General features: G+C 39.4%; 12 protein-coding genes and 2 pseudogenes (1 of these 14 running past the window's edge). 13 read left to right on the forward strand and 1 reads right to left on the reverse strand.

The genetic code is table 11. From position 1 onward, the window contains the following. From ABVT42_RS18520 to ABVT42_RS18530, 3 genes and pseudogenes are all read left to right on the forward strand, one after another. Positions 1 to 226, forward strand: a pseudogene (locus tag ABVT42_RS18520) (IS66 family transposase); the annotation flags it as partial. 203 nt (positions 227 to 429) lie between these two features. Then, positions 430 to 1,296, forward strand: a complete 867-nt coding sequence (locus tag ABVT42_RS18525; protein WP_353897375.1) for a tyrosine-type recombinase/integrase — start codon at positions 430 to 432, stop codon at positions 1,294 to 1,296. A gap of 154 nt (positions 1,297 to 1,450) precedes the next feature. After that, a complete protein-coding gene (locus ABVT42_RS18530; protein WP_353897374.1) occupies positions 1,451 to 4,474 on the forward strand; it encodes a TrlF family AAA-like ATPase in 3,024 nt (1,007 codons plus the stop codon). 183 nt (positions 4,475 to 4,657) lie between these two features. Here ABVT42_RS18530 and ABVT42_RS18535 read toward each other — a convergent pair. After that, a pseudogene (locus ABVT42_RS18535) lies at positions 4,658 to 5,059 on the reverse strand (integrase core domain-containing protein); the annotation flags it as partial. A 2,073-nt stretch (positions 5,060 to 7,132) separates the two neighbouring features. Between ABVT42_RS18535 and ABVT42_RS18540 the strand changes: the two are divergent. From ABVT42_RS18540 to ABVT42_RS18585, 10 genes are all read left to right on the forward strand, one after another. After that, entirely contained in the window at positions 7,133 to 24,427 is a 17,295-nt protein-coding gene (locus ABVT42_RS18540) for an SDR family NAD(P)-dependent oxidoreductase (protein ID WP_353897373.1), read from the forward strand. Continuing rightward, a complete protein-coding gene (locus ABVT42_RS18545) occupies positions 24,428 to 30,067 on the forward strand; it encodes an amino acid adenylation domain-containing protein (RefSeq protein ID WP_353897372.1) in 5,640 nt (1,879 codons plus the stop codon). After that, positions 30,064 to 34,566: an amino acid adenylation domain-containing protein gene (locus tag ABVT42_RS18550; RefSeq protein WP_353897371.1), complete on the forward strand. Its 4,503-nt coding sequence runs from the start codon at positions 30,064 to 30,066 to the stop codon at positions 34,564 to 34,566. Before ABVT42_RS18545 ends, ABVT42_RS18550 begins: the two co-directional genes overlap by 4 nt. Positions 34,567 to 34,665: 99 nt before the next feature. Then, a complete protein-coding gene (locus tag ABVT42_RS18555) occupies positions 34,666 to 38,232 on the forward strand; it encodes a non-ribosomal peptide synthetase (RefSeq protein ID WP_353897370.1) in 3,567 nt (1,188 codons plus the stop codon). After that, positions 38,229 to 46,307 (forward strand): amino acid adenylation domain-containing protein, encoded by an 8,079-nt coding sequence (locus tag ABVT42_RS18560; RefSeq protein ID WP_353897369.1) that lies wholly within the window; start codon positions 38,229 to 38,231, stop codon positions 46,305 to 46,307. Before ABVT42_RS18555 ends, ABVT42_RS18560 begins: the two co-directional genes overlap by 4 nt. A 116-nt stretch (positions 46,308 to 46,423) precedes the next feature. After that, positions 46,424 to 47,755 carry an MATE family efflux transporter gene (locus ABVT42_RS18565; protein WP_353897368.1) on the forward strand — a complete coding sequence of 444 codons (1,332 nt, stop codon included), beginning with the start codon at positions 46,424 to 46,426 and terminating at the stop codon, positions 47,753 to 47,755. A gap of 86 nt (positions 47,756 to 47,841) precedes the next feature. Then, complete coding sequence (locus ABVT42_RS18570) at positions 47,842 to 48,591, forward strand: SRPBCC family protein (RefSeq protein WP_353897367.1); 750 nt, start codon at positions 47,842 to 47,844, stop codon at positions 48,589 to 48,591. A gap of 201 nt (positions 48,592 to 48,792) precedes the next feature. Beyond that, on the forward strand, positions 48,793 to 53,034 hold the full coding sequence (locus ABVT42_RS18575) for a beta-ketoacyl synthase N-terminal-like domain-containing protein (RefSeq protein WP_353897366.1): 4,242 nt from the start codon (positions 48,793 to 48,795) through the stop codon (positions 53,032 to 53,034). A gap of 141 nt (positions 53,035 to 53,175) precedes the next feature. Beyond that, complete coding sequence (locus ABVT42_RS18580; RefSeq protein WP_353897365.1) at positions 53,176 to 53,979, forward strand: alpha/beta hydrolase; 804 nt, start codon at positions 53,176 to 53,178, stop codon at positions 53,977 to 53,979. After that, positions 53,980 to 57,671, forward strand: part of the annotated coding region (locus ABVT42_RS18585) for an SDR family NAD(P)-dependent oxidoreductase (RefSeq protein WP_367024216.1) (this coding region is incomplete at its 3' end). 3,769 nt of the annotated region lie beyond the right edge of the window; 3,692 of its 7,461 annotated nt are in view.

Genomic DNA, 57,671 nt, shown 5'->3' on the forward strand with positions numbered 1-57,671 from the left:
ACTTCATAATAACTTGAGCGAGTCGGATATTCGTGAGTTTGTTAAGCGTCGAAAAATTAGTGGATGCACAAAAAGCGATAATGGTCGAGATTCTCTTGATACATTTTTATCACTTAAGAAAACCTGTCAGCGTCATGGCATTTCATTTTGGCATTACTTAGAAGATCGTATAAAAAAGTTAGGAAAAATACCTCAACTATGTGAATTCATAGTAAACTCACCGTAAAGTCTAAATGCCCCCGCTTTTTGAGCAATTACNAGCGTCATGGCATTTCATTTTGGCATTACTTAGAAGATCGTATAAAAAAGTTAGGAAAAATACCTCAACTATGTGAATTCATAGTAAACTCACCGTAAAGTCTAAATGCCCCCGCTTTTTGAGCAATTACAGCGATTAACTTTTACCTCGATGATTGTATTGCAAGGAATATGACACCGAGTACGATTAAATTAAAACGTCAGTCATTGGAGCGGTTCGATAGTTGGTGTTTGACCGAAAAAATACGGTCACCTCAAGAAATTGATTTGGATGTCATGGAAGACTACCGTCAATTTTTGCATCATTCGAAAAAGAAAAGTGATGGCAAACCTTTATCGATTAATACCCAATATAAATTTCTAACCGATTTAAAGCTGTTCTTACGCCGACTGTATTGTCGTCGTGTTATTACTAATGGTGAGTTTGAGAGCTTTGAGATGCCGCGCTGCAAAAAGGGCATACCGAGGGTTGTGCTATCTCCAAAGGAAATTGAAAGTATTTTTGTATTACCAACCTTGAGAAAAGACCTAATCGGTATTCGAGATAGAGCGATACTAGAGCTTCTCTACGCCTCTGCAATTCGGCGCTCTGAGGTAGCTCGTTTAAGATTATCTCATTTGGAGCTGGACAAGTTTCTGCTACAGATAGTTGAAGGGAAAGGCCTCAAAGATCGCCGTATTCCAATCAATAATCGAGCTGGGGAATGGATTAATCGGTATTTGTTTGAGATCCGGCCTAAATTAGCTACACTGCTTTCCGAGGATTATTTATTCATCACTGCCAGTGGAAACCCCATGAAGCCTGACCAAATTGGTCAGATGGTTGGCAAGTATGTTCGTAGAGCCGGTATTGATAAACCCGGTGCCTGCCACTTATTTCGTCATGCCGTCGCAACTTCCATGTTAAACGCTGGTGCTGATATTCGATATGTTCAAGAGCTTTTGGGGCACTCTGATCTATCGACGACGCAGATCTATACGCATGTTGCGATTGAACAGTTGCAGAAGGTTTATGAGAGAACGCATCCTGCTATTTAAAAGTGATATCTCATAGATTATTGCTAAGAGGTTTTTATTCGGACTTTTGGAATGAAGCAATACGCGGTTGGTCTGTTTTCGACACAAAGCGGGCATCTACCAAAAAGAATAGTGTCCATAGAAATACAAATTTTAATAGAGGGAACACAAAGCGATGACAATATTCCCAAGAGGTTCTGAATGGCGAAAATGGGATTTGCATGTCCACTCGCCGTATTCGTCCGGCTATACCGGAACGTGGGAACAGTTTATAGAGCAGATAAAATCTGCTGAGTGCGATGTTATTGGTGTAAATGATTATTTTTGTGTTGCTGGGTACAAGAAGTTGGTTCAAAGCGTTGAATCTGGAGATTTGGATTTACAAGGAAAAGTATTATTTCCAGTAGTTGAGATGCGAATGACGGACTCACTTCAAAATAAACATAACGAAACCAAAGGTGTCAGGCACTTTAACTTTCACATCATATTTAATAATGATCCGAGAAAGCTAAAAATTGATGATATCGAATCCTTTATAAAATCTTTGCAATCGAATGATGCGATTATTGGCGCAGATTACGGCGATAAATTAAAACTTGCAGAGAAGAAGGTTTCCTTTAAGGAAGTTCTTAAAGCGCTCTCTAAGGATGAAAAATTTAAAAGTAATTACCTTGTATGGCTCCCATATGATGAATATGGCGGAATTGATGAAATTGATCCAAAATCTGACGGATGGATAAAAGAAAACTTTATCAAAAATAGCGATATTCTTGGTTCTTCCCGCCAAGCACAGATAGATTTTTTTCATTGGAAGTCGCCTCTCGATAAGAAAGGGGAGCCAAGGTTTTCGCAAGAAGAGTTTGAAACCTGGTTTAAAGATAAAAAACCTTGTATTAAAGGTAGCGACTCTCATGATCATGGCTATCCTGTTGGAAAACTTCGCAACGAGAAATCGGCGGCTATAGATAAGTTTTGCTGGATAAAGACTGATCCAACCTTTCAGGGATTAAAGCAAATCGTTAATGAACCGGAAGGGCGAGTTCATATAGGCCAGATACCTGAAAGTCTGAAACGAGTTAACCAGCATCCGACGAAGGTTATCCACTCTGTTTCTGTAAAAAAGCGGGAGGATAGTAAAACCGAAGAAAAGTGGTTCAATTTCGACTTACCAATTAATAGTGGGATGGTTGCTATTATCGGAAATAAAGGCAGTGGTAAAAGTGCGCTCGCTGACATTATTGGCTTGCTTGGCAATACTAAAAGATACGATAAATTCAGCTTTCTAAACGACAAGAAATTTTCACATAAAAAGCGTGGCAAGGCGCAAGACTTTCAGGCCGAAATGACTTGGAATGACACAAAGAAAACTAAAGTAGATACGTTGGTTGAGAGCCATGATGCCTCAAGCTCCGAAAGAATAAAGTATATCCCTCAAAGTTACCTCGAAGATATTTGCTCTGAAGTCGGGTTGAGCGAAGAAAGTGCTTTTTATTCGGAGTTGAAGTCCGTAATTTTCTCACGTATAAAAAAATCAGATAGATTAGATTTTGATGATCTTGATAGCTTGCTTAAACACCGTGACAAAGAAGTGGAAAACCGAATTGACCAGCTTGTGAGTGAAATCAAAGCGATAAATCGAGATATTGCCGAGTTGGAAGGGAAACTTTCAGATGAGCATTTAAGAGAACTACAGGCTCACTTAAAGGTTAAAAACGAAGAGTTGGAAGCACATAATAGTGATAATGTGAAGCCTACACCAGCTCCTAAACCTGAAGAAGAAAATGAGCCGAAACCCAATGATGATCAAGTTACTTTAGATAGTAAGAAGCAAGAGTTAGTGAGTATAGATAATAAAATTAGTGAAGCTAACCAACAAGACGGGGCGTATGCCAGAGAAGAAGCAAGCTTAGAAAAAATTGATAAGCAATTGGATAATATAGAAAGCTATGTTGAATCGGCACTTGGTGAACTGGCAGAGGAGTTTAATCTGCTAAAAATTAATGTTGATGACGTCGCAAAACTTAAGATCGATAAGGAAGAGTTAGATCGTAGATTAATTTCTGTTCGTAAATCCAGGAAAGACATTTCAGAAAGCATCGACGCTCGAAAAGAAGACAGCCTAGCTGCAAAGCGCGACATTCTACTTACGGATATAGCTTCTTTGAACGAAAAGTTGAGTGAGCCTCAGAAGAAGTACCAAAAATACTTAGAAGATCTTCAGCTATGGCAGTCAAGGAAAGATGAAATCATTGGCGATGCTGTCACTATTGGTTCACAAAAATATTACGAAGATCAAATCGAGAAGATTAGAAATATCTACCCTGCACAAAAAAGCGAGCTTTGCCAGAAAAGGCATGAAAAATCCTTGGGAATATATCGAGAAAAAGTACAATTGCGCGAGCATTACGCTAGATATTACGGCTCGGTACAGGACTATCTTGATGGTTACCCCATAGATAATGTTAAAAATTTCAGAATTAAGTTTGATGTTGCAATATCAGAAAGCAGATTTACAGAAGAGTTTTTGAAAAAAATCAATCAGAATAGATCGGGTAGTTTTAGTGGGATGAGAGAAGGGACTGAAAAAGTAACGGAGTTTCTGGATAAGACGAATTTTGATTCTGTTGGTGACGTAGGTCTATTTTTAGAATTGATCATTAAAGCTCTTGAAAGTCATAATGACAAGCCCAACAGCGTCAAAAACCAGCTTGTCAAAGGCGGTACTGTTGAAGACCTGTACAATTATATTTTCTCTCTGGAGTACTTAAACCCATTTTACAGTTTGAAATGGGACGATAAAGAGTTAGGTCAGCTTTCTCCTGGTGAGCGTGGAAACCTTCTTCTTATCTTTTACCTGATTTTGGATCAGAACGACATCCCCCTTGTAATAGATCAACCAGAAGAAAATCTTGATAATCAGACGGTCTTTAATACGCTTGTTCCGTGCGTAAAAGATGCGAAAAAAAGGCGACAGATTATTCTTGTCACGCATAATCCAAACCTTGCTGTTGTTTGTGATGCAGATCAAATCATACATGCAAAAATTCATAAAGATCAGGGCAACGAAGTTGTCTATTCCACTGGATCAATTGAAAATCCGGAAATGAACACAAAAATTCTTGATGTTTTGGAGGGGACTCGACCAGCCTTCAATAAACGTGATTCAAAATATTGGCAAATCGAAAACACGGTTGTTTAGGACTAATATTAGGGAACATTAATTGAATTCAAAAGCTCAACTTTATAAATATAAAGGTAACAAGTGCTCCGTTTGTGGTATGAGTGTCAAAGAGATGCTAAACCGTTTTGGTACATTTAGTAGAATGTTTGAGCTGCATCACGTCGATCCTGAAAAAAAAAGGAAAGGATTACAATGTGGTGGTCAAGTAACTTTGGCCACAGATTTAGAGTTTTTCCAATAAATATCTTCCGCTATGTTTGGTGTTAAGCCGTTATTAAAAGTATGTGGTCTAACAGAGTTATAATAACGTAAAATGTAATTAACAATCGAATGCTCGGCTTCAACAATCGATTGATAACCAATAGTTGACATCCATTCGGTTTTATAGCTTCGAAAAAATCTTTCCATTGGACTATTATCCCAACAATTTCCTCGTCGACTCATGCTTTGCTTCATTTGATAACGCCAAATTAATTGACGAAACTGAAGACTGGTATAGTGACTTCCTTGATCGGAGTGAAACATCAAATCTTTAGGACGACCTCTCATCTCAAAAGCCATTGTTAAAGCCTTACTGGTTAGCTGACTATTGGGGGAAATGGTTGATTTACCAATACCCATGGCGTTAGCTGCTTCACGAATTGAATAACCTTTTTCTGTGACTAATTGCGCAGCTTCTAAACGAAATTCGGCTGTAAAAGTTGGTCTGTTTCTTTTGTTCATAAAGATATGCTCAGGTTGTATGTTGAAAGTGAATAGCTTACTAGCTTTAGAACCTTTCAAATGTAATTAGTTTTCTCTCGTTATATCTTTCTTTATCCTCATTAAATAATCGGCTGACGCACGTAAAAGCGATTAAAATATGTAGGATATAACCATAAATTTAAAATGGTTTAATATCCGTCTGTTAGTATTTTTGCTAAGAGATATCAATCAAGAGTCACGCACATTTAAATTAAAATCTCAATTCAAGTTTTTAATAATTACTTTTAGAGATAAATTAAGTATAGCGGGGATTCTTGGCTGTTATGGCTGGGTGGTGGCTGTGCTAGATAGTTAATTTATTAGAAAAAAATATTATCTATTAAGATGAATTTTTATATCTTTAGAAGTAGTTGAGAGTATTTGAGTGAGACTGTTTGTGCCTGTCAGTAAGTTAATTATCTGACTATATATCCATAAAATAAATAATGTTAATGGTTGTTTGTGGCTTTTTCCGAAGTTTGTGGTTTACAACTAAATAAATCTCAATTAGAAATTTTTAAATATTTATTTTGGCTATAGCAAAATAAATATAACAGAGGTGGTGGTGATTGATGAACAGTTGTTGTTAAAAATTTTTCATAAAAATAACCATAAAAATATAAGTGTTTTAACTGTTGTCTTATTATTAGAAAATAACTTTTACGTCATATAAAATTTTAACAAAAGACAATTGATGTTGACTTAAAATTACAATATTTTCAATTGTAGATAAAAACTCATTTAGTTAATAATGATGTTTTTATCGCCACATATAGTGTGGTAATTTATTGATAGAAGAACAAGTGAGATAAAAATAAAAAATTAAAAGAGATAGATAAAAGCTTTAGTAAAAATATAACAAGTGACTGACAAAAAGCTGTTTGATAATTTAAGGGAAATCTTTGGAAGAATAATGAAACTAAAATCTAATTAATCATTTCTATTGCTTGTTAGGGTTTGGCTTAAGTCTAATTAAAAAATAATTGATCTCAAAAAATATTGATCTCAAATTGAGCTCTCCTGATGTGGAGTTCTTTTTGGGTTGCTTTTCTGTTGAAAAGTCGTTGCTTGTATCTGGCTTGAGATTGATTTTAACGTGTTAAAAAATAGAGTTTATGTGAAATGTTGGTGACGTTGAAATGCTGTCAATTGACTTGTCACGGGTGTTTGATAGTTTTCTTAGTTGATATTTCTTAAAATTAAAATAACAGTTTGTTTTGCTCATTTTTATTTGAGTAAAAAAGTTAGATAAGAAAAAACAAATATTAATAAAGAAAGAATGATAATAAAGAAAGAATATTAATAAAGAAAAAAGTAACGACTAACAACTTGTTTCTGTAAAAAATTACCTGGTTTGTCTTAGTTGACAAAAGAGGCTGTTGAACACAGCTTCTGTAGTGCCGTGCACCTTGAGTTTAGGATTAAGCATTTCAAATGATGGATGTTTTTAAATTTTAAATGTTATTGGTTGCATAATGTTTGTTGTAAAGCGCTACTTAGAATGAATGCTAGGTCGAATGACTGTTGTCTGGTTGATCTTGCTATTTACTCTGTTGACTCTAGGCAGTTGATTACTTCTGTTAGTGCGCATAGTAGCCAAAACAAAAAACAGTCAATAAAAGAATGCTTAAACATAGATGTTTATTGAGCTTTAGCCGGAAAAGAGACTAATACCGATCTGGCTATTAAGTACTGTGTGGTGTGTCTGTTTGTTATGAATAAATAGAAAGCCCTTTAAATTGAGATTGCTAAAAACTCAATTGCATTAAAATAAGTTTATTAATCATTTGTATCTACTTAATGCGATGCAATTGGCGGTAGCGTGCTTAAATTTTAAGATTAGCATTTACTGATAATACAAAAAATCCATTTCAAAATATTTTCCAGTCATCCTTCAAATTTTCAAACGACTAATGTCAGAGGAATTAAAACATGATCGAGCATGATGTTTTAGTCGAAAAAGCTGAGCTTTATTTAAAGTCTCAGATAGCAAGCGTATCCGATTCACTTGAAGCTGATTTCGATTCGGCGATGCCATTTGCCGAACTTGGAATTGACTCATTCTATGTATTAAAAGTCGTTAAAAAATTAGAAGATGACTTTGGCCGCTTACCTAAGACGTTGCTTTTTGAAAATTTTAACATTAGTGATTTGGCCAATTACTTTGCTAATAAGCATCGGGATAGATTACGTGACGTGGTTAACCACGAAAGCCTAATATTGGTCAATCACGATGAAAATAACCGAGTAGATAGCCAACTTGAAACAAGTGAATGTGAACAAACCGAGCAAACTGTCGAGAAATCATTGCTAGCCAAAACAGAAAAGGTGCGAGATAAATCTACGCCTGTGTCTTCTTCATATCCCGTTTCTTCTCCAATTATCACCTCGTATCAAATAGCCTTGAACGATGACAAGTTATCGCCGCTTATTTATTCTTTATACCAACAATATAAGAATGAATCGTCTGTATCGAGGGGGACTCGAAATATTGCACCTAACTTATTTATTGGCAGTCAAAAGCTTGGGTACTTAAATTATTCGCGTTCAAATAATATTATTTTGGTGTATTCCTATACAGGTAAACCCGAATATTTTTCAGAAGTCGCTCAGGAAATTATTACTCATTGTAAACAAAACCAGTTTCAATTGAATTTTCTGATTGATCAGCGCTTACAAAAGGTTGGTGAACTTGAATTTAGTGCAACTCCATTTGGCGCGATTCAACGAGTGGTCAACTTACAAAGTTTTTCACTGAAAGGGAGCAAGATGCGGCGCTTGCGGTATCTGGTATCTAAGTTTGAAAAAGCCGGACGATGTGAAACCAATGAATATCAAGTTGGCAGCAACGTACAAACCGACCAGCAAATAGTTGATGTTATTGATTGCTGGTGTGAAGAAAGATCGATGGTTAATCCGCTGGTTTATAAGGCAAGAGAGGACATTTTGGCGGGGCAACTTGATAAAGAACATCGTGTGTTTATAACTAAAGTTAATCAGACGTTACAAAATGTCATATTAATTACCGCTGCCTCTCAAAATAATGATAATTACTTGATGGATCTTGAGTTCTATCCCAAGCAAATGCCATTGGGGGGACTAGAATATGCGATTGTAAAAATAATTGAGACGCTAGTTAGTGAAGGCTGTCAGACCTTAAGCCTCGGTGCAACATTTGGTCCTAAACTTGCTGAGTCAGCTAATGCTGATAGTCAAGTAGATCAACTATTGGATAACTTAAGGGAAAAAGAAATATTTAGTGATGAAGGGAATCTTCAGTTTAAAAATAAATTTAGGCCAGTAAACGATATTATTTATTTATGTCATGAGAAGGGGAGTGATACCGCTGATAGTTTAATTGATATTGTTATGATGATTGCCGATCCGGCTAAAATGCAAACATCAGATGAAACAAGTTATACCATCAAGCAAAAATCAGGGATTAAACCGCAAATTAATAAAGCTGAGAATAATGCCGAACAGAAAAGCTTTTCCGATAATTCATCACTAGACAGACAGTTAACTGATAATCGAATACCTGACGAGCTATTAACAGAAGAGCTATTAACAGAAGAGCTATTAACAGACAACCAATCACAAAGCTTAAATATTAATCGCCAGTCACCCGCAGTAATTCGTGGTGTGGAATCGAGTTATTGGAAAAATTTACAATCACATTACTTTAATCCGCTTTTAATCCCATCAGAAAGTATTCGTATAGACGTAAAAACAGATTCATGGGCGCAGTTAAATTTACCTGCGATAGAACAGCATCTGACATTTTTAAATACAGGCTTACAACAACACGCAGACTTTAATGCTGTAATTAATCAGTGTTTTGGTTTTCCTCATGCCATCCTGACCGAATCAGGTCGTTCAGCTGAAGCATTGCTATATGCTTCACTCGATAGAAAAGGTTGTATCTTACAAAATATATTATTTCCAACCCAGCTTTACTACCAAATTGAAAGTGGTTATACACCGCTGGAAATGCCTGATGAGCAAGTGTTTAATCTTTCGGGAGAAAAACAAGAACAAACACTGTTTCGAGGCGGCATAGATCTTGAAAAACTTCAGCAAGCGCTGGCCGATAACCAATCAATTGCATTGGTATGTATTGAAGTTTCAAATAATGCTGCTGGTGGTTATCCTGTTGAAATTTCCCATCTCGAAAAAATTAAACTGCTTTTGACACAGTCTAGTATTCCCTTGGCGCTTGATATCACCCGTATTGTCGAAAATGCACTATTTATTAATACTCAACAACAAGCAGAAAATACACCCAATGATATTTGGCATACCATTCATCAGATTTGTCAATATGCCGATATTATTACCATCAGCCTGGCAAAAGATTTTTGTATTAATAAAGGTGGTGTCGTTGCTGTTAGAGATCAGCAGTTGTTTCATCGATTGCAAACTAACAGTCAACGATTAGGGGTAGGCTTAAATGTGATTGAAAAACGTCAAGTGACACTGGCGTTAACGCTACAACAGTCGATAGTCAAGCGTGTAAAGCTGCGCATGAAAAATGTTGCTACATTATGGCAGCAACTCAATGCTCATCAAATTCCTGTAGTGTCTCCTGCTGGTGGTCACTGTGTTTTAATTGATTGTAAAAAAATAAGCCATTTTCGATTGTTAAAGCAACCTGCGGCATCAATGATTGCTTGGCTATATGCGACAACCGGAATTCGTGCAACCGAGCATAATGTGGGTATGCAAAAGCGAACTTCATTAAATGAATTAGTGCGTCTAGCGGTGCCGGTGGGACTGTCTGCAGAGACCGTTATGCAAATGGCCAAGCTTATCGTTACTGCATTTAATGGAATTAATCAAATTCCTGATCTTATTTTACAAACCAAACAAACGGCTGCGAATGGTGATGTTGAAAACATTTATGCTTTATCCAGTCCACTAATTAGCGATGCGGCTTATCAATCGCCGATTTTAGATAATCCTGATGTTGAGCGCCAAACACCTTCTCCTGATGAGGGTCAATTGGTTTATAATATTAATGCTGAACCAATAAGTGACGTTCAACAATCAAACCCATCAGCTCAAAATGACATTCCGGTTAAAGGTGACGCATTATCTGTACAACATGATATAGCGACTCATTCTAATGCTCAGTCCGATAAACGATTAGATATTGCCATTGTTGGTATGGCGGGACGTTTTCCAAAAGCGAATAATGTTAATGCTCTATGGCAAAATCTGGTAGCAGGTAAAGATTGTATTGAAGAAATACCCGACACAAGATTTGCAATACGTCAGGCAAATCAGTTTTCAAAAAAATATCGCGGTGGTTTTATTGACGATATTGATAAATTTGATTCTCTGTTTTTTAATATTTCTCCACGCGAAGCTGAAATGCTCGACCCACAAGAGCGACTGTTTCTTGAGGTGGCTTGGGAAGCACTGGAGGATGCGGGTTATTATCCAGAAATACTAGCAGCTGAAAATAAACCTCGTAATATTGGTGTATTTGTTGGTGCAGTTTGGGCCATGTATCAAATTTTAGGAACAGAAGAAAAAACGCTGGGTAACGAGGTTAACCCTAACTCCTTCTTTTGGAGTATAGCGAATCGGGTTTCGTATTGGATGAATCTGTGTGGTCCCAGCATAACGCTTGATACAGCCTGTTCATCGAGTTTAACGGCACTATATTTTGCTTGTGAATCACTTGCGCAACAGGAATGCTCGGGCGCAATTGTTGGTGGTGTAAATCTGGATCTGCATCAAAGTAAAATTGATATCAATTCCGCCGGTGGAGCATTATCTAAAGATGGGTTATGTCGTAGTTTTGGTGACGGAGCCAATGGTTATGTTGCCAGTGAAGGGGTTGGTGCAATTTACATCAAACCGTTAAGTCAGGCTAAAAACGATCGTGACAATATCTATGGTATTATTCGTGGTGTAACCGTTAATCATGGCGGCAAAACCAGCGGCTATACGGTTCCGAGTCCAAAGTCTCAGGCCGCTCTGGTACAGCAGGCACTACAGCGCGCAGCATGTGATGCGCGGACTATAGGCTACATTGAAGCTCATGGTACAGGCACTGAGCTTGGCGACCCGATTGAAATTTCTGGATTATGTGAAGCATTTAATCCGTATCAGGTTAAGGCGCAAAGCTGCGCTATTGGTTCTATCAAAAGTAATATCGGTCATCTTGAAGCTGCTGCTGGTGTGGTTAGTGTGTGCAAAGTGTTACTGCAAATGAAACATCGCCAGTTAGTGCCTTCGCTGCATTCAGCAACGCTTAATGAACATATCGATTTTGCCAATTCTCCATTTTTTGTTGTTCAACATAATCAGCCATGGGAAGCTTCCTCAATTAATGGTCAACGTTATCCCTTAAGGGCTGGTATTAGTTCTTTTGGCGCGGGAGGGGCAAATGCGCATGTCATTATTGAAGCTCATTCATCAAATCGTTCACAAAGTGATCTAGTAGAAGGGCTGTTAATATTTCCTTTATCTGCACGAAAGTTGCCGCAGTTAAAACAAATGGCAAAAAATTTACTTAACTTTTTGCAGCAGTCCGAGTCAGCAGATAGCGCAGCAATACAAGATGTCGCATTTACTTTACAATTTGGTCGTAAATCTTTTGAGCAGCGTATTGCTATCATTGCACAAACGCAGTCAGAATTACTGTCGTTATTGCAATGTTATGTCAATGATGAAAAACACGCGCGAATTATTCTCGGGCAAAAAGATAGCGCCATCAGTTTTACCAAATTACTGAGTCGAACTGAGCGGCAGCAGTTTATTCAAATCCTGAAACAAAGACGTGACCCCGAACAATTAGCCAAAACCTGGACTGATGGATTAATTAATCAATGGGATGAACTGATTGAAGAACCGACAGGTTATCGCACTTCGTTGCCCACATATCCATTCGAAGACAAACGCCACTGGGTAAATAGTCTAAAAAATCTTAACGAAAAGCAAACGGCTAAAGTCGCCGGCCTGCATCCATTGATTGACCAAAATGAGTCAACTTTCCAACAACAAATTTTTAGTAAAACCTTTACCGAGCAAGAGTTTTTTATTTTCGACCATCTGGTATCTGAAATTCCGACTCTACCGGGTGTTGCCTATCTAGAGCTGGCTCGAAAAGCTGGAGAGATGGCTACTGGAAGATGTGTTAAAGCGATTCAAAATATTTTGTGGGTGAGTCCATTAACGGTTGTTAATCATCAACCGACAAAAGCCAGAGTCGAATTAAAGCCTTCTGGTCAGAGTGTTCAATTTGAAGTCTATAGCGAATCAGAGAATGGAAGAAAACAACTTTATTCGCAAGGAAAACTCAGTTTTCTCGGTTTAGAGGAAGCACCTGAAATACCAGAGAATATCGATTTAAATGCCATTATTCAGCGTAGCCAAAAAGTAACGGATGGAGCTCATTCTTATCCGTTATTTCAAACTCTTGGATTAGGACTTGGACCAAGCTTTCAAGTGGTACAGGAAGTCTATAAAAATGAGAACGAAATTCTTGGTCGCCTAGCTATTCCCGAACACCGAAAAAGAGATTTCGATGAGTTTATGTTACATCCGTCTTTAGTTGATGGTGCTTTTCAGGTAGGGATGGCCGCTAAATTGAGCGAAGCTCAAGGTGAAATGTTTGTACCTTATTCAATCAAATCGGTCGAAGTTATTCATCCTCTTACTGAAAATTGCTACAGCTATGTGTCACAGGCGAAAGAGGACAGTCACGCCAAATCAAAGCTCTCTAAAGCAAACGTATTGATCGTTGATGAAAATGGCCGAGTACTGGTTAAAATTACTGAGTCTATTGGTATTCCGCTTAATGAAGTTCATGCGGATAAAAACGATGTAAAAGCGAATCAAAAGATATCAATAAATAATGATGAAAGCTTTCAACGTCTCTATTATCAGCCACAATGGGAGACTACTTCTGAGAATAATAAGTTGCTCGAAATGGAACAACTTGTTGGAAAAATTATTCTATTTGATTTTTCTAAAGACAATTCAGATAAAGGTGGTTTGTCCAGCTCTGCATTATCAAGCGGTTTAATCGCCGAGGAAATGGAACAACAATTTCCAAATAATCAATTAATTCTGGTTTCTGCAGGAGAGCGGTTCCAACAACTTTCGGCTAATGAATATTGTATCGATAATCAAAATAGAGCTGATTTTGTTCAATTGCTTGCTGAGTTTGAGAGACAGCAAATTGTTATTGAAAATGTTGTCATCCTGGGTTGCTCACTTACTGTCAGTGTACAACAATCCTTGCCAATTACTGACTTGTTGCAAAGTGCTTATACGCACAGTGTTTTTCCATTGCTTGCATTAACACAAAGTCTGGCTGAACAAAAACTAAAAAACAAAGTGAAGTTGCTTTACTGCTTTCAACCTGAAAGTGAGTCGTCTGAAAATCCTTTGCAGGCAATCAATCTGTCGGTGAACTATGCGATTAATGGTTTTGCAAAAACCTTGCAACTAGAGCACAGCAAGCTGGTTTGTCATGTGTTGTCATTGCCAGCAACGCATTCAGTGGCGGAAAGTTGTGCCGTCCTTTATCAGGAATTGTTAACCGACTTTAATAAAGCACAATTAATTGACTATTGGAATCATACGCGTCAGCGTCAAATAATTGTTAATCTACCGCTAGAGGATATTGCCAAACAGCAGGCCTCTCCCGAATCACAACATATGGGGCTGCGCCATTGTGCGACATATTTAATCACTGGTGGGCTCGGTGGGTTAGGTTTGATTTATGCGCGTTACCTGGCTGAAAAATATCAGGCAAACTTGATACTTACCGGGCGTTCAGCGCTTGACAATAAAAAACAAAAACAACTTGATGAACTCAACAAGTTAGGCGGCAATGTTATTTATCAAGCGGTAGATGTTAGTTGCGTTAAACAGATTCAAAGTTTGCTTGATATTATCAAAGAAAAATTCGGGCAGCTAAATGGTATTATTCATAGTGCTGGAGTCATTCGAGATGCCTTTTTAAGAAATAAAACTCGCCAAGAAATGCAGGATGTCTTCGCCCCCAAGGTGTTAGGAACTGTTCTGTTAGATGAATTAACGCAACAAGAAAAGCTCGACTTTTTTGTAACCTTTTCTTCTTTGGCTGCAATTGGTGGTAATGCTGGACAAGCTGATTATTCCTATGCCAATGCTTTTATGGATGCCTTTATGCATCAGCGCAATATTCTGGTAGAACAAGGTAAACGTTCGGGTAAAAGTTTAACCTTTAACTGGTCTATCTGGCAAAACGGCGGGATGCAGCTAGATGAACAAACAGCATTATTCTTTAAGAAAAACCTCGGTATTTTACCATTGGCTGATAACACCGGGTTACAAGCACTCGAGTTAGCATTAGCTCAATCAACCGCAAATCAAATAGCCGTTGTTGAGGGAATTCAGCATAAAGTAGAAGCCGCCTGGGGAATTAACCAGTCATCGACTAAGCCATATACACAAGATAAGTCAGATGAAGGCATAGCGCAAATCCCTGGTGATCTAACCGCTAAATCACCCGCCGATGTTTCCAGTGCAGCTAATGTCGACCAGGTGGAGATTAAAAATACTGATAATCCAAATGCTGACAGTCCACATACTGTCAGTCAAAATGCCCGTGAAATAAATTCCGCAACTGCAAATGAAAGCGAACTGGCAAAAAGGGTCTATGACGAACTTAGTATGATTGTCATGGATTTTTTAAAGATTGAAGTGGCAGATATTTCACCAGATAAAATTTTACTCGACCTTGGATTTGACTCGATAGGCCTAACAACTTTTGCTAATCTGATTAATGACAAGTACGAATTAGATATTACGCCGGTACTGTTTTTTGAATATCCGTCTTTGATTGAAGTTGCACAGAATCTCGCAAGTGAACACAGTGAAGTGATCACGGCATACTACGGCGAAACATTGACGCCAGTTAATACCAATGAGAATTTAAGCGACAATCATCATGCAACCACTGCTCAAGAACAAGGGGCAACTGCTTCCTTACAAGCATCCGATAATGATGTAATGAATTCTGCTCCACTAGATAGTCAGCAGAACCTATTTACCCAATTAAAATCCTGGGACCCTGATGCCATTGCGATTGAGAAACAGACTGGCCAAAATACATCCGTGGTAAATGGTATTAATAATGAGCATAGTCTTGGAAATAACTCGCAACAAAAAAATGTAACCAGCCTTGATGAGTTTGCTAAACACCGATTTAATCATGAGCCAGTTGCAATCGTTGGTATGAGTGGGGCGATGCCTCAATCTGAAAATCTGGCCGAATTTTGGGATAACTTAAAAAATGCCATAAATATGGTAACCGTTATTCCACAAGAGCGCTGGAACTGGGAAGATTATTACGGCGACCCGATTACCGAAGAAAATAAATCTAACTCCAAATGGGGAGGATTTATGAAACAAGTGAATCAATTTGATCCTTTGTTTTTTGGTATATCGCCTCGTGAAGCTGAATTGATGGATCCACAACAACGCTTATTCATTCAGCATGTGTGGGCAGCGATTGAGGATTCGGGACACAAAATTTCTGATATTTCTGGTACTCGAACGGGATTATTTGTTGGCGTTGCGACTAACGATTATGTCGATTTAATGTCAATGCATAATATCGGTATTGAAGCTTATACTTCTACCGGAAACTCTCATTCGGTTTTAGTGAATAGGGTTTCTTATTTACTGAATATCAGCGGGCCAAGCGCGCCGTTAGATACCGCTTGTTCCAGCTCACTGGTTGCCATGCATCGAGCGTTAGAATCGATTCATTGCCGCAGTAGTGAAATGGCAATTGTTGGTGGTGTACAAGTAATGTCGTCACCATCTGGCTTTATTACTTTCGGCAAAGCTGGCATGTTAAGTAATGATGGAAAATGTAAAACCTTTGATAAAAGAGCCAATGGATACGTTCGAGGAGAAGGGGTTGGCGCAGTTTTCCTAAAACCCTTATCGCGTGCGCAGAAAGATGGCAATCACATATACGCACTGGTGCGAGCGACGGCTGAAAATCATGGCGGGCGAGCAAACGCTTTAACTGCGCCTAACCCTAATGCTCAATCGCAACTTTTAGTCGAAGCCTATCAAAAGGCAGGCATCGATCCTTCAACGATTGGTTATATTGAATGTCATGGTACCGGAACCAGTCTTGGTGATCCGATTGAAATTCAGGCACTCAAAAAAACCTTTAATGAATTATACAAACTTAATCAACTGCCGCTACCAGCAAAGGTCCATTGTGCGCTAGGTTCGGTGAAAACCAATATCGGACATTTAGAAACCGCCGCAGGAATTGCCGGAATTTTGAAGGTTCTGTTAGCAATTAAATATAAAACTTTACCTGCATCACTGCATTTTGAAGAAATCAATCCGTATATTGATTTAAAGGGTAGTCCTTTCTTTATTGTTGATAAAACCCAACCCTGGGTGGCAGCGAAAGATGCAAATGGTCAGGCGCTTCCACGAATTGCAGGTGTTAGCTCTTTTGGGTTTGGTGGTGCCAATGCACACGTCGTTTTACAAGAGTATCTACAACCCGTTGCCAAGACCAACGACCAAAATATAATTCATGAGCAGCAGCCAAAGTTGGTCGTTTTATCGGCAAGAGATGAAAATCGTTTACAAGATTATGTCAAGCTGATACGCAATTATTTAAGTGAATTACTTACCGCAAATGAAATTGATTCATCGCAGCCATCATTAAACCAGATAGCATTTAATTTGCAAGTTGGTCGCGATGCAATGGCTTGTCGTCTTGCTGTTGTTAGTGACAGCATTGAACAGTTACTAAAACAACTGAATGAATATATTATTCATGGTGAACAAGCCGATATCATCACTAAAGACTCTGTTAAATATGAGTTGGTTTATAGCGAGCTTGCTAAACAGCATGATTTAGAAAAGATTAATCCTACTGACTTAAATACATTTTGGGCGAGTAGAGAACTCGAAAAAATCGGCGCTTATTGGGTCGCAGGCAATCAGGTTTCCTGGGAGGCATTTTATGATAGTGAAAGGCCAATGCGACTATCTTTACCAACTTATCCGTTTGCTCAAGAATCCTACTGGTTACCAATAGGCAATACCGCAACAGCTCAAAAGAAAGTCGGTGTTAGCGAAACTCAATTACACCCACTGGTGCATCGTAATGTTTCAACCTTGCAAGAACAAAAATATGCTTCGCGTTTAAATGGTGAAGAATTCTTTTTAGACGACCATCAAGCCGGACAAGATAAAGTATTGCCCGGTGTTGCCTATCTGGAGTTGGCTCGAGCTGCCGTATCGATGGCAGCACAGCATCCGGTTAAACGATTGCGAAAAGTTGTTTGGATGCGTCCATTTATTATTGAAAATGAACCGAAAGAACTGCAAATAGCGCTATTACCAAATCAAAATGAAATTGAGTTTGTTGCCAAATCTATGCAACAAGGTGAAGAGGTTGTACATTGTTCTGGTATTGCTTGTTTGGTGAATGATGCGTTAACGCAAACGACACTGCCATTGCTAGAGATTCAGCAACGTTGTCAGCAAAAAATATTCGATGGTGAAGCGCTTTATCAATATTTACTGTCACTAGGATTAAAGCTGGGGCGTGGATTTCAGGTTGCTCAAAACCTGTTTGCTAATGAACACGAAGCATTGGCGGAATTGCGTTTACCACAACATCTGTTGGATGAGGCGCAACCGTATTTACTGCATCCGGCATTGATGGATGGCACATTCCATTCGACCATTATGGGCTTATTAGAAGCCAGTAAAAATGATATACCACTGGGCGTGCCGTTTACCGTTGGCGATGTGCAAATTTATCACCCGCTAACCAGTCATTGCTTTGCTTATGCAACCTGGGCAATCGATCAGAATAATAATGATAATAATCTGCTAAAACTGAATTTTCATATCCTCGATTCGCAAGGCCGCATTTTAGTAAAAATGCATAACTTTATGGCAAAGCCCTATCAAGTTAGTGATAAATCTCGTTCACTGAGTCAATCGGTTACAGCAAACTTGTCTGATTCGACCAATCTATCGACTGCAAATATTCCGTCGAATGGTGGCGCTATTCAACCAGGGCTGAATCAGTTGATCCCAGTTTGGCATGCTAAAAAGTTATGGCATTCTAAAACATCACGGGCACTAAGTTCTGATTCGAGTTTGGCGCAGTCTGAAGTTATTTTGTTGGGGGATGATCAGCATCAACTCGACTGGTTGATGGCAAGTCAAATTCAAGTGACATCGGTAGAGTTTTCTGCCAACACGATTAGCCAAACCGTAATGCAGCTTGCTCAGTATTCAGCAGTTAAATCAATGGTGTGGATTGCGCCAGATGTATTACCGGTAAATCAAAATTGTGATGAACCCAATAGCGAAATAATTCAACAGCAAGAATGTGGTGTTATTGCACTATTTCATTTAATTAAAGCTATGTTGACACAATGTTCAACATCATTTGATTTCACTTTGATATTAAGCAAAACCCAGCCGGTTTTTACCGATGAAAAAGTTCAGGCAGCACATGCCAGTATTATTGGCTTTATTGGTAGTATTGCAAAGGAGCTACCTCATTGGAACTTTAGATTATTAGATATCGAGTCGCTTGACGCCGTCTCAGCTGAGCACTGCTTATCCGTCCCATTTGATAAACAAGGTAATATTTTATTTTATCGGCAAGCACAATGGTTTGAACAAAAACTGGTGAAGACTTTCGCATTACCTCAGCAGCCTGTCAGTTATCGTCAAAATGGTGTTTATCTTGTCATTGGTGGTGCTGGAGGGCTTGGTGAAGTCTGGTCAAAACATATGATAGAAAACTATCAGGCACAGATAATCTGGTTAGGTCGACGTGAACTGTCTGCTGAGATCCAGCATAAAATTGACCGATTAAAAGCGTTTGGTCCTGCGCCGGTTTACTATCAGGTTGATGCGTTACAAAGTGAGTCATTGTCGGCAGTTAAACAAACAGTATTACAGCAGTTCTCGCAAATACATGGAGTCGTACATTCGGCACTTGTGTTACATGACAAGGCTCTTAATGAACTAGATGAAGCTGGTTTTAGATTAAGTCTGGCCGCTAAAGTTGATATCAGTGTCAATATGGTTGAAGCCTTTGCAACGCTCGATCTCGATTTCATGTTGTTCTTTTCTTCAATTATTGCTTTCTTTAAAACCCCAAGACAATCCAACTATGCGGCTGGCTGTACTTTTAAAGATCAACTGGCGGCCAAATTGCAGCAACAGGTTAATTATCCGGTTAAAGTGATTAACTGGGGATTTTGGGGAAATGTTGGTGTCGTTGCTGATGAATCTTACCAACAGGTGATGGCGCAAATGGGTATTGGTTCAATCGAGCCGAGTGAAGGAATGCAAGTACTTGACTACTTGATGAACTCTCCAAATCATCAGTTAGCTGTTATGAAAACTTTAACCACCGAAGCAACAACAGAAATTTGCGGTGATGAAACGCTACAATACTTACCTGAAAGCCCTAAGGCTATCCATCCAACCATTCGTATCAGTGAAGTTCCCGACAATACTAAAATTATTGAAGATACTGATCTCATTGAAGAGACTGGATTGACTGAAGAGCTTGCGCAGGCAAAGAAAAAACAACAAGACTTTATACAAACGACGCAATCGATAGCCGCGCAGTTCGATAATGGCCCATTGAATCAGTTGCTAGAAGAATTACTAGTGGCGTCGGTAATTCAAACCAGCGACTGGCACAAGTTACAAGCGGCACAATCATCAGCCGCCTGTCGGCAATGTGTGACACAAGCTGATTATGTTCCGTGGTGGTTAGCAACACTAGAATTCTTACAGCAACAAAACTGGATTGATAATTCACTACAATTGATTCGACAACCTCGTGCGCTTGAATCAATCTGGCAAGCATGGGAAGACTACCGGAAAACACAACAAGCTAACGCCAGTCGTCTTGCGCAATTAAATTTATTACAGGCATGTTTACAGGCATTACCTGATATTTTACAGGGTAAGCAAGTGGCCACCGATGTCATGTTTCCACAATCATCCATGCAACTGGTCGAAGGTATTTATCGAAATAATCCAGTGGCGGATTTATTTAATGAAGTGTTAGCCGAACAGTTGATTACCCGGATAAGACTGTTGGTTAAACAAAATCCTGATGCCAAAATTCGCATCCTCGAAATTGGTGCCGGAACTGGCGGCACTACGACTAAATTACTGCCCTTATTAAAAGAAATTACGCAAATCAGCGAGTATTGTTATACTGACTTATCCAAAGCTTTTTTAATGCTTGCTGAGTCACAATTTAAACCCGATTTTGCACCGTTAACGACTGCAATTTTTGATGTCAGTAAACCGCTTCAACCACAAGGGATTACAATAGGCGCCTTTGATTTTGTTATCGCAACAAACGTATTGCATGCAACGCAAGATATCAGACAAACCTTAAAAAATGCAAAAGCCGCCTTAAAAACTGATGGCATGATTTTAATTAATGAGGTGAGTGAGTGGTCCTTATTTGGGCACTTAACCTTTGGCTTGCTCGATGGCTGGTGGCTTTACGATGATGCTGAATTACGTTTGGCTGGTTCACCCGGTTTAGCCGCAGCGCAATGGCAAAAGGTCTTACACCAGCTAGGTTTTGAGCAGATTGCCTTTCCTGCTCAATTTGCACATCAGTTAGGACAGCAAATTATTATAGCCAATAGCAATGGTGAAGTTTTACAAAAAATAGATTGGCAAAATCAAGTATTACAGCCGGTGAGTAATCAGGTTTCTCCAGAAATATTGAAATCATATGTTACGCAAGTGGTTGTGGATGAAATGATTAATGCATTAAAAATTGATGTTAATCTCATTCAGCATGATAAGCCGTTTATGCAATATGGCGTAAATTCAATTATTGGCGTTAATATTATAAAAGGTATTAAAGATGCGCTGACTATCGAGTTAAAAACTGCCAGTCTGTTTGAGTACAATACTCTTGAAAAATTGATTAACTTTATTATTGATGAATGGCAAAGCTATCTGACTGACGCATTGGCAAACAAAAAATTAAAATCAGGTGAACAAGAAAGTGCTAAAGCAAGCGGTCAAATGTCGAATGCTCAAATGCAGTCAGCAAAATCAAATGAACGAACGGAAAAATCAACTTCCCAGCCGTCTGCGAGTAAGCCAACTCAACGGCAATCATCTGATTATATTCGCCAGACTATTATCGATAAATTATCTACCGCACTGAAATTGTCTCCTGACCTCATCAAAGATGAAATATCATTTGCTGATGTAGGTGTTGACTCTATCATCGGGGTTGATCTGGTACGTTCAATTAGTGAAGCCTTAGCGATCGAACTGGAGACAACCAGTCTATTTGAATATAGCAATGTGGCACAGCTAAGCCAATATATTCAAACAAACTGGGGGGATAGTATTAAAGCGCCAGGTGATGAAACGGGTCCACAAAACTCATCAGCGAATTTTTCGGTTGAGGTTTCAGCAAAAACCAGCAGTGAATTTCAATCTGACTTATTACAACTATCGTTAAACGAAACACATCAACAAGACAATTCTTCCGATATTTACATAGCAAATCGTCTGCAAAGTTCGGGCGCACAAATTCATCCACAGTCTATTGCTGTTGATCGTCCCAAAAACTATCAATCTGCGGCACAACAAGCGGCACAACAAGCGGTTGTGCAACAAGCTATTGCGGTGATAGGAATGAGTTGTCGTGTCGCTGAATCTGATGATGTTGACAGCTTTTGGCAAAATATCAGTCAGGGTAAAAATCTGGTTACATCGGTTACTCGTTGGGATGCGCAAGATTGTATTGCGGCATCAATCGAGAGAAAAAATATTGATTCCCTTAATGAAGGTGTGCAATCTAAAATTGACTACTGTGCACAAGGTAGCTTTATTCGCGGGATTGATTTATTCGATGCAGCTTTCTTCCGTATCGGTGAAGAAGAAGCAACTTATATGGATCCCCAACAACGCTTATTTATTCAAGAAGCTTGGCGAGCATTAGAAAATGCAGGATACGTTGGTGAACAAAACCCTTATAAAAATAGCTGTGGAGTGTATGTTGGGGCGACCGGTTCAAACTACAGTCAGCTATTTGACCAGCAGCCGCCTGCACATGCCTTCTGGGGAAATTCCAGTTCGGTAATACCTGCGCGGGTTGCTTATTATCTTGATTTACATGGTCCAGCGATAGCGGTCGATACTGCTTGCTCGAGTTCATTGGTTGCCATCCATTTAGCGTGTCAGGCTTTATGGACTCAGGAAATTAAAATGGCGATAGCCGGTGGTGTCAGTCTACATGCAACAACCGGATTTTATCATGTGGCCAATCGCGCAGGTATGCTATCGCTTAGCGGGGCGTGTCGTTCGTTTGATGAGCAGGCAGACGGATTCGTGCCGGGAGAAGGGGTTGGAGCCGTCATTTTAAAGCCGCTTGCTCAAGCTCAGCAAGATAACGATTTGATTCATGGCATAATCGCCGCCAGCGGAATTAATCAAGATGGCAATTCAAATGGGCTCGTTGCTCCCAATGCTCGTGCACAAGAGCTGTTAGAAAATGAAGTCTATCAGCGTTTTAATATAAACCCCGCTACTATTCAGTATATTGAAACACATGGCACCGGAACCTTGTTGGGTGATGCTATCGAATTTAGCGCGCTGCAACGAGTGTTTGCAAAAGCTTCAACACAAAAACAATATTGTGCGCTGGGAACCGTGAAAAGCAATCTGGGACACACCGGACCGGCTTCGGGCGTTGTTGGATTAATTAAAGTGCTATTATCAATTAAGCATCAGCAAATGCCGGCTAATTTACATTTCCGTCATGCCAATCCATCGATTAATTTTAGTAACAGTTCTTTCTATTTAAATACCCAGCTAACCAAATGGCCTGCAAATGAACAGAATTTACGGCGCGCAGCTATTAGTTCATTTGGATTTAGCGGGACAAACGCCCATCTGGTTGTTGAACAAGCGCCAGCTACTCAAGTGACTGCGGTACAACTGCCTGCATATTGGATAGTCTTATCGGCACAGTCGCTGCCATCATTACAACGACAAGTTAAACAGTTGGTTAACAAACTCGATGAACAAGTTAACTCGCTGTCGCCCGAGGCTTTACAGCAGCAGTGTGCACTGGCAGATTTAAGTTACACCTTGTTTAACGGACGTGCTCACTTTACTCATCGTATCGCTTGTGTGGTGACCGACCATCATCAGCTAATCGAGTTGCTTAGCGGTTGGCTCAATGCACAGAGTAATGAACGATTGTGTTATGGCTGCACGGAAAATGCGCCGCTTAACCTGCAAAAATCACTCGCTAAATTTGCCAGCTATTGTTTACATCAGTGTCAGGTTCAGCAATCACAATTTGTTCAAGGTGAAGCGATCGGTTTTGATGAATATTTTGAAAATTTAATCGCTTTGGCTGATATTTTTGTACGGGGTCATCCAGCTGACTATCAAGGTTTATTTAATTACAAGGCTAACAAACTTGCTTTGCCGGGTTATGCTTTCACCGAAAATTCATATTGGGTAGGTAAAACAACAACACAAACCGATAAGCAATCCATGCGGATTGAGCAAGCCGATTCACAACAGATTTCAAAAACGGATTTACAAGCTGTTTCACAGCAGCCATTTAAACAGCCGACAGACGCTGCGATTACTGAACCGTTTAATCAACAGTGGAATCAACAACAAATCATTGCCTATTGGCTAACACAACAAATTGCACGTTTAATTAATCGGTCTTATCATCAGATCGCAAACAATCTCAATTATTTAGAATTAGGCGTTTCCTCGTTAGGATTGGCTAATTTGATTCAAAAGTTAAATCAAACATTTTCTCTCGATTTACAACCGAGTATTTTATTTGAGCAAACAACGATTGAAGCCTTTGCACAATATCTGGCAAGTGAGCAGCCGCAGATAGCAACGCAGATTACTCAAATTGCTAAGCGCGAAGAAGTGAGTAATCAGTCTGCGTCGAATGTTTCAAGCAATGAGAAAGTCAGCAACAATCAAGAAAGTTCAGATAAACCGCATGTCGCTGAAAACGAAAGGGTTGAATATAAACAAACGGCTGAAGAAAAACAGAATGCTCAAGAAAAGCAAAGCGCATTGGAGAAAAATCTCGATACCAAGGAATTATTAGCGCAACTGATTTGCGATGATGAAACTCAACTTAAAGACTATCAAAAGCTGACTTTTTAAATGCAAACTCTCACCGAGCTGTTAGCTCAGCTAAGTCAAAAATCTATTAAACTGTCAGTCAACAATGACGAGCTGGTGTGTTACGCGCCAAAGGGCGCATTGAATCAATCAATCATCAGCGCTATTGAATATTTTAAGCCGACCTTAATGGCGCTTCTTGCTCAAGGAACACCCGTTCACAAATTCAACAAATACAACGAAGACGATAATTCCCAGCTTAAACTGACAACAAATCATTGCGATACAACGACTGAAACACTAGATCGTGTTTACCAGATTTTTGTACAACAGGTAAAAGCCAATCCACACAAGGCGGCACTAATTTATCAAGATCAAAAGCTGAGCTATTTACAGCTGCTGCAAAAAAGCCAGCAATTGGCCGAATACTTAATCGCTTGCGGTATTCAATCCGAAATGCTGGTTGCTATTTGTATGCCAAAATGTCCTGAAATGATTATTGCAATATTGGGTTGTTTGATGGCTGGCGCGGCTTATGTACCTGTGGATCCTGACTACCCTACAGAGCGAATCAACTTCTTAATCAATGATTCGCAAGCAACAATTGGCTTAACGCATCAAGCTGTTTACGCATCGATTACCGCGACTACCTCACAACCAGATAAGCCGCATGTCTTACAGTGGATTTGTGTGAATTGGGAGCAATTACCGAACCCCCATTATCCAGCACACTTGGTTAACTCATCGGTGATAGCAAATGAGGGTGATATAAATACTAGCGCTACTGGTCAATCTGAGTCTTGTTCACCGCTAGCTTATGTTATTTATACTTCGGGAACTACCGGACAGCCGAAAGGCGTGATGATTGAACATGCCAGTTTGTTGAATCATAATCAAGCGGCGCAAGCACTCTACCAAATTACTGCACAGGATAATCACTTATTATTTTCCAGTATCAGTTTTGATTTGTTTGTAGAAGAACTCTTTATCAGCTTGAATGCGGGCGCAACGATTGTTATAGAAGAGAAGAATCAACTGCTTACACTGAGCTATTTACGCAAAGTGATTACACAAAAAAGCATCAGTGTATTAAATTTGCCTACCGCATTATTTCATCAGTTAGTCAGTACTGAGTTCGATTTTAAAGGGATAAAAACTATCATCGTTGGTGGAGAAGCTTTGGCACATGATTGTGCACTTGCCTGTGTTACCACGTATCCCGAATTGAGACTTTTTAATACCTATGGACCTACTGAAACGACAATCATTTGTACCGCAGTTCAAGTGACCGAAAAGTTATTAACTGAATATGAAAGTGTACCAATCGGCAAGCCAATCGCGAATATTTCTTTGTACCTGCTGAATGAAAAACTACAGCCGGTATTACCGGGTGAGTCGGGTGAAATTTGTGTTTCTGGTATTGCACTAGCAAGAGGATACTGGAATCAACCACAATTGACACAAACGCGTTTTCCTTTTTGTTCCTGGCAGCCCCGGCAACGTCTCTATCAGACGGGGGATTTAGCAAAACAAATGAATGATGGTCAGTTAATTTATTTAGGGCGGATCGATCAGCAGTTAAAATTGAATGGCTTTCGTATTGAACCGAGTGAAATAGAAAGTCAATTGCATACTCACCCCGATATTCAGCAAGCGGTTGTCTTTGTACATCACTCCAGCGGGACTCATAAACAATTAATTGCCGCTTATACCAGCCGCACTAGTCAAGCGCTTGATGAAAAACACCTGCAACACTTGTTAAATACCCGCTTACCAAAATATATGTGCCCTGGTCAGTATTTCTATCTGTCCGAAATACCATTAACGGTTAACGGTAAAGTGGATTATCAGCAGCTACAACAACAATACCATCTCTGGTTCGAACACCAACAGACTATAGCTGATTCAAATGCAGAGGTTGGGCAAAACATATCACCTGAAAGTCCGGAATTAGCGCAACTGGTTAGTCAATTAGTTCAATTATGGTGCGATATCAGCCATATTACGATTTCTCAAATTAAGCCGTCGCAATCGCTAACACTGCAAGGTGGACATTCCTTAGCCATTATGCAACTGGCGGCTGAAATTACAGCACAACTTGAATGTAGTGTATCGGTAGGAAAACTTTTTCAACTAGATAATCTTGAAGCAATCGCACGCTGGTTAGTCAGTAATAAAGATAACAATAGCCAGCAAATGAATTTATTCATTCCTGCATCGGGAAAAGTACAAGGAAAACTGACCGCAGGACAACAAGGTATTTGGCTTATCGATCAAATGGGACTGCAAAAGCAGAGTTATAATGAGATAGAAGTGAAAGGTTTACGTGCTGCTATTTCAGTAGAACAATGTCAGCAAGCACTTAACTTTTTAGTTGAACGGCATAGTGCTCTACGAACTGTTTTTAATGAAGAAGAAGGCATTCCATATCAAAAAATTATTCCGTTCGATAAATTTCAATGGGCGCTTATTGCTGTCGACGAAAATGATGTAAAGGATGAGCTTGGCGCAGAAAAAAATACCGCAAAAGAAACGACATTGAGTAAGCCACAACAAGCAATCAATCACTGGGTTATGCAACAAGGAAAAGTGACTTTTAACTTAAGCCAAGGACCTTTATTTCATTTTGTGCTACTTAATTGTAATGGTGAGCAATATTTGTTAGCTAATATTCATCATATTATTTGTGATGGATGGTCATTTGCAATTTTTTGGCAAGAGCTCGATTCATTACTCGATAATTTCTCTCAATGTAGAAGTCAACTCAAATCGTCACCGATTAATTTTATTGATTATGCTGTCTCGCAAAGTGTCTCACCAGTTGCGTTAACGCAGCAGCTTGGTTATTGGCAGCAAAAATTACAGGCCGCAGAGCCAACGCGTTTGGCTTTGTCCGGTTCATTAAATAGTGAAAGTTTCGCTGCGCAAACCGAATATTTTTCGCTCGGAAAAGTACTAACTCAAAAATTCAATCAATTTGCAAACGATAATCAAACCACACAATATGTTTTGCTGTTGTCAATATTAAAGTTGTTAGTGTTTAAATACACAGGCACATCAGATATATGTATTGGTACGGCTAATGCTAACCGAAATCATGCGCAAGTGACTCAAATGATAGGGATGTTTGTTAATAGTTTGGCACTGAGAACCCAGTTTAACCCAACCATTGATTTCACCGCGTTACTTCATGCCGTAAAAACAACTTGCTATGAGGCTTATGCCAATCAACAAGTTGCCTTTGAGAAAATTGTCGAAGTGATTAATCCACAAAGGGATATCACGACAAATCCGTTTTTTCAAATCATGCTGGTGCTGCAAACGATGCCTAACAATCAGCCATTTAAGATATTGACGGATATGGCGGTACCCGTTGTGCAAAGTAAATTTGATTTTACATTGGAATTTGAAGAAGTTGATGAGCAATTGTATGGGCGAATTGTCTATCGACAGGCGTTATATTCTTCGGTACAAATACGCCGGCTTTTAAAACACTATTTATCCCTTTGCCAACAGATTGTCACGCATAAAAATATTAGCCTGGCTAAAATTGATATTCTGTCATTAGCAGAGCGCCAGCAGATTTTTCAACGATTTAACCGCCCCATAGTCAAGTGGAACAATCAACTCAGTCTATTTGATTTGTTCTATGAACAGGTTATCCGTACGCCTGATAAAATAGCCGTGTTTGCTGACTCATCTAGCATCAGCTATCGCCAACTTTATGCTCGCAGCTTATTATTAGCTGATTATCTTAAAGAGTATGGTGTTAAATTGAATGATCCGGTGGTACTAATGATGCCTCCGGGTACTCAGTACATGATTGGATTATTTGCACTGCTTGCTATCGGCGCAAGTTATGTACCGCTTGATCCTGACCTGCCTGTCTTAAGAATCACGCATATTCTTAACGATTGTTCTCCCGCTATGGTGTTAATTTCCGATGATGTTCAACCATTCCCAGAGCAACAAGTACCAGAGCGACAAGTACCAGAGCGACAAGTACCTGAAAAATCAGTTATTCATCCATTTAATCGAGTTAATCTTGATACGTTTTTTACATGTTTGAATAACGATGATTTTGAACAAGATTTAAGGCAAAATTTAACAGAAAATTTAACGAAAAATATCAGTAGTGCTAGTGATAGTGATAGTGATAGTGATAGTGATAGTTTAGTTCAAAAATTTGAGCGATTGGTTAGCCTGAAAGCTCCGCATCCATATCGATCTGTTCATCAAGACGATATTGTTTATATTATTTATACCTCAGGCTCGACAGGCAAACCGAAAGGTGTTGCCAACTATCATTCAAGTTTGATTAATCTTTGTCATTGGTATAATAAAAACTATCAAATTACAAGTGACGATAAAACAATGATTATCAGTCATTTCGGTTTTGATTTAACTCAACGTATTTTAATTGCACCTTTAATAACTGGTGCGCAATTAATTTTAAATCATCATTATGATCCTGAGGTGATTGTTGATCGAATAAAACAACATCAAGTTTCGTGGATAAACTGTGCACCCAGTAGTTTCTATGGATTGGTAGAAGCTGATGTTAGTAAACTTGATAGCATTAAAAGAGTTATTTTAGGTGGTGAAAAAATACAGCCGGAAAAGCTGATGCAGTGGTTTGTACGGCGGCAGCATAGTGCCGAACTCTACAATAGTTATGGACCAACTGAAACTTGTGCAGTCGCGGCTCAGCATCGTTGTCATACACTGAATGAGGTGCACCTTGTTGGTAAACCTATCGATAATGTTCAGGTTTATATTCTCAATTCGCAAAACCAATTACAACCGGTTGGTGTGGCTGGTGAGTTATGTATTGCTGGCGCAGGTGTAGCCAAAGGTTATATTAATCAACCAATACTAACGGAACAGAAATTTATCCATAATCCATTTGTTCCACACCAACGAATATATAAAACTGGTGATATGGCTCGTTGGACGGAACAAGGTGAGCTGGAATTGATTGGCCGAATTGATCAGCAAGTCAAATTGCGTGGATATCGAATTGAGATTGAAGAAATAGAAGCTGCAATCTTGCAGCTCGAAGCGATTAAAGACTGTGCAGTTGTGGTTACGGTAGTCGATAACCAACAATCGCTGATTGCTTTTTATGTCTTAGCAAATAGACATCAAAATGAAGAGAGTGAAGCGGGAATTGAAACTGAACAGGCGCTACAACAAACCACTTCCGTGGATTATTTTAAACAACATTTAAAGTCTTACTTACCGAATTACATGATACCCACCAGTTATAACCAGATTGATAGCATTCCACGTTCGGTAAATGGTAAGACCGATCGACAGTATTTACAGCAATTGAATGTTGATATTGCTAAAAGTACCCAACGTGTCGAACCAAAAAATCAAATTGAGCAGTTTTTGTTAGCTCAGTGGAGCGATTTGTTACGTCGGTCCACGAATAGTATTGGTACTCAAGATAGCTTTTTCGAAACCGGCGGACATTCTTTATTGGCTACCCAATTGATTTCACGCATTCGGGGAGAATATCAATTAACCTTAACATTAAAGGATATTTTTACGGCTGATACGATTTGTGCCCAGGCAGAGATAATCAATACTTTATTAACCCATCAACGCTCATTAGACAGTACAACAGAAAACAACAATAACAATAATTCACAGCAATTTGATGAGGGTATGTTATGAGTATTTATGCACTAATGAATTTGCTGCACGAAAGGCAAATTAAAATCTGGTTAGAGGGCGAGCAGCTCAAATTTAGAGCACCCAAAGGGGCACTAACAGAAAATATTCGAGAACAATTAACCGATAATAAACCTGCTGTTATTCGGTTTCTTAAGCAAATAACCGGACAAGGTAATATTCCGCCGATTGAACCTGTTTGTCGACAATCATTAACCCACATTCCGCTGAGCTATTCACAAGAACGAATTTGGTTTATCAGTCAACTGAATCCTGGAAGTGCCAGTTACAACAGTCCAATTGCCATTGTCATCAGGGATGATTTTGATCGACAGCATTTACAAGCCGTACTCAATCGTTTGATCGAAAGACATGAAAATTTACGGACTTTATTTCCTGCCATTGATGGAAAACCCGAGCAACAGGTGTTACCGCATATGACGGTTAATATTGATGTAGAAGACCATAGTGATAAGCTCGGTGAAAAATCGCCATTGGTTGAAGCGAAAAGGCTCTGTCAGATTGAATCAGAAATTCCTTTTGATTTGGCGAAAGGACCATTAATTCGTGCGAAAGTCTTTAAAGTTGCACCACAAATTCATGTATTGATGCTCAATATGCATCATATTATTGGTGATGGTTGGTCGATTCGAGTCTTGTTAAATGAGTTTGCCACTTTGTCTGAAGAAGTCAAACAGCAGACTAAATTGTTACCCCCACTGCCAATACAATATATTGATTATGTTATCTGGCAACGTCATTGGCTGGAAACTCAAGGGGTATTAAAAAAACAACTGGCTTATTGGAAAACACAGTTGTCAGATATGCCGGCTTTACTTGATTTGCCAACCGATTTTATTCGACCTAAAGTACAAAGCTTTAATGGTGCAACTTATGCTTTTAGCATAGGTCGCGGATTAACTGAACAGCTAAAAGTGCTAGCTGAAAAATCACATTGCACGTTATATATGGTACTGTTAAGTATTTACAAATTGCTTTTGTTTCGGTATTCGCAACAAGCAGATATTTGTGTCGGTGGAGTAATTGCAAATAGGCAAACAGAAGAAACAGAAAAGCTGATAGGATTATTTATCAATTCACTTGCAATTCGTAGTATTGTCGATCCGCAAAAAAGTTACATTGAGCTTTTAAATCAAGTTCGAATTACATGTCTTGAAGCTTATGAAAACCAGGATGCGCCTTTTGACAAAGTAGTCGATGCGCTAAAAATTAAGCGTGATATATCAATTAATCCATTGTTTCAGGTCATGCTGGTTTTGCAGAATATGTCAAATGAAATGTCGGTGATTGAACAGGTATCACTCGATAGTGAAACGACTAATTTGGATCAGATCATTGAATTCACTGAAACCCCTGACGGTATCAAGGGAATTATTGAATATAGTTGTGATTTATTTAAAACGACAACAATAGTACGACTGCTTGAGCATTTTAAATCTCTATGTGAACAAATTGTTGCTGATCCACACCAAAAATTATCGGTATACGAATTGTTAACGGCTTCTGAAAAATCACAGCTATTAACTGAGTTTAACCATACTGCGGTATGCCAACCGGTAAAAAATGTTTATCAGCTATTTTTGGAGCGTGTACAACAACATCCGCATAAAATAGCGGTGCAAGATGAAAATACCTCGCTCAGCTTTCGTCAGCTCCATGCAAAAAGTAGCCGATTGGCTAACTGGTTAGTCTCTCATAATTTAAAGCCCGGTGAATTGGTTGGCGTCTATATGCACCGGGCAGTGGATATGCAAGTGGCAATTATGGCTATCATTGCAGCTGGTGCTGCTTATGTGCCGCTAGAGCCTGTTTATCCTGATGAAAGAATTAACTACTTGTTAAATGATGCAGAATGTCGAATCATATTAACTCAGGAAATCTGGGTAGAAAAACTGAACGCTATACTGTTGCAAGCCGAAAAAACAGTAGAGCAATCTCAAGGATGTCCGTCTCAGCACATTACATTGAACAAGCTGTCTACGCCGCTAATTTGTAGTATCGACTCTTTTGTTGGTAATTCTTTAAATTCTTCGACAGCGCTTACTTCTCATGTGGCCATTAACGCTCAGCAATTAGCCTACGTTATTTATACTTCTGGCACAACAGGGCAACCCAAAGGCGTAATGATAGAGCACGCTGCACTTGCCAATCGAATAATCTGGATGCAGCAACACTATTCAGTTAATCAAAATGATGTGTTGCTGCAAAAAACGCCTTTTAGCTTTGATGTTTCTGTTTGGGAATTTTTTCTGCCAATGATCAGTGGCGCAACTTTAATTATGGCTAAACCTGAAGGACATAAGGATGCGCAATATATAAGTCAGTTAATTAACCAACATCAAGTGTCACTGGTACATTTTGTACCTTCTATGCTAACCACCTATCTGCTGGTCAATCAGCAATACAATCCATCTATTCGGGCCGTTTTTTGTAGCGGGGAAGCACTCGAACATTCACAGGTCAATCAATTTAAATCATGTTTTGTGAATGCAGCGCTTCATAATTTGTATGGGCCAACTGAAGCTGCGGTAGATGTGACCGCTTTTGCTTGTAACGAAAAAATTGACGGTGCGAGTGTTCCAATTGGTAAACCAATTGATAACATCCATATTTTAATTCTTGATGAAAATTTAGCATTAACCCCAATAGGTGTGCCCGGTGAATTACATATTGGTGGCGTCGGGCTAGCGCGGGGGTATTTAAATAAAGTAGCAATGACTGAAGAGAAGTTTATCGCCAATCCTCATTTGTCCAATTTGCCATTCAATGATCCGTCACTTCTGCGACTTTATAAAACCGGCGATCTGGCCCGATGGTTGGATGATGGCAATATAGAATATCTTGGGCGAATTGATCATCAACTTAAAATTCGTGGATTTAGAATTGAACCCGCCGAAATAGAAGCCATTTTGAATCAATACCCCGGCGTTGCATCAAGTGTGGTAATTGCCGCAGAAAAAGCAGGAACGAAAAATCTACAAGCTTATTTGGTTGCAAAAGATGAGATAGTCAATTTAAATGAGAAAAACCAATTAGATAGTCAGGCCGCAAGTCTGGATTTGCTGCAAATCAAGTTATTTGCTGCTGAACATTTGCCTGAACATATGCTACCCACCACGATTTGGCAAATTGATAAAATGCCTTTGACGCATAGCGGTAAGGTTGATCGCAAAGTACTCACACTTCAAAAGGTAATTAATACCACCTTTCAATCGACAATGAGCTCATCCGCCGCGATGCCTGTGACACAAACACAGCAGCAATTAGCCAAAATCTGGCAGAACCTTTTAGAAATTGCTGACGAGCAATTAAATATTGAGCAAGACTTTTTTGAGTCGGGGGGGAACTCATTACTTGCGGTTCAGTTGATGGCAAAAATTAATCAACAGTATGGTATTCAATTAGCTCTGGCAACGATTTTCAGTGCTAACACTATTACCAAATTGGCCGCGCTGATCGATGAGCAATTATCATGTGTTCATCAGCCGCTTAACTTAAAGGCAGACAGGTCGAATCTGGCTGTTGCAAAAAACGCGTCGGTAGACTGTGTAACAAACGAACGGATAAAGACAATTGCTGGATCACCTGAGGATATTCTGGTTTCCGACGAACAATTAAAAGAGTTGGCACCACAATTGGTTGTGCCGATTCGTCCGCAAGGATGTGCACAACCTTTGGTTGCCATACCTGGTATTGGTGGCAATGTTCTATCATTTCAAACGCTAAAAAATATTGTCGATGCACAGCAGCCGGTTTACGCTTTGCAGTCTTCCGGCTTTAATGAAAATCAACCTGTATTGCAAAGTGTTGAACAAATAGCTAAAGCTAACATTTATGCGCTAAACACTTTTATGCATCGAGAAAATTTGATGTTAATCGGTCATTCGTTTGGTGGGGTGATTGCATATGAAATGATACAGCAACTGAGCCAACAATATATCTTTGAAGCAGGTTTGTTTAGTCGACCGCAACCAACAAGTGTAATCTTGTTGGATTCGATTGCTCCCCAGGTCATCCAGCAAACTGCTGAACAAGATGAAGTTTCACAGTTAATAACGATTTATCGGTTATTTGCTGAATTTAACCAGATTCAGCCAACGATTGGTTGTATGGATTTACGGGCAATACCGCCGCAGCAACATATATCAACCATTGTTGCAGAGTTTAACCGACAACGGATCGCTATTACTCAACAACAGTTTACAAATTACTTTCGCGTTTATCAGGCTAATTTGTTCAGTTATCGACAATACAAGCCAAAGCAGCTTATAACTGATATTGAATTTATTTTAGTAAAGGCCACGCAAGGTAAAGACAATAGCAACTATCCTGCTGATTATGGATGGCAGTCATTGCTTGGTAATCAGCTTAAAATAATTCACCATGATTGTGATCACTTTTCAATATTGACTGGTGATAATCTGCAACAAATATTTCAATCTATTAAATCAACCAATATTGTTGATTGTTCGAGTAAGTAATTTGATGTTTGTTGGTTGTAATAAAATTAACACTATTTATATTTAATTAATTTATCCCGCACTAGTCATTTTGATTTAATTCTTTTTGGTTTGATAATTATGAATGCTATAGAAATAATTTTTAACCAGCTTGTAGAACAAAAGCATAAGTTGGCACTTCAAGATGGACAACTGCATTGTTATGCCAGTCCTTGTGGAATTGATGATCAATTAGTGCAGTTGATTACACAGCACAAAACCGAAATTATTCAATTGCTCGCGCAAGAGGCGGTATCGTCGAAAATTGCAGCCGTGTTACCAGTGAAAGTGAGTCAGCAAGTACAAGCTGATTTTCCTTTGTCGCAAGGCGAAGGCGGATTATATTTATTGCAGCAATTGAACCCTGAGTTAAGTGCTTACAATGTTCCCATGTGCTTTACCTTGAATGAACAGGCTAATATCGATATTTTACTAGATTCATGGCAAAAAGTTTTAACCCGTTATCCACTGTTGACTTGTCATATTGTCGAGAAAGATGGTGTGCTTTACCATCACATTCCTGCAAATACGGAATTTAGTATTCATCAACATCAAGTTGAAGCATGTTCTGAAAAAGTGTTGACTCAACGACTAAATCAAGTTGCCAAGGCACCATTTGATTTAAATAACGGACCATTATGGCGAATGGATATTTTTCATATCGGTTCACAGAAAAAAATAGTTTTGTTAACGATTCATCACCTTATTTTTGACGGCAGCTCCTCCGTTATTTTATTGCATTGCTGGCTAAACTTTTATCGTCAATTGGTTTGCGGCGAGCAGGCTATCTGTTCGGCAAATACAGATGACAACTTTCTCAATAGTCAAGCTGTATCTGGTGATTTTAATGCTAGTGGATGTGGTTATGCAGAATTTGTCGAGTGGGAAAAACAAATGCTGAATGCGCCTGAGGGACAATCGCATCAGCGTTATTGGCAACAGCAATTACAAGGTGAATTAAGTCACTTGCAATTACCCGCTGACTTTCCGGCTAAAGGTCCTATTCAGGGAGAAACCTGGATAACGCCGTTGCCTACAGAACTTTTTCAATGGGTAAGTCAATATAGCCAACAAAATAGTTTGCAGCCTTCGGTAATTTTTTTAGGACTATTTCAGTGGTTGCTCCATGTTTATACGCGCGAAAAAGAGATTATTGTCGGAATGCCGGTATTGGGGCGGGTAGATAGTCAGTTTATGACAGAAATTGGCTACTTTATTAATATGATACCACTGCGTACCCGATGTGAGGGTGAGCGAAAGCTGCTTGAATATTTACGCGGCATTCAAGCAACCTTACTCGATGGTTTATATCATTCCAGTTATCCATTTCCATTAATGTTAAAAAATTTGCCTGCTAAACAAAACAGTAGTGCTCAGTCCGATGAAAATCCAGTTTTTCAAGTTGCTTATGCCTATCAAAATTTTATTCCTTCTGCTGATTTACGACAGCTACCGATGCAATCTGAATTAGGTATTGAAGCGGTTGATAACGTTCACCAAGAAGGGGAGTTTGATTTTGGGCTAGAGATTTTTGAGCAATCTCACGGACTTGATTTACATTTTAAATATAATGCAGCGCGTTATCAGCTAACAACGGTTCAGCGCCTGTTCGAGCATTTGTGTACATTGCTCCATTCGGTTAAGAGTAATCCTGATGTAAGAATGAAAGAGTTATCTTTGTTGTCCAATAAAGAACAGCAATTACTTACCCAGTGGAATACTACTAATCGACGACTATCGATTGCCCCGCAAACAACACTTGAGTGGATCGAACAACAGGTTGCAAAGGAACCTGACGCCACTGCATTAGTCTGTGAAGGAAAACATCTAAGCTATGCTCAACTTTGGGAACATAGCCTCAAGCTAGGTTGCTATTTACAACAGCAAGGGGTTTGTGCCGAAACGTTAGTTGGTATCTATACGCGACGTTCAACCTGGATGGTCATTGGGATATTAGGTATTTGGCAAGCAGGCGGAGCTTACGTGCCGTTAGATGCTGATTATCCACAAGCTCGCCTGCAAATGATGATTGCTGAAAGTCAGCTTGAATGGGTATTAAGTGAATCGGCCTTAACGACAGCTTTAGAAAACGTTACTCGAATTGTTCTCGATGAACAGTGGCCAATGATTGAGACGACCAGGCTACAGAAATTAGCGACAGTTAACCAGAAGCAATTAGCTTATGTAATTTTTACTTCTGGCTCGACAGGTAAACCCAAAGGCGTGATGATAGAACATGCCAGTCTGGTGCATTACTTAACCTATTGTCGTGATAATTATTGCTCGCAAGATAACCCAACAGAAAATGATGTTAACCAAGAAGCTGCAAGTATCGACAAATCTGTCGCACAATTAACAACCTTGCAACAACATGCCAGTCTGGTTCATTTGCCATTAACTTTTGATGCCTCAATCACGGCACTAATGGCACCGCTAGTCAGTGGTAAAAGCATCTTGCTTGAACCTGCTGCCAGTGTTGAAGTATTTAATAATCTAGCCGCTTATCCGCAACAATTTGATTTTATTAAATTAACCCCTGGACATTTGTTGTTATTGAAAAATCAACCTTCAGCGGTAGTCCATCGTTTTTTAATGAATCAAAAGTTAATGATTCTTGGTGGTGAAGCACTGACTAATGAGCATTTAAATTTTTTAGCTGAGCAAAATGTTGCACTTGATATTGTTAATGAATATGGACCAACCGAAGCCACTGTTGGGTGCAGTGTCGCACGTATCCGTTTAAAACCCGGTACTTCGGTCAGTAACATGACAATAGGAAAGCCAATAGCAAATATGCAAATGTATATATTGGATGAACAGTTAAACGAATTACCAATTGGTGTTGTCGGCGAAATTTATATTGCTGGTGCCGGGTTAGCCAGAGGTTATTTTAATCAGCCAGAACTTACCGCGCAGCGTTTCATCGAAAATCCTAATCGACCGGGTGAGCGACTTTATCAAAGCGGCGACTTAGGCCGTTGGTTAGAAAATGGTGAAATTGAATATTGGGGGAGAATTGATCAGCAAATTAAAATTCGAGGTTATCGAATCGAGCTAGACGAAATTAATACGCATCTGCTTGATTATCCAACAATAAGCAGTGCTGCGGTTGTCGTACAAGGTGAAACTATTCACCAGCGATTAGTTGCTTTTTATGTAGTGGAAAATGTCAGTGATGGCAAAGATACTATCGATGAACAGGCTCTACAAAAATTCCTGCATTCCAGATTACCCGATTATATGGTGCCGCGACAATATCAGCGGTTGGATAACATTCCATTAACCGTTAATGGCAAGGTCGATACCAGACAGCTCAGCCAGATAGAAGTGGCACAGACCGCAAAAGTTTTTATTGCGCCAGAGAACGAAATAGAGCACGCGTTAGCTGAAATATGGGCTGAGGTTTTAGAAATCGATAAGTCGAGCATTAGCATAAACGATAATTTCTTTGAGCGTGGCGGACATTCGTTATTAGCGACTGTTCTGTTGTCAAAAATTCGTAGTCGATTGAATAAAAATTTGCCAATTAAAATGCTATTTGAGATTAACACGCTTAAAGGCATGGCTGATATTATTGGACTGGATGTCAGTCACAAGATAGACGACCAACAAGATGAATCTGTCGAATTCGAGGAATTCACTTTATGACAATTGTCTCTTTGATTCGCGAAGTCAAAACAAGAGGCATTCAGCTCTGGCAAGAAAATGGCCAGTTGAAGCTGAAGTCACCTGAAGGGGCGCTGGATGATTCGCTTAAATCAAGGTTAGTACAACAAAAACAGGCGGTGATTGATTTTTTAAGTCATTTTTCCGCCGATTTACAGTTACCAAAAATTCAACCGATCGCACGTAGTTCTCAACAAAGTTATCCGCTGAGTTTTGCGCAAGAAAGACTTTGGTTTATTCATCAATTGAGTCCCGATAGCGCGGCTTATAATATTTCTGGTGCGATTATTTTGCCCAGTGATTACTTGCATGCTGATTTATTGCAAACCTTTAAAATAATTATTGAGCGCCATGAAAATTTGCGAACCATCTTTCCTCAAAAAAATGGTCAGGCTCAACAAAAAATACTGTCGCAGATAGTTTTTGATTTACCTCAATTCGACTTTTCGATGCTGGCTGATAGTAAAATGGTCGATCATGCCATTAAGGAATTTTGTTTACAGCAAGCTGAAGCTGCTTTTGATCTTGAAGCAGGCCCTTTGATAAGAGCCTGTTTTATTAAAAAGTCAGCGCAACAATCGGTGTTGCTGGTAATATTGCATCATATTATTAGTGATGGCTGGTCAATGGGGGTGTTGTTAAATGAATTTAAAACTATATTATCATCCAGACAGAAAGGACAATCAGTTGAGTCTCGTGATACCTTAAAAGTGCTTCCCCAGTTACCTGTTCAATACGTTGACTACGCTATTTGGCAGCGTGAATGGTTGACACAGCAGGGCATTATTGAAAAGCAGCTGAACTATTGGCAACACCAACTGGCAGGGCTTGAAGGAAGTTTTGGGTTACCTAGTGATTTTCCTAAAACGCATGCCAGTCATGAACAAGGTGGCGTTGTTAACTTTGAGCTGGAACCGGCATTAACCCAAGCCATTAAAAACTATGCTGAAAGTCATGGTATTACCTTGTTTATTTTTTTAATGGCGATCTTTAAAGTCTTGTGTTTTCGTTATACTCGTCAACAGGACATTTGTATCGGTACACCGATTGCCAATCGCCAGTATGCTGAGACTGAGTATTTAATTGGCATGTTTGTCAATACGCTAGCCATTCGTGACACGATTACTGCTGACATGACATTTGCCGATGTGATCCAAGAAGTCAAGCGAAGCTGCTTATCGGCTTATGAAAATCAAGATGTACCCTTTGAGCAGGTAGTTGATCGGGTACAACCAGAACGTGATCTTTTAGTTTCACCATTTTTTCAAATTTTAATGGTACTGAATAATACTGCGACCACTGCGTTGATGTCAGACTTAACGATTTACGAAGTGAATGCTTTTACCACAAAGTTTGATTTGGTACTTGAGCTAGAGGAAGATTTTGCAGAACGAACAATTCGTGCGAAAATAAAATATCGTACAGCCCTTTATAAAACTGCAACAATCACTCGAATTGCCAGACACTTTGTTCAGTTATGCCATAATATTTTGAAACCAGAGCTAACTAAAGTGTCGGATGATTGTCCTGTCAGTCAGTTAGAATTTTTAAGCCCACAAGAAACGCACCAGTTATTAACGCAGTTTAATCAAACACAGATTGCTTATCCAAAAAATAAAACGGTTGTAGACTGGTTTTCTCAGCAAGTAAAAATTAACCCAAATAAAAAAGCTGTAATTACGGATGATGCCTCAATCAGTTATGCTGAGCTGGCTGAAAAAAGTGACTTGCTGGCTCACTATTTATTGGCAAAACAAACACAACTGAATCAAGTAATTGCAATTTGCATGTTGCCATCAGTTGACTTAATAATCGCCATTTGGGGGATTTTAAAAGCCAATGCAACTTACTTACCTTTAGATGCCAAATTACCGGCAAAACGCTTACAGTTTATTTTGGGTGACAGTCAGGCAGCACTCATATTAACGCACCGGCCAGTAATGAAGGTATTAGAAAATCTGACTTTGAATGTCGATTCTGTTAATGATGACTCCGCTCCAACAGTACCGCTGTCGTGTACGCCTGAGATTATTGCGATGGACTCTCAGTGGGAACAGATTATTAACGGTTATGCGTTAGAAAAATGCCAGCTTCAAAAAACGGTAAATAAAACTGTTGCTATCAATGGTGACTCCGTCATACCAACGGATAAATCGCAACATTATAGCTATGTGATTTATACATCCGGCTCAACCGGTCAACCGAAAGGCGCATTAAATACCCACCAGGGTTTGATGAATTTATGCTATTGGTATGTCATGGTGCAGGGACTTAGTGAAAGTGACAAGGTGTTGGTTGTTAGTAATATTGCCTTTGATCTGACCCAGCGAGTACTCATAGCGCCGCTATTAGCGGGGGCAAGTCTGCATTTGGTTGACGCTTATGAGCCGATACAAATTGCAGCAATCATTAAACAACATTCGATTAGCTGGCTTAACTGTGCGCCAAGTAATCTATACGGTATTTTAAGCCAGGCAAACCTTGCTTTAACCAGTTTGCGCACAGTAATTTTAGGCGGCGAGGCTATTTCGCGAGACAAACTCAGTGATTGGTATCATCAGCAATCTCAGCAGCAAAATGAACAGTTTCGTTTGTTTAACAGCTATGGTCCTAGTGAATCTAGTGCGGTGGCCACACAATATTTATGTCACTTAGCAGATTTTAATTGCACAACATCAATGCCGATTGGTCAGCCCATTAATAACGTACAAATTTATATTTTAGATGAACAGCTACAATTATTACCGATTGGTGTGCCGGGCGAAATATTTATTGGTGGTGATGGCTTAGCCGCGGGCTACATTCATAATCCTCAACTCACGGCAAAAAAATTTATAACCAATCCGTTTAATCCTCAATCTCGAATTTATCGTAGTGGTGATTTAGGGCGCTGGCTTGCTGATGGCCAGATCGAATTTATGGGACGTTTGGATCACCAGGTAAAAATTCGCGGCTTTCGCATTGAAATTGGTGAAATTGAAGCATTGCTCAATCAACATGAGACTATCCAGCAAGCTGTCGTTGTTGTGCAAGGCGAAGGGAGTCAACAACAGTTGGTCGCTTTCGTTAAAGGCTTATCGGCTGAGTCTTCTTCTATTAATGCTACATCTGTCGGTAGTTCATCTCTTGGCACTTCATCTTTTGGCACTTCATCTCTTGGCACTTCATCTTTTGGCACTTCATCTATCGTTATTTCATCCGATTGGCAACAACACAGTGAGGTATTAAAGGATTATTTGCGTGAATATTTGCCGCTTTATATGATCCCTTCTGCGATTGTGCCATTGGTGCAAATTCCAATTACGCCGAATGGTAAAGTTGATCGCCTAGACCTGAGTCGACGTCTTATTGAAGTTGATCATCAAGTTGATTATGTTGCACCAGAGACTGCAACCGAGCATTATCTTGTTAAAGTCTGGCAGGAAATATTATCTGTCGGTGCTGAAATAATTAGCGTGAATCGTAGCTTTTTTGAATTAGGTGGACATTCGTTACTCGCTACGCAGATGACGGCTCGTGTACAACATGATTATCATATTGCGATTCCATTAAAAGTTATCTTTGAAAAAAGTACCATTCATCTCATTGCTAGTTATATTGATCAGGCAAAAATTAGTAAAGCAATACCTTATAATGATAACTTCACTAAAGATTATCAAATCCCGGTTAGACCAAAAGATGCCACAGTTCAAATACCTTTGGGTATTGCACAGGAAAGAATCTGGTTTTTACATCAGCTCTCACCCGAAAGCCGTGAATACCATTCAACTGGTGCAGTAAAGATTACTGGTGAGGTTAATCCTCGAAAAATAGAGCAAGCCATTGAACAATTGACGGCTCGTCATGAAATATTAAGAACGATCTTTCCAGAGAATAATGGCAAGCCAATACAGCAGGTTATCAGTTACTCAAATTATCGTGCTCAGTTTAGTCATCGTTTTGATGTTATTGATTTAATTCATCGTAAAAATAAACAGCAGTTACTCGAACAGTACCTTGCACAAGAGCAGCAACGCCAATTTGATTTGACTAAAGGACCACTGTTTTATTGTTATTTATTTAAGCTTGAGTTAGATGAATATATTATGTTGATTAATACGCACCATATTATTATGGATGGATGGTCAATGGGCGTATTAATTCAGGAACTTGGGTTGCTGCTTGGGAATCAAGCGACAAGCATTACTGAAGAGAATTTTTTAGCACAACTACCACCTCTATCGATTCAATATGCGGACTATAGTCTTTGGCAAAAGCAATGGATGGGTACCAGCGAGGCTTATCAGCAACAACTGAAATATTGGAACAATCAATTACAAGGTATGCAAGCTGTACTTGATTTCCCGTTTGATTTTTCACGCCCGGCAATACGTGATGCACAAGGTGCGCGAATTGAGTTTGTGTTGTCCAACTCATTAGCTACACGTATTAGGTATTATTGTCAGCAACAAAAAATTACCTTGTTCATGTTTTTGTTGGCAGTTTTTAAAGTTCTGCTTTATCGCTATACCATGCAAAAAGATATTTCTGTTGGTACGCCTGTTTCAGGACGGCATCATCTGCAAACAGAAATGTTGATTGGTATGTTTGTCAATACACTGGTGTTGCGCGACGAAATAGATCCAGCCGCTCCATTTGATGACTTTGTCGCTAACGTAAAAAAAACTTGCATTGATGCCTTTGATAATCAAGATGTTCCATTTGAAAAAATTGTCGAGATGATTCAACCTGAAAGAAACTTGGCGGTGTCGCCTTTATTTCAAGTTATGTTTGCGTTGCAAAATATGCCAGCAAAAAATTATCTGTCACAGGTTGAGCCTTATCCACTTAATCATCAAAGCAGCCAATTTGATTTATCACTAGAAATGAGTGAGCATGAACAACAATTATCGGGCTGTTGGGAGTATTCGACTGCACTGTTGACAGCCGATAGAGTAACCGATATTAGTCGTCATTTTATCAAACTTTGTGAAGCTGTATTAAGCAATTCCCAACGCAAGCTTGCGACGCTCGAATTGCTCGAACAGCAAGACATAACACAGTTGCTAACCACATTTAATCAAACTGCGCGTGACTATACTGCACAACAATCTATCGAAAGGCAATTTATCGAGCAAGCGGAAATCTCGCCAGAACAGATAGCAGTGGTTTATCAAAATCAGTCGATGACCTATGCGCAATTAAGTATTGCCAGTAAACGGCTGGCTAACCGATTACTTCGCCGTGGTGTAAGCAATAATGAAATTGTCGCGATTTGCTGTTATCGGTCAATTGATATGATTGTTGCTATTTTGGGCGTTTTGCGCGCAGGTTGTGCTTATTTACCATTAGCCAGTGATATTCCTTCTGACCGACTGGCTTATATTTTACATGATGCACATGTTAATATCGTGTTAACGCAGGAATCATTACTCACTCAATCAACGCCACAGTATGATAGCTTGCGCTTGCGCTTACAGGCGGCGAAAGGACAACTTAAACATTCCGTTGAATCACTAAATATAATTGAGCCAGATGGTATTGCGCCCGATAGTCTCGAGCGGAACAGTATTGACCAAGATGATATTGACCAAGATGATATTGACCAAGATGATATTGACCAAGATGATATTGACCAAGATAGTATCGGCCAAGAAAAAATTGAAAAGAACAATCTTGATTGGATTGGCTCAACCCTTGGCAAAAGCGATCTAGATAATCAGCCTATTAGTCATTTTAAAACTCAATCAACGAGTCTGAAAAATTTAGCTTATGTTATGTATACCTCTGGTTCAACGGGCGTGCCCAAAGGTGTATTAATTGAACATGGCAATCTGATAAATACCATTAGTTGGTTCAAAGAAACCTTCAATATCACACCTGCCAGTCGAACATTACTATTGACTCATTATACTTTTGATCCAAGCGTAGAAGATATTTTGGCCACATTAACTGCTGGTGGTACGCTTTACATGCCCACCGAATCGATGGTCTTAGATGAACAAAGGCTATACCAGTATATTGCTGACAATAAAATTACGGGGCTAAATTATGTACCCGAAATGCTTAAACATATTTTGTGTGGACAGCCTAGACTATCACATATTGAGTATGTGATTTCTGGTGGTGAAAAGCTTGAAGAGAACTTAAAACAAGCAATATTATCTCTCGGTTATCGCTTATATAACAATTATGGTCCCACTGAAACGACAATAGATAGTTTATATCACCTATGTAGTGAGGAGCCGGTATGTATCGGTAGACCTGTTGCCAATATGCAGGCGCTCATCCTCGATGAAAACTTACAGCTGATGCCCAGAGGGTGTATTGGTGAATTGTGTTTAAGCGGCGCAGGTGTCGCGCGAGGTTATTTAAATCGTCCAGAAGTGACAGAAAAAGTGTTTATTGATAATCCTTATTTTGATGGACCACTTTATCGAACTGGCGATCGTGCTCGTTGGCTTGAGTCTGGTGAAGTTACCTATCACGGACGTCAAGATCGACAGGTAAAAATTCGCGGAATGCGCATTGAAATTGAAGAAATTGAACAAGTGGCTGTGCGACACACTGATATAGTAGCCTGTGCTGTAATCGTTAAACCAATACCACAACAAAAGCTGATTGGTTTTTATCAAACAAAGTCATCGTTAGATAAGACCGATTTAAGCGATAATAATGAGTCTCGACAGAATGAACTAGTCGATTTTTTACGCCAGTTTTTACCAGACTATATGGTTCCAATGCGTTGGATAGCGTTACAAAACATTCCGTTAAATAACAATGGAAAAACCGATTATCGATATTTAGAAGAAATTGAAATTGATGAAGACGTCAGTCAGTGTCGAATCGCAGCGCAAAATCAGCTAGAAGAAAAGCTGCTTGATATTTGGGCGCAATTGTTAATGGTTAAGTCCGAAAATATTGGTGTGTTGGATAACTTTTTTGAGCTGGGTGGGCACTCTCTGTTAATTATGCAATTGCTTAATCGCATTCAACAAGCATTCCACTATCGAATGACGCCAACAGATATCTTTGTCCACCCAACCATTCGGCAACAGGCACTATTGATACAAACTCACCAGCTAGCACAAAAGAATTTAAATAAATCAAATGAATTAGAACAGCAACAAAGATCTGGCGGATTAATTACTCTTCAACTTGAAAATGTTGCGCCATTAAATCCACGTATTATATTCATTCCAGGCTCAGGAATGATGGTACATAGTATGCTTGATTTACAAAAAGAATTGCATCAACGGCTAAAAAGTCAATTCAATTTGGAATGTGCTTATTATGCGTTGGCGGTGGAACAATTTACGGGTGAGCTGGTTGAACCTGCAATAACCTATTTATCAATTGAAGAAATTGTGGAGCGAGCCTTGCAAGAGGTGACACAACAGAATATTTTCCAGTTGGACAAAAGTTCACAGAGTAATCATCTGTCAAATGCCACTGCGCCGACGATTATTATTGGACATTCATTTGGCGGAATAGTCGCGCTTGAACTTGCGCGGCAGCTTGGCTTGCAGAAAGTTCAGGTATCTCAGGTGATTTTGCTGGATACTTTATCACCCATGCTGATCAATGAATTACCTACAGTTACGCCATTTGAATTGCTACGCGATGGTCTGGAAAGGTTTCAACAACAAGCTGGAATATCTGTTGAACTATCATTCGATAAAATAATTCAACAGATCGCAGTTGATGATGAAATTAATAATGAGTCTGCCATTAACCAACTGCTTGAAAAAATTGTTGAACAGTTTAACCAGCAAAATATAGATGTAACAATACAGCAACTATCGGCTTTTTTTGAATTAATAAAAAATAATGAACTTCGATATCAACAATTTATTCCCGACGCTTCGTTTAACTTTGCGGTCACTTTATTTAGATGTGTTCAGGATAAACCGATGTTGTATGAATTACCCAGTGATTATTGTTGGCGTGAACTCTGTTCTCAGCTAAAAATTTATGATGTCAATGCGACGCATTATTCGATTGTCACTGAACCCGATTTCCAGCCAGTGACCGATTACCTGGCGACATTGTTCGAAAATTCATTATTCAAAAATTAAGCACTCAAAAATTAAGTACTCGAAAGTTAAGTACTCGAAAGTTAAGTACTCGAAAATTCACTGCTCGATAAATCACTCAATTAAAATTTGACTTTTAAAGCGCGATAAATACTTCAATGCAACTGATTAAAAAAGATCGATTAAAGACGATACTTGGTGTCGCTGTGCCTATTGCCGTAGGACTTATTTCAACTTATATCATGTTATTTATTGATATTGTCATGATTAAATCTTTGGGAAATGCTGCATTGGCTGCAGTAGGCTATGCAGGGGTGAGCTATGAACTGGTTTTTGCATTTGTCGTTGGGGCAACACCAGCGGTTAGAGGCATTGTTGCCAGGCGCTTGGGTGAACAGTCAAATGAGGCAACCTGTTTGCCACTAAATGCTGGATTGTTGCTGGTTATCGCGTTAGCAATACCAGTATCATTATTATTGATTTATTGTGCACCACTGTATTTTTCACTGGTCACTAATGATGCATTGGTTGCGCAAGAAGGAATTCCTTATTTACAAGCAATGCTGGTCGCGCTGGTTGCGCACGGAATGTCTGATATTTTTAAAGGATTTTGGACAGGCGTTAATCGGGTAAAAGTTTACATGCTAATTTTACTGATGGTGAATTGTTTAAATGTACTGTTCAACTACCTATTTATTTTTGGTAATTGGGGAGCGCCCAAACTGGGGACTCAAGGTGCGGGAATTGCCTCGGCAATAGCAATCACGATTGGCATGCTGACCTATATGCTAGTGACATTTATGCGTTATCGGGGGGCCGGTTTTTTGAATATACTGCCAACTAAAAAGCTCTTTTTTCAGTTGATCAAAATGGGGTTGCCCGTATCAGTGCAGGGCATATTATTCTCTTTGGGTTCAATTGCGCTATTCTGGATGGTCGGCTTAATTGGTACATCAGAAGCGGCAGCGGTTACCGTATTGATAAGGGTCACAACCATCATGTTGATTTTTGCTATGGCGTTGGGTCACACCTCGGCAATGCTGGTTTCAAATACTGTTGGTAAGGGGGACCTCGATGATGCCACCCAATGGGGATGGGATATTGGGCAACTGGGTTTTGTCTGGATTACATTGCTAGGAATTCCATTATTAATATTTCCTGAAGCGTTTTTATCGCTGTTTATTACCGATTTGGCCACCATTCAAATGGCGACGATTCCTTTGATGTTAACTGCAATTACCACGGGCATAATCGGCTTAAGCTACATCTATGCCAATACATTATTTAGTCTGGGAGATGGCCGAAGGGTGGTAATGGTTTCATTTGTCACTCGTTGGGTATTCTTTTTACCCGCTGTTTGGATTATCGGTCCTTATTTAAAGTATGGATTGCTTGAGGTATGGATCGCGCAAATGATATATGGCGTGGTGACTGCATGGATTGTGGTTTCTATGTTTCGTGATGGACGCTGGAAAAGCATAAAAATTTAAACGCTGAACGCAATCTTTTTATCCTCAAATTTATATTCAATTAAATTCAACTATTAACCTTAATGAACAAAAATCCGGAGTTAACGATGGAAAATAATCCTGCAAAAGCTGGTGCGAAAAATAAAGTGATGAAAATCATCGGCTATATTTTATTGCTATTGGTGATCGGTGTAATCGCCGCACTGCAAATTTGGAAGTTTTCGGGTAGTAATACCTGGGAGCTGGAAATAGAAAAAAATGGTGTAAAAATTTATACCATCAAAACACCGGGGCAAGATCTTAAAAAGGTTAAAGGTACGGTTACAGTGAAAGCAACATTGAATCAAATTGTTGACTTTTTACAGGATCAAGATGTATGTGATGACTTTTCCTGCTTGCAAGCTGAAATTATTGAGCGTATTAACTCACAATTTTATTACAACTCCTTTCGCTATCCGGCTCCTTTGTTTTTTAAAGATAGGGAGTTTGTAACTCAGTCGCACTTTGTACAGGATCCAAAAACGCTTGAACTTTTCTATTATCACACAGCGGCACCAGGTGTTATTCCTCCTGATGATTGCTGTGTGCGTTTATCACGCTTTTATGTTTTATGGCGCTTTAAACCGGTTGGCGATGGAAAAGTCGAAATCCAGTTTATGCGTGACTTTGATTTTGGTGGTTTTGTACCTAACTTTTTGTTAAACCCTAATATGGGGGCGAGTGCTTACAGTTTACTTAACCGTCTACAAGGCTTACTCGATCGTGAACGATATAAAGATGCCCGTTATGATTTTGTTGTTGAACCTGGCACTAAATCCAATGTAAAACAAATTGCTGTAAATGCAACTACTGATTAATGTAATCGATTAGCACAATTGATTAATGCGATGATGACAAATTAATTGTCGATAATGATGTTATCAAGCAAATAGATAATTTAATAATTGTCTATTTGCTGATGTCGATTAGTTAAACATTATTTGCCGATATATTTGTCGATGTTTGATAGCAATTTTAATTTATCAAGATCGCGCACATAAAACCCGGTTAAAATATCAATGAACCAAAGTTTACCTCAGAACATTCTACAAATTTTACAATCAGATAACATTGAGAACTGGCAGGTTATTAATTGTTTGCCGAATAATCAGTCATTGATTGCGCAAGCATTTAGTAGCCAGTCCGTAAATCAGTTGCTTGACACGTTGCAGACAGCGCTAGCGCCTGCACAGTTTTGGGTCTTTAAATTTGATGCTTCCCAAACTTTATTGCGCAATCAGCACAACCAATGTTTACCTTTAATCGTTAAACAAACCGCACCAGAAAATCTTGAGTTGAAGTGGGTGGCCTTAATTTTGGAACAACCGAACTTGGCGTTGCTTGCGAAAAAGCTGATATTTATCTGTGCTTGGCCTCATGTTTTTATGTCAAATGTCGACATGATAAATAATCTCGATGTAGCAGATGAAATTCGCTTTCAATCTGGTCAATCACTGCCTGATATGTCGTTAATGGAAAGTGAACAGCAATGTTTAGCTGCACTGTTACAGTGTTTACCTGCTTTCAATAACACATCATCAGCAACAATGTGGTTAATGCAGATTTATACCACACTAAAAAATACGGCAAATCACTTAGCGGAACATTATTTGCTGCTACTGGCTGATAGGAGCGTAACTGATAACGCTCAGAAACAGCAGCAACAAATACCCCTTTGGGGGCAAAAACTTTTAGCTGCAATGAGCGGCCTGTTTGATGCGCTGGATGGGAAAAACAGTGTTTGCGGTGAACAGACTTTAACTGGATATTGTTTATATCGACGTCCTTATAAAATTAGACCTGCTCTAACAACTGATATGCCTCAGTTACTTATGCTGGAAGAGAAGTGCTGGCAACACACGCGGATGAATAAGGAGCATTTACTTCTGCGTATGCAAAATTTTTCGGCCGGACAATTAGTCATCGAACAGCAAGGGCGAGTTGTTGGTGCGGTTTATTGCCAGAAAATCAGCGATAAAAATCAAATTGATTTGTATGATGCCTATAGTGTTCACCAGTTACATGATGCTCATGGGCAGACTATCCAGCTATTAGCAATCAATATTGATCCACAAGTTCAAAATCAAAATCTGGGCGATCAACTGTTGGAGTTCTTATTGCAACTGGCAACTTTAATGCCTGAAATACGGGAAGTTGTTGGGGTCACACTTTGTAAAAAATTTTATGCGGCTGCCAATACAGACTTTTCAGCCTATATTCGGCAGACAGGGTACAAACAAGATCCGGTTTTAGCTTTTCATTGTTCACACGGCGCACAAGTCGAGAAAGCTATTGCCAATTACCGACCAGATGATTTTATCAATCAACACTTTGGTGTGCTGGTAAGTTACCAATTGGCTCAAAGACAAGCGTGTCAACTCACTTACCAACAAAGTAAGTCGATGGCTGCCACACGCAATAATTTACCTGCCATTGAACAAATTGAACAGCAGTTTGTTCGCTCGGTAGCGCAACTACTCAATAGTGAAATGACACCGCCGATGTATCGAATTCCATTAATGGAGTTGGGGCTCGACTCGGCTGATTTACTCTTGTTGCAACAGATGCTCAATGAACAGTTTGCATTACAGCTCAATGCTGGATTTTTCTTTCAGTTTAATTCGGTACAAAAAGTTATTACTCATTTGACTGAAAAAATAGCGCAAAATAGTCATCCGAAGGTTGCTTTGAGCGAGTCAGGGCAATTTGAACAAACGGAGCTTTACAGTGAGCGTCAAATTGCAATTATTGGAATTGCCTGTCATTTACCTGGCGGTATTAAGCGGCTCGACCAACTATGGCAATTATTGAAAGAAGAAAAAAATGCAATTATCGACTTTCCACAATTTCGTGGTAGTTGGCCTGCCGAAACCGATTATAAAGCAATCACTCGCGGTGGATTTTTAAACGATGCCGATCAATTTGATGCAGGATTTTTCAGATTGTCGCCAATAGAAGCAATTAATACCGATCCACAGCAAAGAATCCTATTGCAATTGGCTTGGCAATGTATGCAAGATGCGGCAATTAATCCTGAAAACCTGGAAGGCAGTCAAACAGGCGTTTATGTTGGTGCGAGTAATACCGATTATAGTCGTTTAATTCAGGCACAAAATACACCAACCCAAGCACATTTTGCGACCGGCAGTTCGCTTGCCGTGTTAGCCAATCGGATATCATATTTTTTTGATTTTAGTGGACCTAGCCTGGTTATTGATACGGCTTGTTCTGCATCAATGGTTGCTTTGCATACCGCCATTCGAGCACTGAGATTTCAAGAATGCGAACAAGCGTTGGTTGGAGGCGTTAATTTAATTTGCGATCCCGCATTATCAATTGCTTACCATAAAGCGGGTATGCTTTCAGCTGACGGTCAATGCAAGGTGTTTGATACTAATGCTAATGGTTATGTCCGGTCAGAAGGTGCTGTGATGTTAATGTTAAAGTCGTTACCCAAGGCTATTGCTGACGGTAATCCGATTCATGCTGTGATAGAAGGGAGTGCCATCAATCATGGCGGGCTTGCCGGTGGATTAACCGTACCCAATCCAGAAAAACAAAGTGAATTAATATTGCAGGCATGGCGTGATGCGCAGATTAGTGCAAGTGATGTTGGCTATATTGAAGCACATGGTACCGGAACATCGTTAGGCGATCCCATTGAAATTCAAGGTATCCAAATGGCATTTGCTGCGCAATTGGGTGAGCAGCCATTGACTCGCCCATGCATGATTGGATCGATAAAAAGTAATCTTGGGCATTTGGAGGCTGCTGCGGGACTGGCTGGTGTCATCAAGGCAGTGATTTGTCTTAAACAGCGCCAGATTCCCGCGTCGTTACAAATTCATCAGTTGAGTGAAAAACTTGACTTTAATCCTCAGCAATTACAAATTAACCAAAGATTGCACAACTGGCAAAATGAGGCTAGGCGCATTGCTGGTGTCAGCAGTTTTGGTTCGGGCGGGGCTAATGGGCATGTGGTATTAAGTGAGTACTTAGCATCAAATGAGTACTTAGCATCAACCGATAAGACTGATGATCTTGAAATAGAGTGTACCTCGAAAAACCATAGCAACAATAATAAGGTGGCTTATTTAATAGTATTATCGGCACCTGAGCATGCGGGACTAATCAAATTAGTCAGTCAGCTAGTCAATTGGTTAAGTAGTGCAAATGTGAGTTTGTCACTGGCATCATTAGCGTATACCTTACAGGTTGCACGCAGTAGCTTTCCATGTCGCCTGGCTATTGTAACAACAGATGAAGCAGATTTAATCGGTCAATTAAAGCATTGGTTGACTGATGCAAAAGATAATTTGGTTCAAACCAAGTTCAGTCAAGAAAACAATCGCGATACTAAGCAAGAAATCAATCAAGAAATTAATCAAATTGCCAAGCGATGGCTACAAGGGGATGAAGTTGACTTTACTGGTTTGTATAAAAATTTACCTGCATTAATTCATGTGCCAGCGTATCCATTTAACCAACAATCTTTTTGGGTTAAGACAAATAAAGCATCGTCACAATTAAAACCGTCGAGTTATCATACTGAATCTCATCATCCAGTAGTGACTGATACATTCACAGAAACATTTAAAGAGATAGCGTTAGTCAACTGTTTTCAGCAAGGGCGTTTCACTTGTCTATCTTTGTCTTATGCAATCGAACTACTCACTAAGGCAATACAAAAATTCAATCAATTCGCTCAGCTTAAGTCTGATGTATTAGTATTTGAAAATATCTATTTTTATCCCTGTGCAATTTTGTTGGGGCAGAAAATCAGTTTTGTAGTCGAAATGTCGGTAAGTGAAAAGCAGCTTGAATTAACCATTCAACAAAACCAAAAAAATCGTCAACACCGTTTGTTAAAAGCAATAATTCATAATGATAAATTGGCACAATCTTTCGATGTATCACAAACTGATTGGGAAGGGCTGGCTGATGCTGCTAATAGTCCGTTAAGCGAAGGGGAATCAACGGGTGCAGCACTATTTGTGGTTAAAGAGTCTAATGATGGGTTGCCGCTTGACTCTCAACTGACCTCATCGTTTGAATTAAAATACCAATTGCCGCGAAATACATTTAACCAACTTTTACCACGATTGGTTAGTCAACTTTCGTCACATATTTATTTGCCAAAGCTTACATTGTTGGCGAATATAAAATACATAAGTCATGTTAATGTTGCTATTCAATCACAACGAATCAGTCTGTTTAACGATGCCAAAAAATTAATCGCGGTTATTGAGTTGAGTCGTTAAAATTTTTAACCAAGTTAAATGCAAACCGGTTTTATCGTGAATAAAAAAATTAATTTACACAGAACAATCACTTGCAATCAGCATTTTGAGTTTGTCGAACTGAAACGATAATTCTTTTAAATCTTGTCGAAATAAAATCATATGGCCAATCAATCAATTGTTTTTGTTCATGGGCTAGGGTTAGGTCCCTGGCTATTTGAAAAGCACTTTCAACCTTTTTATGCACAACAAGGACTCGATGTTTACCTTGTAGAATTACCACAACATTTTGCAGATTCAGACAAAATGTTGCGTCAACGGGTTACCTTGGATAATTGTATTGAAAAGGTAAAACAAGCGATAAATGAAAATATTCAACAGGATTTTGTATTAGTTGGCATGAGTATGGGCGGTGCAATTACCCAAAAATTACTGAGCAGCCAATGGCATCATCCTCATTTAAGAGGCGCGGTTTTGTTATCTTCTGTACCACCAGTCAATAATTTGCTATTTACCTTGCGCTTATGTCGTCAATTGGCACTCCAAAAGCCCAGCGCACTAATCGACTTTTTTAGCGGGCAAACCAATATCGATTTAATGTTTTCTAATCAGTCGATCGTTCAATTGGGTGACCAGGCAAGTGCCTTATATCAACAACGAGTACTGACCGGATTCTCTCGGCTTGAATATGAATTATTTTTTCAGGATCTAATTACGGTGGCGTCGCAATCTGATACAACGTCATCTGATCAAAGGCTATCGGATAAGCCGCTTTCTGCAACACCTTTATGTGTCATTGGGGGCGAACAGGATCAATTGTTTCCGCCAGATGTTACTCAATTTATTGCTAATTATTATTCTGTTAACGCAACCCTGTTACCTGAATTGGGACATCTGATTCCCATTGAGCCCGGTTATGCGGCGGGCATTCATGCAATAAACACATTTTTAAATGAGGTTTTTTAAATGAAACAGTTCGAAACAACAACTGCCGTTATTGTCGGAGCTGGACTTTCTGGAATTTGCATGGGCATTGCCTTAAAAGAGCTAGGCATCGACTTTCAAATTTTAGAGAAAACCGATCAGGTAGCTGGTACCTGGAGTCAAAATACCTATCCTGGCTGCGGTTGCGATACACCAATGTTTGCTTATTGCTATTCTTTCGAGATGTTTCAGGGCGATGATGCCTGGCCGAAGCAGCCAGAAATTTTAGCCTACTTTGAACACTGTGTGCAGAAGTATCAGTTACACTCACATATTCAATTTTCGACCCAATTAGTTGCTGCCAGATTTGATGAAGTTAGCGAGATGTGGCAGTTACAAACTGCAGATGATCGTTTGCTAGCCTGCCGTTTTTTAATCAACGCAACTGGCCAATTAAACACACCATTTCAGCCCGAATTACCTGGACAAAAACAATTTACTCAGCCCATATTGCATTCCACTGCGTTAAAACCACCTTATCAATTAGCTGATCAGCGTGTTGCCATTGTTGGTAATGGGGCAACAACATTACAGATTGTCGAAGCGCTACAGCCGCTTGTTAAGGAATTGATCGTACTGGCACGAAGTCCTAAATATGTTTATCCGCGAGTAAAATATTCACCTATTACAATTGCTAAAATGAAACAGGACCCGCAATATTGGCAAGAAGTTCGTCAACAGTTTATTGATGCGCAAGATCAATATCGATTAATGCTCGATGACTATCCGCAATTTGATCCGTTTGATGCAAAATCACAAGTAAAAACTTTTTATTCTCAATCAAATGCAAATGATTTTGAACAGTATGATGCGTTTTATCAATGGCTGGATAGCAAATCAATGCGTCCTGACTATCCTACTGGGTGCACTCGGCCACTGGCATCAAATACTTTTCACCAGGCAATACAAGCTGATAATGTTAAATTGCTAATTGATCCAATTAAAACCTTGCAAGATGACAGAATTATTCTGAATAACCAAAACAACGATAGTTACTCGATTGACCTGATGATAATGGCGACTGGTTTTTCATTGAATAACTTGATTCCCCCTTATGAAATTCGTAATGCCAATGGCGTAACATTAAGTGAGTTTTGGGCAACTCAACCGAGCACTTACTTAGGAATGACAACCGCACAAATGCCCAATTTGTTTTTTCTGTATGGCCCAAACACCAATACCAATTCAACTGCGGTGACTTTTTATGTTGAAAGTCAGGTCAAATATATTCAGCAAATTTTTAAACGCTATCTGGCTGAACCATTTAATAAAATTGAAGTAAAAGCGCAAACTGTCGCGCAATATAATAAATGGATGAAACTCAAACATCAGCAGTCATCAGAGTCATCAAAATGTTCCACCTATTATCATAATGAGCAACATATTAATATTAGTACTTTCCCTGGCTGCTATCGTGAGTATGAATTTTTAACTAAAACATTTGACGAAATCGAATATCATTTGTCGGTCACAGCAAAAACTAATTTAACCAGCGCGCCAATTAATTTGCAGGCTATTTCCGAACAGCAGGAAAATACCGCTGAGGACAAAAGTGATGTTGAGAAAGAAAGTGATGTTGATAAAAAAAGTGATGTTGATAAAAAAAGCGATGTTGAGCAACCAATTATCAAACTTGATCCATTGACTATTAGTCAAAAACTAGTGGTACTATTTTGTGAAACCACTTTGTTGCAAACTAGTCAGGTAAATCCGGCCAGTCCACTAAAAGATTATCCGTTAGACTCTATTTTAATTGTTGACTTTATTAAGCGAGTTAATGCGCATTGGACGCTGACATTAGAGCCAACTATCTTTTTTGAATATGGCAGCTTAATGGCGTTAGCTCAACATATTGCACAGCTTAAACAGGCCGACAGCACCAGTCGATTTGAAAATGTATCTCAGCAAACACCCGCGTGGCAGTTTTCTGATGAGCAAATTGCACTCTGGCAACAAGCCTCTGAGCAATCCGAAGTAGGATATCAAGCGGCGACTGGTGATGAGATAAATGTGCAAAGTGTCCATCAAACTGAACAATCAGAAAAGACCTTGTTACAAAATGAGTCAATTGCAGTTATAGGCGCGCATGGCTATTTTCCTGGTGCGAATAACTTGCAGGAATTTTGGCAAAACTTAATCGATGGAAAAAATACCATAAGTGAAATTCCTGCGTCGCGTTGGGATTGGCAATCGATTTATGGTGATCCCGCTGAAGGAAATAAAACCCCCATTAAATGGGGTGGGTTTATTGACAATATCGATCTGTTTGATCCGTTATTTTTTCAAATGAGTCCTAAAGAAGCCGAGTTGATGGATCCGCAACATCGCCTGTTTTTACAATGTGCTTGGGAGTTGTTTGAGCTTTCCGGTTATAATCCGACTGCATTAAGCGAACAGAATGTCGGTATCATTTTAGGCATTAACTTAAATGACTATGCCGAGTTGGTGTTACAACACAATACCAATCATGATGTGCTGCAAATGAGTGGTTTAATGCATTTATTTGCGGCGAATCGTATTTCTTTTTTACTGGGATTAACCGGTCCAAGTGAAGTTATCGACACTGCATGTTCATCCTCATTAATTGCCATCCATCGAGCGATACAGTCCATTTTACAAGATAACTGCGAGATGATGTTGGCGGGTGGTTCGAATCTGATGATAACGCCCAAAATGCATTTGCTTTATACCAAAGCGGGTATGCTCTCCAAAGAAGGCTTATGTAAAACTTTTTCGGCTGAAGCCAATGGCTATGCTCGTGGCGAAGGGGTTGCCGCCGTATTACTGAAAAGGCTTTCCGCAGCACAACGCGATCACGATCAAATATTGGGTGTGATTAAAGGGTCCGCTGAAAACCATGGCGGGCGAGCCAATTCACTGACTGCACCAAACCCATTACTCCAAGCACAATTAATTCAAGATGCAGTAACGCGCTCCGGCATCGACCCTCGTAGTATGAGTTATATTGAATGTCATGGTACTGGAACTGCTCTGGGCGATCCCATTGAAATTAACGGTATCATTCGAGCCTATCAACAGCTTGCAAAGGATAACCAATATTCATTAAATGAACAGGTTCCGTGTGCACTGGGATCGGTAAAAAGCAATATTGGGCATCTGGAAACAACCGCGGGTGTTGCGGGCGTTATTAAAGTATTGCTTGGATTCAAGCATCAGATGTTACCAAAAACACTTAATTGTTCTCCCTTAAATCCTCAAATACACCTGCAAAATACGCCATTTTATATTGTGCAGGAAAATCAGGTATGGCAACAGCCCGTATTAAATAATGAAGCTGTGCCTCGGCGTGCCGGCGTGAGCAGCTTTGGCGCTGGTGGGTCAAATGCGCATATTATTTTAGAGGAATATACGGCAAATCAAGGCATTGAACAAAGTACCAGTCTTTATGTGTCCGAGTCTGATGAAAAAGTTTTTGTGCTCTCTGCAAAAAATCAGCAACAGCTAATTGCACAAGCTTCGCAATTATTCGATTTTATTGAACGCACACCAACACTTGATTTGGATGGGGTGGCCTACACATTACAAGTTGCTCGAGAGGCAATGAGTGAGCGCTTGGCGTTTGTAGCTCGCGATCGAATACAAGTTTTAAACTGTTTGAAAAATATTCTTGCTAATAAACCCGACGCCGCAATCTATCAAGCCAGCATTGCACA

The sequence above is a fragment of the Aliikangiella maris genome (genome assembly GCF_040719265.1).
Classification (GTDB): Bacteria; Pseudomonadota; Gammaproteobacteria; order Enterobacterales; family Kangiellaceae; genus Aliikangiella; species Aliikangiella maris.

Bases quoted from the DNA above. Each gene is read 5' to 3' on its own strand.
- ABVT42_RS18525 (WP_353897375.1), top strand. From the start codon at position 430: ATGACACCGAGTACGATTAAATTAAAACGTCAGTCATTGGAGCGGTTC.
- ABVT42_RS18530 (WP_353897374.1), top strand. From the start codon at position 1,451: ATGACAATATTCCCAAGAGGTTCTGAATGGCGAAAATGGGATTTGCAT.
- ABVT42_RS18540 (WP_353897373.1), top strand. From the start codon at position 7,133: ATGATCGAGCATGATGTTTTAGTCGAAAAAGCTGAGCTTTATTTAAAG.
- ABVT42_RS18545 (WP_353897372.1), top strand. From the start codon at position 24,428: ATGCAAACTCTCACCGAGCTGTTAGCTCAGCTAAGTCAAAAATCTATT.
- ABVT42_RS18550 (WP_353897371.1), top strand. From the start codon at position 30,064: ATGAGTATTTATGCACTAATGAATTTGCTGCACGAAAGGCAAATTAAA.
- ABVT42_RS18555 (WP_353897370.1), top strand. From the start codon at position 34,666: ATGAATGCTATAGAAATAATTTTTAACCAGCTTGTAGAACAAAAGCAT.
- ABVT42_RS18560 (WP_353897369.1), top strand. From the start codon at position 38,229: ATGACAATTGTCTCTTTGATTCGCGAAGTCAAAACAAGAGGCATTCAG.
- ABVT42_RS18565 (WP_353897368.1), top strand. From the start codon at position 46,424: ATGCAACTGATTAAAAAAGATCGATTAAAGACGATACTTGGTGTCGCT.
- ABVT42_RS18570 (WP_353897367.1), top strand. From the start codon at position 47,842: ATGGAAAATAATCCTGCAAAAGCTGGTGCGAAAAATAAAGTGATGAAA.
- ABVT42_RS18575 (WP_353897366.1), top strand. From the start codon at position 48,793: ATGAACCAAAGTTTACCTCAGAACATTCTACAAATTTTACAATCAGAT.
- ABVT42_RS18580 (WP_353897365.1), top strand. From the start codon at position 53,176: ATGGCCAATCAATCAATTGTTTTTGTTCATGGGCTAGGGTTAGGTCCC.